Here is a 57,671-nt window from a genome sequence, read left to right as displayed (position 1 = left end):
TATAGCCGACGATATCATCACCTGGAACAGGGTTACAACATTTGGCAATCCGGATCAAGAGCCCAGAAGCACCTTGGATGACTACTCCACCCTCATGCTTAACCTTAAGCGTGTCCTTGTTCTCCACCTTGACTTCGCCACCCTTGACCAATTCTTCAGCTTCTGCCTTAGCTTTGGCCCGCTCTTCTTCACGACGTTCTTTCTCTGTCAAACGGTTAAAGACAGTAATAGCTCCGATTTCTCCAAAACCAATCGCAGCAAATAGCGCTTCTTCTGTCTTGTAGCTGGTTTTTTGAAGGACTTCATCCATGTGGCGTTTGTCCATAAATTTATTGGCCACATAGCCATTTTCTTGGAGCTGACTAATCAGCAATTCACGACCTTTATTGATGGACAATTCTTTGTCTTGGTTTTTAAAGAACTGACGAATTTTGTTACGAGCCTTGCTGGTCTTAACCATGTTGAGCCAGTCACGGCTTGGTCCAAATGAATTTGGATTGGTGATGATTTCAACCTGGTCACCCGTTTTTAACTTGGTCGTCAATGGAACCATACGGCCATTAACCTTGGCACCGGTCGCTTTTTCCCCAATCTTTGTATGAATTTCATAGGCAAAGTCAATCGGACCTGAATCTTTTGGAAGTGAACGAACCGCCCCATCTGGAGTAAAGACATAAATCTCCTCAGCCAGATAGTTTTCCTTGACAGTATCCACAAATTCCTTGGCATCATCTGCTTGATCTTGGAGCTCCATCATCTCCTTGATCCAGTTCATTCCAATAGCAGATTCCTTGCTATTAACCTGACCCTTGATTCCTTTTTTATAAGCCCAGTGAGCCGCAACCCCGTACTCAGCAACCTCGTGCATCTCCTTAGTACGAATCTGGAACTCAATCGGCCCTTTTGGTCCATAAACAGTCGTATGGATAGACTGGTAACCATTGGCCTTACGATTGGCAATATAGTCCTTGAAACGTCCCGGCATTGGCTTCCAAAGCTCATGAACGTAACCTAACATCGCATAGACATCACTCTGAGTGTCTAGGATACAGCGAATGGCAATCAGGTCGTAGATCTCTTCAAAACGTTTTTTCTTATCCTGCATCTTACGATAGATAGAGTAGATATGCTTTGGACGACCGTAGATTTTTCCTGTAAGATGGCGCTCAGATGAGTATTCCTCGAGTTTCGTCACAACTTCATCGACCAAGGCTTCGCGTTCTTGACGTTTTTCCTTCATCATGTGACTAATCTTGTAAAATTCAGTTGGATTGAGGTAACGGAAAGAGAGATCTTCCAGTTCCCACTTCACACTTGAAATCCCCAGACGGTGAGCTAGTGGTGCATAGATTTCCATGGTTTCTCTGGAAATACGTTCCTGCTTGTCCTTACGAAGGTGCTTTAGAGTTCGCATATTGTGCAGACGGTCAGAAAGTTTGACCAAGATAACACGGATATCCTCTGACATAGCCATGAGCATCTTGCGATGATTTTCAGCCAGCTGCTCCTCGATAGACTTATACTCAACCTTGCCAAGCTTGGTAACACCATCTACAATCACTCGAACATCGTGACCAAATTCGCGTTCTAAGTCATCTAAAGTAGCATCTGTGTCTTCTACCACGTCATGCAAAAAACCACAGGCAACAGTGACAGCATCTAGCTTGAGTTTAGCTAAGATTCCTGCTACCTGAATAGGGTGGATAATGTAAGGCTCACCTGATTTACGATATTGGCCACTATGGCATTCTACAGCGTAAACCAAGGCCTTGTGTACAAAAGCCACATCTTCTTTCGATAAATATTTTTGCGTTAAAGCGACGACTTCATCGCCTGAATAAATTACTTCTTTTGGCATGCATACTCTCCAATTCTTCCTACCATTTTAACACTTTTTTGAGGATATGAAAACTAGAAAAGCCTCTTCTGTAAGAGTTTGCTAAACTTGATAAAAAAACACTACTAGAAAAACTCTAGTAGTGCTCATTGATTAAAATCTATCTTAGTAAACTGTTCTTTCAGTTTCTACGTCGAAGAAGTGTGCTTTGTTCAAGTCAAATCCAAGTTCAACTGTTGCACCTGCTTGCAAGTAGTCACGAGCGTCAACTTTTGCAACGAACTCATCTTTACCAACTTGGCAGTATAGGTGAGATTCTGAACCGAGCAATTCTGATACAGAGATTGTTGCTTTCACAACTGATTCTGGGAATGTTTCAAGGAAAGCAGGTTCTGCATTTACGTCTTCTGGACGGATACCGAAGATCAATTCTTTTCCTTCGTAGCCTTTTTCACGAAGAACTTTCAAAGCACCTTCTGGAACTTTCAAAGTAAATCCGTCAGCAACAATGCGGTCACCGTTCAATTTAACATTGATGAAGTTCATAGCTGGGCTTCCGATAAATCCTGCTACGAATTTGTTCACTGGGTTTTTGTAAACTTCTTGAGGAGTACCGATTTGTTCAACACGTCCGATAGTACCTGTACCAGCAGGGTTTTTAGTTGCTGACATGATAACGATACGGTCTGCAAGTGTCATCGCTTCTGTTTGGTCGTGAGTTACGTAGATAGTTGTAGCTCCAATACGACGGTGGATTTTAGCGATTTCAGCACGCATTGATACACGAAGTTTAGCATCCAAGTTTGACAAAGGTTCGTCCATCAAGAATACTTTGGCATCACGGACGATTGCACGACCCATGGCAACACGTTGACGTTGACCACCTGAAAGGTCAGCTGGTTTACGATCCAAGAATTCTTTCAAACCAAGAATTTCAGCTGCTTCTTGTACACGTTTGTCAATGTCTTCTTTGCTGTATTTACGCAATTTCAAACCAAAAGCCATGTTATCGTATACAGTCATGTGTGGGTAAAGAGCGTAGTTTTGGAATACCATGGCGATGTCACGGTCTTTTGGAGCTACGTCATTGACAACCACGCCATCGATAGATGCAGTACCTTCTGTGATGTCTTCAAGACCTGCAATCATACGAAGAGTAGTTGATTTACCACATCCTGAAGGTCCTACGAAAACGATGAACTCTTTGTCTTTAATGTTCAAGTTGAAATCTTCAACTGAATAGTGTTCGCTATTTGGATATTTTTTGTAAATATTTTTAAGATTTAATTCTACCATTTCGGTGAACTCCTTTTGTCATTTGATAGTTTTATTATAGATGAAAACGCTTTACATTTCTATGGCAAGGTGACCAAAAAAATAAAAAAGTTCTGTGCAACTTGCACAAAACTTTAAATAATATCTGGTAAAATCAACTGATAGCACAAGGTCAAGTCAGTCAATTCTTTCAACTGAAGCCCTGTCAATTCTTCCCATTTATCAATCTTGTATTGGAGAGAATTGCGGTGCAAATAGAGTTGCTGAGCTGTCTTCGTAAGGACAGCACTATTTTCCCACAGTGAAAGGATGATTTCCTGAATCTGATCCTGGTCCACAATCATCTGATGCAGATATTCCTTGACAACTCGGAGATCCACGATTCTTTCACCCATACTCCACAGATAGAGTTGAGAAAAAGTATGGAATCCTTGATGTCCTTGTCGCCACCAGTTTTTGAACAAATCCCGTTCTGCTTTGATGAGATCTGACAGAGCCTGATTTCCTGTTTGAGACCAGACCTGACCTAACATGATGGATAAACGTACTCCAAAGTCATATTCTACAGCTTCCAAGGTATCTGTCAGGATTGAGCGAACGGATGTGTACTTATCCTGTTGGAGAACAAAAATGTAATCCTGCGCTCCAACCTGAAGAACTGTTTGACAATTTGGAAAGAGGGTTCCCATCATCTCTAACCAAGACGTTAAATTCTCCTGTTGAAAATAAGATAGGTGACAATAGACAAGCTGCAATTTTTTAAAGTTTTGCGGTGCCTGTCCTTTGCCTTCAATGAGATAACTATACCAGGGATTGAGGGAAATGGTTTGCTCCTGTTTGGTTAAGAGAGCCACCAGTTGTTTTTCACGCTCGCTAAGACTAGCTTCCTCAAGCAAAAGCCACTGATAATTTGACAGAGGTAGACTTAGATAACCCTCTTTATCAACTGGCTGATCTAAGATTTTACCATCAGGAAACCAATCCAGTAGTTCTTTTGCAATCATTTCTAGCCCTCCACTTTTTGGATGCACCAAGAAATCAAGGTTTCGAGGCGCTCCACATTTTCAGTCATATGAAGATAGCCCATGACCGCTTCAAAACCCGTGGACATACGGTAGGTTACCACATCCGCATTCTTAGCCTTAGTATGGCTGTTTGTGTTGCGCCCCCGTTTATAGATTTCTTCTTCTTTTTCCGTTAGGATTTCTTCTTCCAGCATGAGGGAAATCAAATATGCCTGAGCCTTGGCCGACACATACTTGGTTGCCTCTTGGTGAAGTTTATTGGGCTTGGTCATGCCTTTGAGAATGAGATGGCGACGAATATACATGGAATACACCGCATCCCCTTCAAAGGCTAGCGCAATCCCGTTAATGAGATTGACATCAATCACGTGTCCACCTCACTCCATCCTTGGTGTCAAGTAGCTTAATCCCTTGTGCAGCTAGTTGGTCACGGATTTGGTCAGCTGTCGCAAAGTCTTTATTAGCACGCGCTTCTTGGCGTTTTTGGATCAAGGCTTCAATCTCTTCATCCAAAACTTCTTCGACAAAGACTACTCCAAAGACTTCTAACATGGCCGCAAGAGCTTCCTTAACGGTTGCATCATAGTTGCCTGAGTTGATCCATTTGGCCATTTCAAAGACAACTGTGATACCATTGGCAGAGTTGAAATCCTCATCCATGGCCGCTACAAACTTATCTTTAAATGCCTGTAACTCCTGAGCATCTACTGTTCCAGTAAATGGTTGTTCATAGGTGTTCTTCAAATACTTGAGATTTGTCTCCGCATCACGCACTGCTTTTTCCGTAAAATTGATAGGCTTACGGTAGTGCTGAGTCGCAAAGAAGAATCTCAATACTTGACCGTCGATAGTTTTGAGAGCATCGTGTACCGTAATGAAGTTTCCCAAAGACTTAGACATCTTGACATTGTCAATATTGACAAAACCATTGTGCATCCAGTAGTTGGCAAAGGTCTTGCCTGTTTTAGCTTCAGACTGGGCAATTTCGTTGGTATGGTGAGGAAACTCAAGGTCAGCTCCACCACCGTGAATATCGATGGTATCACCCAAAATCTCCGTTGACATGACCGAACATTCGATATGCCAGCCTGGACGTCCAGGTCCCCAAGGACTGTTCCAAGAAATCTCACCTGGTTTAGCAGCTTTCCAAAGAGCAAAGTCTACAGGGTTTTCCTTGCGAGCCGTTTCTTCATCGGTACGGCCTGAAGCACCTAGTTCCAAGTCTTCTAGTGTTTTATTAGCTAACTTAGCATAGTTATGAGATTTTCCCACACGGAAATAGACATCTCCTTGACTCTCATAAGCATAGCCCTTTTCAATCAAATCAACAACAAAACGAATAATATCATCCATAAACTCGACTACACGAGGATGACGAGTTGCAGGCTTCACGCCTAAAGCCGTCACGTCCTCACGAAAGGCAGCAATGTACTTGTCCGCTACTTCTTGAGGTGTGATGCCTTCTTCCTTGGCTCGGTTGATAATCTTGTCATCTACATCGGTAAAGTTGGAAATGTAGGCAACCTCATAACCACGGTACTCAAAGTAGCGACGAATGGTATCGAAGGCTACTGTCGAGCGGGCATTCCCCACGTGGATATAATTATATACCGTTGGCCCACAGACATACATGAGAACCTCTCCCTTTGTAATCGGGACAAATTCTCGTAAATCACGAGACATGGTGTCATAGATTTTAATCATAAAATAATAGTCAGGAAAGCTAAAATTCATAAACAGATATTTTCATAACTAACTGTTCAACGAAATTTTAGTCCGATTGCCTGTCACAAATCGGATTTCCTTGCTCCTTTCTAAACATAAAAGAAGAATGAAGTAAAAAGATGAAGGGAGTCACTACGGAAGTTTTATTTCTATGTTTTCCGTTAGGCTCCCTTCCTTTCTTGTTTCGAATTTATCGTAAAGACTAGTCTAAACTAACTCTTGAGCAATGACTAGGGCAATCTCAAAGAAAGTCATAGCATCCGCTTTTCTATCCTCGCGTCTAGCATCCCATTCATGATTGTGATGGTCGACATAGTCAGCTGTGTAGAAAAATTGATAGACATTGGCTTGGCGATATTGGGCCCAGGCCATGATAGCTGAAGCTTCCATATCTACAACTCTAGCTCCTGCTGCTAGTCTTCGTTTGACTTTAGCAGCTGTCTCACGATAGAAGGCATCTGTGGTCCAAGACTTTGTTCGAATATGCTCAATACCAGCTTTATCCAAGGCTTTTTCCATAGTTAAGAGTAGAGATCGCTCATAAGCTATTTCATCACTTGCTGGAGCATAGTGATAACTAGTACCTTCATCACGTAAAGCCGAGCTTGGTAGGATAATCTTATCTGCTTGAATAGTCTGGTCCAGAACTCCGCAAGATCCCAAAACAATAAAGTTCTTAAATCCTCTTGCTTTGAGTTCTTCTAAGAGTCCAACAACCATTGGAGCACCAATCGTAGCCATAGCAACTGCTACCTTACTCCCATCTTTTTCATAGATATACCATGGCAGTTTGCCATTTAGATTGGTAAGATAGCCACCTTCGTAGATACCATCTATCTGCTTTACTCGTTCAAGGATTTCTCCATTAAAAGACAAGATAATGGTATCACAGATTTCTCCACCACTAAGAAGGCTTCGATCAGTTGGCTCGATAACAGCAGGTACATTTTCAAATTCTTCTAATAGCATTTATTACTCTTTCGCATTCAGATAAACCACCTGGGTCTGTTTAACAAAGCCAATCTTTTCATACAAACGTTTGGCACCTACATTGCTATCTTCCACGGCAATCTGAAACTCCTTATCATTTTGCTCAATCAGTTGGTTGACGAGGGATTTGGCCAAATAGCTTCCATAGCCTTTTCCACGATTGACTTCAGCAATCGCAAGTCCATAAAGGTAATTGCATTTTCCAGACACATCGACCGTACAAACGCCAATCACTTGACCTTCTTTGAGTAATATGTAAAGCAGACTATCAGGATCCTTCAAGGCCTCCGAAATATATCTGTGGCTCACTTCCGGTGCTTCCACTTCATCTGAAAAGGTTTGGTGGTGGAGCTGGGCAATGGCTTCAAGATAAGAAGGTTCTTCCAAGAGCACATCGACATCCGAACGGGAATCTAATGCATAAGCAGTTCGATCACGTCCTAACCAGGTTTCTGTCTCTTCATCCTCAATTAGTCCCCAGTTGCTGACAAAATCAGGATGACGGTCTAGAAAAATACGTTCTGTCTGAAAAGTAACTGAACGAATAGAAAAAGCAGCCGTTTCTTTCTCAAAACTCGTAAACAAAGCACGCGCAATTCCTTGACGGCGATGATTGGGGTGGACCAGTATCGCTACTTCCACATCTTGGTCATCTGCGTAGACGGTTAATAGGCCAACAAGTTCACCTTTTTCGTAATAAAGAAAAAAGGCGGGCATGTTGGGGTCAAAATTGAGCATATTGGAGAGATAAGGCTCCCGAAAAGTTCCGTCATAGGCTTGGCAACAGTTAATTAGTTTTTTCGCCTCAGATAGCCCCTCTTGGCTTAACTTGTTTCTTGCTTGAATCATATAGGTATCCTCTATAAACCTGACGATCTATGACTGGCATCTCTCGCCTGCTCAAGTTTATTGACGTAGTATTCCCGTTTTACTTCAACTTCGTGAATGGTTGGTTCATCCTTTTGTCCATGCACTCGGACAATCTTGGCTGGAATTCCGACAACCGTCACATCACTAGGAACATCTGCTACGACAACCGCTGCAGCACCGACTTTGGCATTTTCACCGATTTCTACAGGTCCAATGACTTGAGCATGAGCAGAGATGAGAGCTCCTTTACGAACGGTCGGATGGCGTTTGCCAACATCCTTCCCTGTCCCGCCAAGAGTTACCCCGTGGTAGAGAAGAACCCCTTTTTCAACGATAGCCGTCTCCCCAATTACAAGACCTGAACCATGGTCGATAAAGACACCTGATTCAATCTGAGCTCCAGGGTGAATCTCTATCTGCGTCCAAAAACGCCAAAACTGGCTGTGCATACGAGCTAAAAGCTTAAAGCCATGTTTCCAGAGAAAATGAGAGAGACGGTGAGCAGCCAAGGCTTTGACACCAGGATAGGTCAATAAAACCTCTAAAGTGGTGCGAGCCGCTGGATCATTTTCTTTTACGATATCAATGGTTTCACGCCACCATCCCATACATTTCTCCTTTTCTTATTCTGAGTCTTTTGGTGTTTCTGTAGTTTCTTTCTTAGGTTTGTGGTCCTTGTGGTGGTGACGAGGACGATCTCCATGACGAGGACCTTTGTCCCCTTTTTCTTCTGAACGTTCAGGTTTTGGCGGACGTGGCAAGAGTGCCTTCATAGAAGCATCTACACGACCTTTTTCATCGATCTTAATAACCTTCACATCTACAAAATCACCAATTTGAACTAAATCTTCTACATTGTTAGTACGAGTCCAAGCCATTTCAGAGATGTGTACGAGGGCATCTGTCTTATCAAAGAGGTTGACAAAGGCACCAAATTTCTCGATACGAACAACTTTGGCATGGTAGACTTCGTCCACTTTAGCTTCACGAACCAATCCAGCAATGATCTCTTTGGCACGGTTAATGGCAGCTTGGTCGCTAGAGTAGATAGACACGTTACCTTCTTCGTCGATATCAATCTTAACGCCTGTTTCAGCGATAATCTTATCGATGGTTTCTCCACCTTTACCGATGACAATCTTAATCTTGTCCACATCGATCTTGATGGTATCAATTTTCGGAGCAGTTGGAGCCAATTCTGGACGAACTTCTGGAATGGTTGCTTCGATGACGTCAAGGATTTCAAAACGAGCTTTCTTGGCTTGAGCAAGAGCTTCTGTCAAGATTTCTGCAGTAATCCCTTGGATCTTGATATCCATTTGAAGGGCTGTAATCCCATCACGAGTACCTGCAACCTTGAAGTCCATGTCTCCAAAGTGGTCTTCCAAACCTTGGATATCTGTCAATACTGTATAGTTGTTTCCATCTGAGATAAGACCCATAGCAATACCAGCTACTGGCGCCTTGATTGGCACACCACCAGCCATAAGAGCAAGTGTTCCCGCACAAATAGAGGCTTGAGAAGAAGAACCGTTTGATTCCAATACTTCTGCTACTAGACGAATCGCATATGGGAATTCTTCCAAGCTTGGCAATACTTGAGCAAGGGCACGCTCACCGAGAGCACCGTGACCAATTTCACGACGACCAGGTGCACCGTAACGACCAGTTTCCCCTACAGAGTATTGTGGGAAGTTATAGTGGTGCATAAAGCGTTTCTTGTACTCTGGATCCAAACCATCGATGATTTGAGTTTCACCCATTGGCGCCAAAGTCAAGATAGAAAGAGCTTGCGTTTGTCCACGAGTGAAGAGACCAGAACCGTGTACGCGAGGAAGGAAATCAACAACCGCATCCAAAGGACGGATTTCATCGACCTTACGACCATCAGGACGCACCTTGTCTTCTGTGATCAAACGGCGCACTTCTGCGTGTTCCATTTGTTCCAAGATTTCAGCTACATCACGCATGATACGGTCAAATTCTTCGTGGTCTGCATATTTTTCTTCATACACAGCAGTCACTTGGTCCTTAACTGCTTGAGTTGCAGCTTCACGCGCCAATTTTTCTTCAACTTGAACAGCTTTTTGAAGGTCACTGTTATAGGCTGCGATGATTTCAGCTTGCAATGCAGCATCTACATGAAGCAATTCTACTTCTGCTTTTTCTTTTCCAACAGCAGCAACGATTTCTTCTTGGAAAGCAATCAATTCTTTAACTGCTTCGTGCCCTTTAAGAAGAGCTTCCAACATGATCTCTTCTGACAATTCTTTGGCACCAGACTCTACCATGTTGATAGCGTGCTTGGTACCAGCTACTGTCAATTCAAGAAGAGAGCGTTCTGCTTGTTCTTGCGTTGGGTTGATGACGATTTCCCCATCGACATAACCTACTTGTACTCCAGCGATTGGACCATCAAATGGAATATCTGAGATAGACAAGGCCAAAGATGAACCAAACATAGCCGCCATTGGTGCAGATGCATTTTCATCGTAAGAAAGAACAGTATTGATGACTTGCACTTCATTACGGAAACCTTCCGCAAACATAGGACGGATTGGACGGTCAATCAAACGCGCTGTCAAAGTCGCATCTGTTGAAGGACGTCCTTCACGTTTCATAAAGCCACCAGGAAATTTCCCAGCTGCATACATTTTTTCTTCGTAGTTTACTTGAAGCGGGAAGAAATCCCCAGTTGCCATTTTCTTAGACATAACGGCAGCAGTCAAGACAGTTGACTCACCGTAACGCACGACAACAGAGCCATTTGCTTGCTTAGCAACCTGACCAGTCTCTACGATCAACTCACGACCAGCAAAAGTCGTTTGAAACACATGTTTTGTCATTTTAATCCCCTTTGGATTGATAAAATTATACGCCTTGCCTACAAAGATCAAGATATTTTGGACGGTTCGGCTTGCCGAACATTTCTGTAGAAAAATAGGAAGGTGACTCCGCACTCGATGAGTGCTAGGAAGCTTATCTTTTTTCCTAAGAAATGAGGCCAAAATTCAATTACTCAAGATACTAAGCCGTTAAGCAACTCAAAGGAAAATAGGAAATCGAACGACGGAGCGAATGCTCCTAGGTAGATTTATCTTTTTCCATAGAGTTGTAGGCGAGTTCAATTACACAAGATACCAAGGACGTCAAAAGCAAAGTAAAAATAGGAAACTGACGAAGTCTTCGATGAAGACAAGACAGTTTATCTTTTTTACACAGCTTTTCGGCCGGGTTCAATTACTCAAGATACAAATCATTAGAAAGGTTTGATACTAAAGCATCTAAACCTTTCACTCTAATCGCTATCAGGCGATTAGCTAAATGCTTTACTAACTCTCTCGTCAAATAATATCGATTTGACTCGCTCGTGTTGCTCTTTCCTACCGTTAGTCATCAGAAAGATTTGATGCTAAGCCTTGCAGTTTAAATGCATTGTATTATTTTAATACCCTCATCTTTGTATCAAGTACGTACAGAGTCTATTTTATCATATTTTTCTTAAAAAGTGCGGTCTTTTCTATTAAAAAGGAACCATTCCTCCATGAAAAGAAGAATGGTTTGCTTTTTATTATCCTAAAGATTGGTGATTAAACAAAGCATGAGTTGCTTGATGAATGTACTGAGCAGTATCTGCATTGTTCATGGTGTAGAGATGCACTCCTGCTACGTCTTGCGTTACCAAGTCCACGATTTGATCCACGGCATAGGCAAGTCCTGCTGCTCTGAGTGACTCAGGGTCATTCTCATACTTGTCTAAGATAGCTTTAAACTTACGTGGGAGATGGATATTCTCACAAGTCTTCAAGAGACGAAGCGCTTGGTTACGATTCAGGATTGGCATAATACCTGCATGAATCGGTACATCAATACCAGCCAAGGTACACTTGTCTTGAAAATCATAGAAACGCTCATTGTCAAAGAAGAGTTGCGTTACTAGACTAGAGCATCCTGCATCCACTTTTTTCTTAAGATTTTGGATATCTGAGATTTGGTTTTGCGAATCAGGATGCCCCTCAGGATAACAAGCGCCAATAATTTCAAAGTGTGGCGCCTGCTCCTTGATGAATTCAATCAGATCTGTCGCATAACGGAAGTCCTTTTGTGGTTCAACATCTGGAATGAGATCGCCACGAAGAGCCAAGATTTTCTGTACCCCAACCTTATCCAAATCTGCAATGGTCTCAGCCACCTTATCCTTAGTCAGATAGATAGCTGGCAAGTGAGCAATGGTCGGAATCTCCAAGTCATTTTGGATATAGTCTGCCAAACGAACCGTCGTCTCTTTGATATTAAATTTATTATTGCTGGCAGTCACACTGATAAAGTGTGGGGCCAAGTCCTGCATATCTTTCAGGGCTGCAATAATTTTGTCATTGCCTACTGCTGGGTTTGGAGGGAAAACTTCAAAGGAGAGGGACGGTGTTTGACGTGACATATGTATAAACCTTTTCTAGTTGATTTCTTACTGATTAACCATGTATGGAGAACTGTCTTTTCTTACAATTTCTCACGCGCAGCTTTGGCAGCTTCTACAAGGCGGATCAAGCTTTCTTTCGTTTCTGGAATACCACGTGTTTTCAAACCACAGTCAGGGTTGATCCAAACTTTTCTGCTTGGCACTTTAGCAAGGATTGCTTCGATTGTGTGGTCGATTTCGCCTTCGTTAGGCACACGAGGTGAGTGGATATCGTAAACCCCAGGTCCAACTTCTGTTTGGAAGTTTTTCGCTTTGAGTTCGTCCAAGATTTCAAGGTTTGAACGGCTTGCTTCAAATGAGATAACGTCGGCATCCAAGTTGTCGATAGCTGGGATGATATCTGTAAATTCTGAGTAACACATGTGAGTGTGGATTTGTGTGTCTGGTGCTACTGTTGAGTGTACCAAGCGGAAGGCTGGAATAGCCCAGTCAAGGTAGTCTTCGTACCAGTCGCTACGACGGAGTGGCAATTTCTCACGAAGAGCAGCCTCGTCGATTTGGATGATTTTCACGCCTGCAGCTTCAAGGTCAAGAACTTCATCCTTGATTGCAAGAGCGATTTGAAGAGTAGAATCCTTGATAGAGATGTCTTCACGTGGGAATGACCAGTTAAGGATAGTAACAGGTCCAGTCAACATACCTTTAACAGGTTTGTCAGTACGGCTTTGTGCGTAGCTAGACCATTTCACAGTGATTGGGTTGAGACGAGTGACATCACCCCAGATGATTGGTGGTTTAACCCCACGCATACCGTATGATTGTACCCAACCGTTTTTAGAGAAGAGGTAACCTGACAAGTTTTGACCGAAGTACTCAACCATGTCGTTACGCTCGAATTCACCGTGTACAAGCACGTCAAACCCAACTTCTTCTTGCCATTTAATCCATTCGTCGATGGTTTCAGCAAGGAAGGCATCGTATTCTTCTTGTGATAATTCACCCTTACGGAAGGCCAAACGTTTAGCACGAACTTCTTTTGTTTGAGGGAATGAACCGATGGTTGTTGTTGGAAGAGCTGGAAGTTTGAAGGCTTCTTCTTGGATAGCTTCACGTTCAGCAAAGGCTGGCAAACGAGTGTAGTCTGCGTCAGTCAATCCTGCAATACGAGCACGAAGTTCCGCATTTTCACCAACACGTTCAGTCGCAAAGAGTTCTTTGTTAGCTGCAAGTGCTTCTGCACCTTGACCGTTGCGGATAGCATCCAAGTCACGGATCTCATCCAATTTTTCAACTGCAAATGCAAAGTGGTTCAAGATTGCTGGTTCAAATTCTTCATTAGCAGTTGTAAATGGCACATGAAGAAGTGAGCATGAGCTAGTCAATACGATATTTTCAGCTGGGATTTGCTCAAGAACAGCCAAGCTCTTTTCGTAGTTGTTGCGCCAGATGTTCTTACCATTGACAATACCTGCATAGAGAGTCTTGTCAGCTGGGAAGCCACCTTTAACGAGTTCAAGAGTTTTCTTACCTTCAACGAAGTCAAGACCGATGGCATCTACTGGCAATTTCACAAGGTCAGCGTAAACGTCACGAACGTCTCCGAAGTAAGTTTGAAGCAAGACTTCAAGACCTTTTTTATCAGCCAAAAGCTTGTTGTAGAGGTTCAAGAAGAGCGCTTTTTCTTCAGCAGTCAAGTCTTTTACAAGAGCAGCTTCGTCCAATTGGATACGAGTTGCACCTAGTTCAGCCAATTTGGCAAAAACGTCTTGATAGGCAGCTACTAAGCTATCTACGAAATCTTCTGCTTTTACGCCTTCTTCAAAGTCTGACAATTGAAGGAAAGTGAATGGTCCTACAAGGACTGGACGAGTATTAAGACCAAGTTCTTTGGCTTCTTGGAACTCATCAAAGATCTTATGACCTGCCAATTTTACTTGAGTGTCTTTTTCAAATTTAGGAACGATATAGTGGTAGTTAGTATTGAACCATTTTTTCATCGGAAGGGCACGAACATCCCCTTTTTCTCCTTGGTAACCACGTCCCAAAGCAAAGTAGCGTTCAAGATCAGATAATTCTAAGTTTTGTACTGATGCAGGAACTACGTTGAAAAGGAAGGCAGCATCAAGGAAGTTGTCATAGTGAGAAAAGTCATTTGATGGGATTTCAGTGATGCCTTTTTCTTTGACGATGTTCCAGTGTTTTGCACGCAATTCTTTAGCCGCAGCCAAAAGTTCTTCTTCTGAGATTTCTTTTCTAAAGTATTTTTCAGTTGTAAATTTTAATTCGCGGAATTCACCCAAACGAGGGAAACCGATAATTGTAGTTGACATGTTTTGTCCTCCAAAAATTGTTGTTGAAACTATCTTAACAGAAAAGAAAGCGTCTGTATAATTGTAAAAAATTAGGCTTTGATATAGTTTGAAACTATATCGCTATTTCGAGCACAAAAAAAGATTTAGAGAAAATTCCCCAAATCCTTTGATAGATGAAGATTGACAAACTTTCAAGGTTGCTAGATTCATCGAAAAATAATAGTGAACTGACAGCTAACTATGGCTTGTTATTAGAAAAGACTATAGCTCTATCCCCTTCTCTCGGAGATTAGCCAGACACTCCTGATAGTAGGCAGAGTTATGTTCGCTATAGATAGGACTTTTCAGCTTTTCCTCTGCTAAGTCTTGATAAGGAGGGCAGGTCTTGCCACGGTAGTTCTTGTCTAGCCACTCTGGACTGACATTGTAGCCACGGTCAGCCATCTCCTCCATGATCAAACGATGATAGGCATAGAGACGATAAGGCGAGTGGGTAAAGACATAGTCAACCGTCGCATGCTTTCTGCCCCAGCCATTGCCACGCAGGGCGCAACACTCTCGATGTTGCCCCAAGAGCTGAGGACGTGGAAGTTGTGAAATCAAAGCCTCATGCCATAGTCTCATGGAAGTCTCCTTTCAACAAGGTCGAATGTTGCAAGTAGGTATTTGGATAGCGTTCAAGCAAATCTCTGGTCTCAGCAATCAAGTCTTCCTTTGAAGCTTGACCAAAGCGATAGCGATCCAGCAAGAGCATATAGTCTTTGCGCTCATCAGGACTGGCTTCCTTTTTAAAATAGCCCCAAATATGCTGAAAGGCATTGCAAACCTGACCCCTATGTTCTGGAAGCTGGCAGGCACGATCAATCATCTCTTGAACCTGACTCAGTTCCACCACTTCTTGCTTGAGATACTGACGAATATCCTTGTAAATATTACTGGAATGACTCAAAACAAGGTATTTATTTTCTGCCCAGAGTTGCTGACAAAGGGCACGTTGGTTGTTATTTTCCATATTTCTCCTTACTTTCTACTAGTTCCCAGGAAATACGGAAACAAAGTTATATTTATAAAATGAGCGAATTAATTACCCCATCACCCTTTAAAGTTTTTCAAAAACTCTTTGAGTTCAGCATCAGTTTCTGGTGTGGTTCCGTGGAGTTGATTCAGCATTTCAAGTAGAGAAGCGGTTTGGCTTTCGATAGCTTCATTTGTCTCGTTAATCTTGCTGACGATTTCCGTCAGTGGCTCTACTTCTTCTTCCTCAAAGGTATCCACGTAGCGAGGGATATTGAGGTTATAGTCATTTTCGACGATTTCTTCATAGCTTGCTAGGTGGGCAAACTTATCAATCTCCTCACGTGACTTGTAGGCTTCCAGAATCTTCTCGATATGGGCATCCGTCATGATATTCTGGTTTTTCCCTTTATCAAACTCCTTAGAAGCATCGATAAAGTAAACATCACGATTGGTACGGTTCTTTTTGAGAATGATGACCGTAGTGGGAATGCTAGTATTAAAGAAGATATTGGCTGGTAGACCGATAACCGTGTCAATGGCACCTTCTTCTAACAAGTCCTTACGAATGGTCCCCTCTGCATTGCCACGGAAAAGAACACCGTGGGGAAGGACGATAGCCATAACTCCATTATCTTGCTTGAGATGGTAGTAACCATGCAAGAGAAAGGCAAAGTCAGCCTTGGACTTGGGCGCCAATTTCCCAAAAGGAGAGAAACGAGGGTCATTCAAGAAGCCAGAGCTTGCTGACCACTTGGCAGAGTAGGGAGGGTTCATGAGAACACCGTCAAAGTTGGTCGGCTCTTGAGTCGGCCAGTCTTCATCCAGTGTATCCGCATTGTGTAGAAATTGATTCTCAACTGGAACACCGTGTAGGATCATGTTCATCCGAGCTAGGTTATAAGTCGAGGTATTGAGCTCCTGACCAAAGTAGACAACCGTCTGCGATTTGTGAGAGTATTTCTTGGCATTGAGCAATAGAGAGCCAGACCCCATAGTCGCATCATAGATGGTAAAGCCTTCCTGATCTTCACGACCTAAAAAGGCAATCTGAGTCATGAGCTTGGCAACAGGTTGAGGCGTATAGAACTCACCAGCTTTCTTACCCGAGTCAGTCGCAAACTGACCAATCAAATACTCATAGGCATCCCCCAGCATATCGCCCGCATGACCAGCCACATCTAGCACAGCCAACTCTTTCATCACTGCTGCTACCGTTTGGTTTTGCTTTTGCGGAGTTGCCCCTAGCTTTTTAGAGTAGAGGTCGATATCTTCAAAGAGATTTTCATAGAGGTCGTCACTCTGCTCGATATCACGAAAACCTTGAGCCAAGTCTTCCAGCTGGAAAGTTCCCTCATTGACACGTGCTACCAGAGCCGTAAAGGTCAAGTCTGGCTTAATGATATAGTTGAGCTCATCATTCATGACAGAGATCAGATCCTCATGGGTATCTGCATCCTCGTAGTAGTTGCGATAGACCTCAAGAGCATCCTCAAGACTATCTGTCCCCTCTTCCATAGTCTCAGCCACGAAAAAGAGCATCTTATCTGACAGATACTTATAAAAGACCATGCCCAAAAGATAGGACTTGTAGTCATTGGCATCCATCTTAGAGCGGAGAACATCCGCTGAGTTCCACAGGGCTTGGTAGAGCGACTGGGAAGTTTGTGTTGTTTCCATAATGTTTCTTTCTAAGTTTTGCAATTATTTTTTTAAACAAGCAATCATTTATAACAAATCACTTCATTTTCAATCGTTCGAATCAAATCTAAAGGAATAGAAGAGACTGGAAGTTGATAAACAATATTTTTTCGAGGGTTATAAAATCCAAGATTTTCGATAGAAAGGAAGTCAGGGTCAAAAGAATGTAAGCCCATGATATAGTATACAAGGACTTGTAGCGTATGGTCTTTATTAGGAGCTGTTTTAGTCACCTTAAAATCCCATAATGTATCCTTGGTCAGAAAATCTCCATCACCCTTGTCAATCGTATCTGTATAACCTCCAAGAAAATGAAAGCCATCTTTTACCAAAGGACCATAAAGATCGAAGAAACAAAGACTTCGCTCCACCATGATACAAATATTCTCTATCGTTTCTGCATCTACTGAAATTTCCTCAAAAGGCTTATAATACTGCTTCCCTGCACGAAAAACGACATCAAAGGACGCTAAACGACAAGCACTTTCTATCGATAAATCGTCCAATCCTGTCACCAAATCGAGCAGTGCTTCTGCTAGGTCTCCCATGCCCACCATCTGAGCTCCCAAGAGAGATATTCTGAAAGCATCACTGGCTTCTGCCCCTTTCATAAAACGGGTCAAGTAGTCCACACAAATCCCCACTAAACTAGGAGATACAGACTCTACAGGATTCAAAACTCTGTGATCTTCGAACTGCTCTACTGAAAATAACTTGATGGGCAGATAACCACCTCGAGGTTGGTTAATTTCTTTTATACGTTGTGTTACAGATACCATGGCAACTCCTTCTTGTATACAAATATACGAGCATCGATAAATCTTAATCGGTATTCTTTTAATTTAGCAAACAATTACCTTAGTTTTGGATTTCTTTTTCTCTTTCTTAAGCTTGCTTCAAGTTTATTAGCATTTTTCTTGTTTTCTAACAATTCATTATAAGCCGTCTTTTTAATAATCGTCTTGATTAGTTTATCAAGTTCTGTATTCTCTGAATAGTCAGCTGGAACAAAATAATCAATACGTTTATCCTGAGTCATTTTATGAACTTTCCTTCTGTCATTGGTTTTTGGATTGAATACACCGATAGAGTAGCCACCTCTTGTTTTGACTAGCTTCATACACGGAATATCTGTATCACTATCCCCTAAATAAACCATATTTCTAAAAGGAACTCGTAAATCACTTTCAGCAACAAAATCGTTCACTGCATCGTCATTGACATCTAAAATACCTTTGGTAATTCTAAAAAGAAATTGAGTCTTATTGGTGTAGTTAACAACTTGAGCAGGCCAGACTGCGACACCCTTTTCATCACAATAAAAAGAAGTTGCATAAATTTTCTTAAAAGCACCATTTTTAGCTATTGAAGTCCCCTCTATCATTTCTTTCAAACCAGATGAAATGATGTAATGCTCTACAATAACTCCGTTTTCTTCACCATATTTTCGAATACGCTCAAACCAGTCTTCGACTCCTGGGAATAGTTCTACCTCTGAACCAAACTTAGCTAACTCTGTCTTTGTAAATAGGACTGTCCCTTCAGACTCTGTTTTCATCGTAAACATATAGGCAAGATTCTTGTCCATATTATTAGCCTTGGCAAAACCATTGGATTTCTTCCAAAATTCACTGATTTCATACCCAAGCTTCTGTATAAATCCTTGGGCTTGCATATCATCAGGAGACAGCGTTTTATCAAAATCATAGCAGATAGCTACTACAGGTTTTTCTTCTTTCTTTAGCGTTTCTGATTTTACTTTTGACATTTTACTGCACTCCTTTTATATAAACATATCCTGCAAAAGTTTCTTCTTAAGTGTTTCTAGCTGAGAAATTTTTTCTTGGTGAGAGTTAATGAGATTATCAAGGTTTGAGAAATAGGATCCGATGGCTTGTTGTTCTTTGAGAGTTGGAATTTGAATAATTGCTTCTTTGATATCATTCGAACTAATTGATTCAAACGTTGAACCTGTACTAAATCTATTCCAGAAACCCGTCATTTTCATTTTTTCTAAAGTATAAAAAATAAAGTCATTACCTTTTATTGCTGCAACTCCACGCCCAATAACTACATTGTAATCCGTTTTACCAATATCACCAACAGGAGCTCTCACAGTTAGAATTATATCGCCAATTTCCGCCGTTTTAGTAACTTCCGTGGTCCATAATCTAGGAACGACCTGCTTATCTTTAATATCTGCATTCCCTTGGACTAGAATATAATCATTCGGATTATCTGTATAGTTTTCTGACTTGGGAGATTGTCCCATTGTAATATTTGTAACTTCAGAAAGTATTTTATTTTCCCACTCACCTTCAAATTCATCCAAACGAATCTCAGGTACTGTCTGTCCAGCTTTAGGAAACATCTTGGAGAGCATGGTTGCCTTGAGAGATTGGTAGTTAGCAAGATTGTCCTTGTAGCTAGCCAGAAGGTCGTCGAGGGTGCGGAAGAGGGAGCCGATAGCGGATTGTTCGGCTTGGCCAGGTAAACAAATTTCAGCTGATTTTATATCACTGGAATTAATACTCTCAAAAGTTGAACCTGTAGAAAATTTTGACCAATAGTTAGTTTGTTTCATTCTTGACAACAAATAAAACAGGAAATCATTTCCTCTTATTGCGGCTACACCACGACCTAGAACTACAGGATAATCCGTCGTACCAATATCTCCAACAGGTGCTCGAACACTTAAAATCAAGTCACCCTTTTCGGCTAACTTTGTAATCTGGGTTGTCCAGACTCTTGGCACAACTCTACCATTCTGCATATCTGCATTACCCTGCACTAAGATATAATCCTCTGGATTATCAGTATAGTTTTTACTATCTGGTGATTGTCCCATTGTTACTTTTGACACAAGGTCTAATTTTTTAGAAAACCACTCATTATCAAATTTATTAAATCTGATATATGGTATGAATAACACTGCCATTCTATCAACTCTCTATTTATTATTAACAGGATTAGAAATCAACTCATATACTTTATCTATCCAAGGTAAACTTTCACATGTTCTCTCATAATCAACAATGACTAATTTTATATTTTGATCGTTAGTGATTTTTAATTTTTGTACTAACTCGTCGATTCTTTCGCTTTCAGACTTATCATTTACTACATCAACAATTATTAGTGTTTTATTATCTCTATCTACCAAGGACCTTATTACCCCATTAATATGCTCATCATCTGGATTGAAACCAAATCCTATAGAACAAATAGCATCTGATGATTTCAATTTATTATAGTATTCTACATATTTAATCGACATATCAATGGATGTCATTGGCTTTGTTCCGCTCTGAGTAAAAATAAGAGGGACAGCAAAATGTTTATAAGATTTAAAATCTTCATATGATATTATGGTATTCATATAAGGATCATAATAGTCATTGATACTTCCATTTAAATATATTAATTTATCGTTAAATTCCTTTAACTTTTCACCAATTAAAGAATTTACATAGTTTGAAGTAGCAATTGTGCTCACAGTAAATCTATTTTGTGAAGCTAAATCATCATAATATCCTGTTTTATCTTTATCGTATGGACATTCATTAGCAATATACTCTCGCACTGAATGTAAGAAAACTGAAATCTTGCAAAATTTTGCCCATTCTGTTGACGGAAAATATAAATAATGCCAGTAACTATCAATAACAGATTTGTAATCAAGTACATCAGCGTATATCTTTTCAATTAGTTCAAATCCAAATTCTACAATCCAATGCATATCCTTAATTTTGACCTTTGAAAGTAGTTCTAACCCCTTAACACCGGCCGAATGATAATTTATTGACAGACTGCTACCTAAATCATCAAATATATCCAAATTCATTTCATCTTTTGAAAAAATATTCTCTTGAATATTCCTTGATAATTTTTCACTTAATGCACCAATATGCAATTGAAAAATAGACTTTATTATTTCACCTAAAGATTCTTTATCAGAATCACTAAATCCAGTGTATTCATTATAGTAAACAAGAAGTAATGCAAAATAACGACTGTTAAACAAAGAATTCCCCTCCGAAAACCATTCATTATAAGAAAGAAGATGTCTAATATTTATATCACTAAAATTCTTGTTTAAATCATCTGAAACTTTTTGTCTATAGGTAACATGAGTATTATTTATAATAGATTCAGCAACTCTGTCTAATCCATTAATTCTAGCAACAATATATGATCTATTATTAGTAATAGTATCACTTATAATATGATTAAATACACTTTCACCAAATGAACCAATATTTTTCGTCTCAAAATCCTCTGGAAGCCAAGAAGTTGCATAATTAGAACCCAGGTCTATTCTAGATCTATTTTTCTTAAACTCTTCTTTAGCTAAAGAAGTATCTCTTCTAAAAATATCCAACGCAAATTTTCCACCATTTGGCATATCATATGACAGTTCTGCCCCTGCTCCAAATAAAAAACCAACTTTCATTAATTCTCCTTTTGTTCTTTTTGTTATAATATTATTTTCTTGATTCAGTATTTATAAAATCAAATTTCACATCTTTCCAGTCTTCTTGCCAACAACTATAAAAATTTACATCATCAGACTTCGGTGTTGGATTCGCATCGTTCATTCTTGCAATCATAGGTAATGTAAATGCATCCCCTACTAACAATGCTTCTCTCTGCTCCAGATTTGCAATTTCATCGCCAAAACTAATCGAAGCTTCAGGTAATAAACTTTTTACAAAACCTTGATCTTCTGGATTGCTCAGTCGCATCACTATAAAATTATTGCATTGAGAAAACACTGTGCTAGATAGTTCAGATGGTCTTTGACTAACAATCATTGCTGATAGGCCATACTTTCGTCCTTCTTTTGCTATCCGCTCAACTGACAGCCTAGAATTGCTATATCTAGCTGAATTATTTCTTGGAATATATTTGTGGGCTTCTTCAAACACAACCATATAGGGAGTATCATTTTCATTTTTAATTTTAGTTTTGAGAAATGCAAAATCAAATAAAATTCTAGAAACAACAGAAACGATAATTGATACAATCTCGAAGGGAACTGTACTTAAGTCAATTACAGTTACATTGTTTTTTTTAGAGTATCCTATCATTCTTTTTATTTCTTCTATATACATATTAAAACTATTTGAGCCTTCTTCAAACTCTGATTCCTGTAAAATAAAAGAAAGACGTTTATCCTTTAACTTAGTATCAATTCTAGAAATAAAACGTTCGAACTCACCTGTAAAGCCTCCAGCTTTAGCCACTTTTTGATTGAACACTTTGTGTTTTGAATTTCCTGTTGAAGTTTCAAAATTCAAGGCTTCCCAAAAGTGATTTATTTCCGACGATACAAGTTTTTCGTCTTTACCTTTTACATTTAATACAGCTAAATACTCCTCACCATCCTCAACATAATGTGTTTCTTTGTTTTTATTGTAAAGATAATTTCTTACTTCGTTAATACTAAAATACACAGGTGAATTATAATCGATATTATCTAATTCAGAGTTATACTTAATCTTATTTTGAGTAACTGCAAATTTAAACTGAGAAATTTGATTATATGCGTTTAAATCTGACGATTCAATAAACAAATCCTCTAATTCATCAGATGTCATCAACCAATAAGGAATTTTCAGACTATTATCCTGAAGAGCTAAATGATTTGAGTTAGGAAAAGCTTTTTTATACTCACCATGAATATCAAAAATCAAAACATGAGTATTATTCTTTTTTTCAATTTCGACGTTCAATGTTTGAATAACAGTTGCAACAGCACAAGATTTTCCTGATCCAGTAGAACCAACAATGGCCAGATGTTTCGAAAATAACTTATCTCCATCACACTTTATACCAATATTAGAATATAAATTATGTTTTGCAAATTCTAGTATATTATCTTTGGAATCCTGCATTTTCTCCATAGAATATATTTTCTCTAATTCTTCCATGGAAGCAACACTAACTCCATTAGGTGGAATACTAATATCATTTATACCTTTTTTGAATGTACCATCTTGTAATCTTCCAATAGGTTGTGTATTTATTATAAAATTGCCTTCATATACGTTATCGGATAATTTAGAGACATCATCATCAAACTTTTCAATCATTTTAAAACTTTTGACAATACACAGAATATTATTATTATTACCGTCTTCAATTTTTAAAACAGAACCAATTTTTATTGATTCTTCACTATTCTCTTCTTTCCATTTTTTAAAATCAACAATCTCAATTTGAACTAAATTAGGTTCAAAACTTTTAACCCTTAATTGATTATCCTTGTTATTATAATCCTCTGACATATTCAATCTCCTGAAAAAATTTGTAAAATAACTGTATTGTTTACATTATTAGGAATTAAAAATTCCCTATTTGGAATAGATAAACTGTTACGGATAACTAAATTATCCAAATAAAATACAACCTGATTACTTAAAATCGTTCTTATTTCATTCTGATTTTCTATAAATGTATCTTTTGAAATCAACCGAAAATTAAAATTTGAAATAGCGTTAATCTTCTTGCGACTTGCACTTAGTTCTACTGTATTACTTTGCTTGAATTTTTTTATAAAAAACTTGATGTCCTCAAAACCGTCATTATAAAACATCTCAAGATTTCTTTTTTCAATTTCAGATATTAATTTTAGTTTTAGACCATCTATGTTTTCAACAACAAAGAGGGGCGTTCTATTATCAGCATTTTTGCCTTGATATACAAAATTTTGTGCTAAACCTATTATCAAATCAACAGTATTATGATCATTAGGCATAACAAATATATGGTCTGAATTATTTTTTTTAATTCCTAATAACTTTAATTCACGTCTGAAATAATTCAAAAATTCTTTTTCTTCTTTAATTCTAGCTAACGTCACTAAATCAATTATTTTGTTTGTTTGTTTAAGAATATCTATAAACTTACGACCGGTTGTTTTCCTATCACACTCTTTATCATTGCGGGCTAAATCATTAATCTTTTTATATGCGAGAGGATAGATTGATAATCTAACAGTTTGTTCATCTAAATTCATCAGCTCTGAAATTTTATGAATTACTTTTTCTTCTAAAATATCAAATTTATCAGTGACACAGATTGAAAAAAGTTGAATAAAGAGTTTCAATTTTTCATCGTCTTTATATGCATCTTCCAAGTCCTCTTCTTTATACCCTTCTCCTGTCTTAAGAGTTAATATTTCTTTTAAGTTATTGATATCTAACGTATATTGTCTGTCATTCCCATGAATAAATAATTTATATTTAAAATTATTCCCACCACATTTTAAATAATGGTTCAGCATTAATATTACAGGCTTTGAGATTAAAGAGTTAGTAATATTCTTTCCTGCATGATATTTATATTGATTTAAATATCTATCATCAGCATTAATAATATCTAAATCTTCTATTCCCTCAATAATACACTCACTTTCCATATTGCTTTCTAAAATATGCAAAATCGTAATTAGAAATTGATAACTATAACCTGTTATAGAGCTTTCTGCACTTCTATCTGACATCTTTGTCTCTCCTTACTCAATTGTCCTCTATCTCCCAACTCTCAACGGCTCAATCACTTCTTCGATCAGTTGGGTATAGGCTTCTTTGATTTGTTTTTTATAGAGGAGTGGGTTGAGGGCATCTGTCACCTCAACTTTATAGTCCTTGTAGCGCTGGCTCTTGGTCAGTTGACTTTCTCCTAGTTGTTTTTTCGCTCCCTTGCGATAGTGATGAACATAGTAGCGGAGTTCATCTTCACCCACATACCAGATCTTACTAAAGTCTTGGATATGCTGCTGGATGACTGCTTCAATCATCTGGTCAAGAATATTGGCGATGGATTGACCTCTATAGCGGTCGGGATTTGCCTGTACTTCTTGCCAAAGCTCTGAGATGATCTGTGCCAGATTTGGATTGGTCTTCTCCAGACTTTGGATATAGTTATCCACTGCTTCTCTATCCTGTGCGCTGAGACTCTTTTCCTGACTTTTCTCTTGATCGAGCAGGCTTTGGATCAAGGTCAGGATATAGGCGTAGTTAATCTCATCTACTTGGATAGACTCTAGTTCATAATGGATATCAAGTGGTTCGCCATCGTCGTTATCATCTTCAATTCGACTTTTCAACTCTGCTAGGATATTTTGATAAAAACCAAGATAAACTTCCAAGTCTTCTGTACTGAGTCCCGTTTGGGCGTAGATTTCGTCCTCATCATACTCTTTATACACTCGGATAGAAGCTAGGTACTTATCAAATCCTTGATAGGCCTTGGCGATTTTTCTCAACTGAGGCGTAGAGATTTGTTCCAGTTGGAATCCTTCGACGGGATCATCTGTGATGAGATTTTGGAAGTCGCTACAACTTCTCAAAAAGTTTCTCTTTTCCTCTTCCCAGCTAGGTGCTAGTACATCATTTTCTCCACCATTTGAGTAGAGTTTGAGGGCATTATCGACTGCTTCCTTAAAGGCTAGAGGCTTTTGGAAGGTGATGATATGGCCATAGTTCTTACTAGAATCAAAGATACGATTGGTTCGACTAAAAGCCTGAATCAAGTCCTGCGGTTGCATGGGCTTTCTGTCGATAAAGAGAGTCGATAGACAAGGCGCATCAAATCCTGTTAAGAGACGATTGACCACGATAACTAAGTCCAACTGTTCATTGCGATAGAGATACTTATCTTGTTTTCTTGCTAAGCGGTTATTGACATCGGTATTGAAGCCACGAAGATCCGCCATGATAAAGTGAGTATCAAACTCTTGGTTATAGTCCTCTAAGACCTGCTTCATGTGGTCTTGGTTGGCTCTTGAGTCTTCTTCATTCTCCGTAACGGAGTAGGTGATAGTCGCCTTTGGAAAGTCAGGAAGGACCATCTTGACTCTCTCAGATACCTTGACTCGTGTCTGTCCAGCCTTGACTCTTTTGAGAAGGTCATAGTAGGCTTGGGCTTGAGGGATAGACTTGACAGTCAGGATAGCATTGTAGGTATTGCCCACTCCTTTTTGGAAGCCTAGTTGTTGGCGTGATTTATTGATAATAGCACCCAAGACTTCCAGCATGTGTTCCTCATTCTCATAGACGGTATCAGGTATTTCATTTTCAGCCTGGTCTGTGATGAGGGTATTGCGATAATCTACCTTAAAGCCTAGGACAGCTCCGTCATGGATGGCTTCCTTGACTGTATACTCATGGAGACGGTCTCCATACTGTTGCTGGGTGGTTTGGGCTAGATCGCCGACCTGCTGGCGTTTATTTTCCTTAAAGATTGGCGTGCCTGTAAATCCATACCAGAGGGACTGAGGGAAAAAGGCTTTAATGTCCTTTTGTGTTTGTGGTGTCACGGCACGGTGGCATTCATCCACGACAAAGGCCACTCGGAGTCCCTTGATTTTGTCTGCATCTCGTTGGTAAAGACCTTGGTCAAACTTGCGCATCATGGTAGTGATTTTCTGGATAGTTGTCACCACGACTCGCTTATCATTACTTCCTAAGCGCTTGACCAAATCATGGGTATTGTCCGTCTCATCGATATCGATGACATCATTGGTCGCATAAGAGAGAAAAGATGAAGTGGTCTGTTGGTCCAAGTCCCTGCGGTCAACGACAAAAATCGTCTTTTGGATAGATGGGATTTGAAGGAGGTTTCTCGCTACCTTATAAGAGGTCAAGGTCTTCCCTGAACCTGTCGTATGCCAAACATAACCTGATGCTTGCTGGCGAGAGGCTTCCTGCACTGCTTCGATAGCATGGATCTGGTAGGGGCGCAAGAGGATGAGAGATTTCTTGCTATCATCAATGACAGAATACTGCATGACCATCTGATGGGCACGAGGAATCGAAAGGACTTCATGAGCAAAACTGGTCAGATTTGTCACAGGATGATTGTCTTTATCCACCCACTTGGTTAGAAATTGCTTGTTAAGTTTATTTTCACGAGCTGCAGCGATATAGCGAGTATCTACTTTGTTAGTCACAACAAACATCTGCAAGCTAGAGTAGATACCACGGAATTTCCCTTCACAGTCATATTTTTTAATCTGATGAAAGGCATCGATAAAGGCTGCTTGGGAACTCTTGAGCTCGATTTGAATCATGGGTAAGCCGTTGATGAGAAGAGTAACATCCAGTCTACGGTCTTGGTCCAGAGGATTTACTTTTTCTCGTTGGACTTGATTGACAACTTCGTAGCTAGATTTTCCTGCTGCGATATTGTCACGCCAAATGACCGACAAACGGATGGTACCTAGACTTGCATCTTCTCTTTGAACTTCGACTTTGGCAATGCCGTTTTCACCGACCAACCACTTGGCAGCATCATAGTAGCTGACAAAGTTGAGTTGGTTCTGAATCTGGCGTTTTTCCTGCTCAGTCAAGGGATGGTCTGCTAGCAGAGCAACGTTGTTTTGGGCTATTTTCTCAAAGAAATTGTCCCATAGTTGTTCTTCTGTTTTTAAGTCTTCTCTATAAGTCCATTGGCTTTCACCAGTTACCAGCTGGTTTATCAGTTGTTTTTCTATTTCCAGTTCTGGTTTTACCTGCATCTATATTTCTCCTTCAGAGGTTGACATTCTAGTTATTATTATATCATATTCCAAGTGAAATAAACTTCTTCTCCCTCCCTACTTCAAAGCACTTTTGACCTTCTTCTTGGTGAGGAGGCGGTCATTTTTATTGGCTAGGGATTTGAGTCGGGCTTCGAGTAAGACTTTTCTACCCGCTTCGTTACGGGTGTAGACCAGCTGATAATCACCTAGCTGAGGTGCGACGGAGTCCAGAAAGAGCTGAGCTTCTTCCTTGCGCTTTTCAAAGAGGCTAGGAACTACAAAATACTTGTATTGACCTGCTGGTGCTTTTTGAGCTACTAACAGGTAACGTTGATTGTCCACGGGAGCAAAGAATTCACCCAAGGTCTGAGAAAAGAGTTCCTTATCTCTCATACTGCCCCCCTTAAGATAGGCAAAAATGCTATAACTTTCCTTATCTTCCTCTACCTGCACGCGCGACTGGTCATCGGACAAATGCCCCATCTTTAGCATGGCATTACGAATACCTTCACCCGCCTGCCGTAGGCGTACATAAGGACTCTTGTAAAAGAAATAGCGAATCACGGTGTAGGCTAGAAAGAGGATACTCAGTCCAAACAACCAGCGAATACTAGTTCCACGGACCCTAAAGATATAAAAGAGGAGATTGAGGGCCGTTAGCATAAAGGAATAACGGAGCCATTTTTCAGCATCAACAAGAGTGAGCAGAGGGATCTGCTTGCGATCTGTTGCTACCTCATTGACAATCTCTAGCTTATCCGCAACTACCAACGCCTCCTGCCATTTTTTGCGAAGGGTGGTACGGTCCTTGGACAATTCCTTGATTTTCTGATTATAGGCTTGAATCTTATTTTTCTTAAAGGGTGGTTTAGGGAAGTTCAAGCGATCCAGACCTGTCTCGATGGTATCCTCCTTATAGGATAAACCTAGAAAATGCTCCATACGACGAATTAGACTCAGTAAATCTTGATAGGGATTATCCTTCTCTACTTCCTCTTCATTTTCCTTTTCCCGCAAGAAAAAATTTTTTGTATAGGGTTTGATAGCGACCAGGTGCCAGATATTGCTGGTCTTATCTGGATGCCCTGGCCAGATACGGATAGCACGGCCCCGCATTTGATTGCTGAGCATAAAGCTTCCGACAAAACTTCCTAAGATGAGAGAGTTGACGCAAGGCGCATCCCATCCTTCTCCCAAGAGAGACTTAGTGCCGACCAAGACCTGGATGGCACCCCTCTGAAAGAGTTCAGTTACAGCCCCTACCATACCTTTACAGGTTGAGGGGAAACCTACCTGAAGATAGGCATCTGGATCTAGTTGACCAATAGCTGAGAAGGTCAAAGCGACTGTTGGCAAGAGTGCTTGGAGTTCCTCCCTAACACTAGTTGGCACGATAACCACACTTCCCGAAAGCACTGCTAGGGGAACAGAAATCCCCTGTTTCTGAGCACTGTGGCGGATAGTTTCAAAGTATGGGAGTACACCTAATTGCGTGATTGGTGCTTGGTTATCTCCCAGATAACTAGCAAAATCCTTGCGGATATAGTCCGCCAAGACTAACTGTCTCAAGTCCTGACCTAGACTAGCATACTCGGTTTCAAAGATAGATGCGATGCCAGCCAGTTTTCCTAGAGATTGATTGAGGATTTGGTCATTGGCCTTGGATTTGACCAAGAAGACCTGACGTTTTTCAATCAATCCTCTTGATTTCAATTCAGCTTCTATCTTTTTATTTGTCTCCTGTGGATCCTCATACCAGTCGGGTGTCTGATAGAGAAGGCCTTGCAAGAGGACTTCGAGCCAGTAGTAATTGAGGGCAGGCAAGCCTTCAGCACCTAATAAATCTCGTAGATGCTTGGGAATTTCCAGCTTTTGAGCCTGAAGATAAATGAGGAGGGCTGAAAGATACTTGGGATCTTCGAGGAGCATATCCGCAGAGATTTCCCCTTTGAGAACCTTGGAACTCTTAATCAACTCTTGAAAATCAGGATCAACCACTAGTTGGCTGACATACTGCCACTTGGTATCCTCAAATTCTTCCAGTTTCTTGTCTTCTTCCTTGGTCGGAAAACAGATATAGACAAAGTCCTGGTGAGGGCAGAGGGTGTCTTCCTTGACTAGTTCTGGCACCGTGATTTCTTGGTCGATCTCACCACACATCTGGAGATAGCGATCCCAGAGTTCTGGCTCACTGTCATAAGGCGGTGTTGCAGTGAGAGAGATAACTTGCAGTTGTTGGTAATTTTTACGGAAGTCTTCTAGGCTTTTCCACCATTCATTTCTCAAATGATGGCATTCGTCCAGACAGAGGGTTTCAACGCCCTTTTCCTTGAGGCTGGCAATTAGGTCAAATCCGACAAAGTCCTCAACCTCTCCATTATCTTCTTGCGATTGTACTTGTTGCATGGCACTGTGAAAGGCTTGGTAGGTGGCGATGGTGATTTGCTTCATGTCCTTGAGATTTTGAGACACGAGACTTGTGATCTGGTCCTCATCCTCTAAAAAGGCCTGGCGAATCCTATCTACCCATTGTTCCCGAATGGTAACCGTCGGTACCAAAACGAGGGCAGGCTTATCAAAGCGAGCAATCAACTCAATCCCAATGGTTGTTTTACCAGAACCTGGTGCTGCCACCAAGTGGACATGGCCATCTGCCTGGTATTCTTGGAAGTTATCCAAGACCTGTTTTTGGTAGTTGCGCCAAGTGCCATTAAACTTCAATCCTAACATGATTTTCCTCATTCTAAGCTGTCATTTTCTTATTCCCATTTTACCATACTTGAGACTAAGTCACACGAAGTTTCCCATGTAGTCTTTCTCCTTAAAATATGGTATAGTAGAATCATACTACACAAGAGGAGTTTACATGTCACACGATAAAGAAATGAAAGCTGTTTCTCCCCTTCTACAGCAAGCAATTAATATTTCTTCCATCATCGGTGGAGTTGGTACTTTGATTTTCTGTATCTGGGCCTATCAGGCTGGAGTCTTGCATTCTAAGGAAACCCTATCTGCCTTTATCCAACAGGCTGGTATCTGGGGGCCACCACTCTTTATCTTTTTACAGATTTTGCAGACGGTTGTTCCTATCATTCCTGGTGCTCTGACATCCGTTGCCGGTGTCTTTATCTACGGGCATATCGTGGGGACGATTTACAACTATATTGGTATTGTTATTGGTTGCGCCATTATCTTTTACTTGGTGCGTCTCTACGGAGCCCCCTTTGTTCAGTCTGTCGTCAGTAAGCGCACCTATGATAAGTACATTGGCTGGTTGGATAAGGGCAATCGTTTTGACCGTTTCTTTATTTTTATGATGATTTGGCCAGTTAGTCCAGCAGACTTTCTCTGTATGCTGGCAGCTCTGACCAAAATGAGCTTCAAGCGTTACATGACTATTATCGTCTTGACCAAGCCTTTTACCCTCGTGGTTTATACTTATGGCTTGACCTATATCATTGACTTCTTTTGGCAAAGACTTTAATACTCTTCGAAAATCTCTTCAAACACGTCAGCTTCGCCTTGCCGTACTCAAGTACAGCCTGTAGCTCGCTTCCTAGTTTGCTCTTTGATTTTCATTGAGTATAAAATTACAAAAAAGAATGAGGCCGGGACAAAATCCCGACCTCTTTTTGTATGAGTAATGAGCCTTTGATAGGGGAACTGATTGTAGCATTTCTGAGCCTTCTATACTCCATAAAACTCTGTTAATAATTATTTTTACTCTACATAACTTTCAACACTTCACTGTATGCTTAAGGACTCGCAAACTCATCATCTTTTCGCTTTTTAAACTCTCTTTTTCAATAGATAGGAAACCAGACAAGAAGTAACAATCATCCATACTCCTAGAATGATAAAGGTCATTCGACCATTCGTTGTTACTAAGCCAATTCCTGAAAGAACAAAGGGTGTTAATGACGCACCAAAACTACATCCCAAAACTGCAAAGGAAGTTGCTTTATTGAGAAGCTTGGCAGGTATTTTCTCAGAAACCAACTGAAAGACGGTTGTGAGAGCGATGCTATAGGCAAAACCTCCCAAGACTGAGCCTGCCACAACTAGACAAAGAGAAGGGGCTAGAGCAATCATAATCTGACCCACACCAAAGGTAATCCCTGCTACCAATAAGAGTTTTTCTCTAAAGGCTGAGATTAGGAAGGAAAAGCTAAGTCCCGCTAAAATCCCGATCAACTGCATGGCACTTAAGACTAGACTAGAAAGCTGAGCATCTCCAAATCCTGCCTCAATCATAAGGCTTGGAATACGGAAGGTTATGGCTGTATTGGTACATACAATAACCGATGCAGCAATAGCCAAATAAAAGATGAGCCACTTCATAGTTGGAGTTAGGCGCTCAAGCTCTTCATGTTTATGCTTAGAAACTTTCCCTTCTTCTTTATCGTAGGGAACAAAAAGGAGGAATAAAGCTAGAACAACTAATCCAGCAGCATAAGCTAAAAAACTGGCAGTCCAGCCAAAGGACAAAAGTTGCCCAACCGCCAAGGTTAAGATAGAGGCACCTACTACCTCGGCAGAACCACGAAAGCCAAGCATCTGGATACGAGTTTTACCATGGTATCGTTCACTGATGATTGAGATAGCCTTGGCGTTCAGCATCCCAACACCCAGTCCAAAAAGAAGACGAGTGACAAAGACAAAGTAGTAATCTTGATACCAGAAAGGTGCAGTTCCACTGATTGAAAGGATCAAAAGTCCCAAGGTTAATTGGAGACGCTCAGGAAAAATGCGTTCCAAAACTCCGTTCAATAAGAGCATGGCCATAATTCCAAAGGAAGGGAGACTAACCAAAAGCTCGACTTGACCTGTCGAATAACCCTGGTAATAGTCAAACATAGCAGGGAGGGCACTCGAGATTGAAAACGATGTGATCAATACTAACGACAGAGAGAGCACGCTCGCCTTTTCTAAAAATTGTTTCATCTTATCCTCATATTTCATTCATTTTAGCTAGAAAGAGCTCGTGATTGCTTGTATCGCTTGATGAAAGTGTCTATTCACTACTTCTATCATCGGATTGCCAGCTTCTTTCGTCAGCTCTTATGTCAAAAAGGTCCTTTCTTATCATACACTGTTTCCCAAAAATTGGCAAGCAACTTGTAGGCAAGTTCAAAACAAAAAAGCAGGACAATCTGACTCTCCGAGTACTCGATTGCATCCCACTTTTATGTGTTTTATCAATAATAATTGTCTTAGATTTTCAAGAATCGACGCATTGAGATTCCTGATCCAAGTGAACCAATACAGATTCCGATAACAAACAAGAGACCAACCATCAAAGGAATAAAGGTATCTGGTGTAATCAGAGATAGGTTTTGTCCAACCAATGATGGGTTAACAGATTGGTAGACACGGTTATAGATAAGATAAACCATGATAGATGGAAGGGTTGCTCCCAATAGTCCAATGAAGGCACCTTCCAGCAAGAATGGGCCACGGATGTAGCCGTTCTTGGCACCAACCAAACGCATGATTTGGATTTCACGACTACGTGAAATGATGGTAATACGGATGGTATTTGAAATCAAGAAGACTGCGATGAAAATCAAGAGTCCTGCAATGACCAATCCCCATACACGGATGAAGGACGCCAACTTGAAGAGACGCTCCGTATTGGCACCACCGTCTTGAACCTCAGAAACTCCTTCGATTTTCTTAGCTTCTTCAGCGACTGGTTTCACATCACTTGGTGAATTGGTATCGACAATGTAGGCATCATGAAGGGGATTGGCATCACCTTCAAAAACCTTCCACTCGTCACCCATGGTTTCAGTCAGCTTTTCATATTGCTCTTCTTTACTTGAGAAGGTTACATTTTTAACTGATGGCAAAGCCTTAAGGGCATCATAGACCTTGTGGTAATCATTGTTAGTGACTGTCTGGCCTTCTTTAACAATGGTTTCGCTATTGTCTTCAACATCTTTACGAACATAAACCATGACGCGGACGTTGTTTTCAATATCCGTCGCCAATTTTGCAGTATTAAAGATAACTGAGGCAAAAATAGCAACCAAGGTCAAGGTAATCATGACCGAACTGACAGCAGCAATGGTCATCCATCCATTACGCTTTAAACTCTTTAAAGCTTCTAATAGATGGCGGAAAAATCTACTAATCATCGTATCCGTACTCTCCTTTCGCTTCGTCACGAACCACGCGACCATTCTCGATGGCAATGACGCGGTGGCGCAAGGTATTTACGATTTGACTGTTATGGGTTGCCATCAAAACTGTGGTTCCTTGAAGATTAATACGTTCCAAGAGGTTCATAATTTCCCATGAGTTATCTGGGTCCAAGTTACCTGTTGGCTCGTCCGCAATCAAGACCTTAGGATTGTTTACGATAGCACGCGCAATGGCGATACGTTGTTGCTCACCACCTGACAATTCATTAGGGAATGAACGAACCTTGTGTTTCAAACCAACAAGATCCAAGACTTCCATAACACGTTTTTTGATATTACGACGGCTTTCACCGACAACCTCCATTGCGTAAGCAATGTTCTCATAAACAGTTTTCTTTGGCAAAAGTTTGTAATCCTGAAAGACAACTCCAACACTACGACGAAGGAGCGGAATATCTTTCTTTTTAATCTTCACAAGATTAAAACCTGCAACCTGCAAGCTTCCTTTTTCTACTTTAACCTCACGATACAAGGCACGGATAAAGGTTGACTTACCTGCACCTGAAGGACCTACAATATAGGCAAACTCTCCTGGTTCAATACTCACAGAGACGCCACGTAGGGCTGTTGTCCCGTTGTCATACTTTTTGACAACATCTCTCATTTCAATGATCGACATGTGACTTCCTTTCTATTAACTAATACGCCATTTCAGATAGGCATCGATGAAGCCGTCTAAGTCTCCATCCATAACCTTATCTACTTGCGCAACTTCAAAGCTGGTACGGTGGTCTTTGACCATGGTATAAGGGGTAAATACATAGGAGCGGATTTGGCTACCCCATGTGATTTCTTTCTTATCCCCCTTAAGGGCATCTACCTCAGCAGCTTTCTTTTCCTGCTCCATCTGATAGAGTTTCGCCTGAAGCATCTTCATAGCACGGTCACGGTTTCCGTACTGAGTACGGTCGACGGTTGATGCTACGACGATCCCTGTCGGAATGTGAGTCAAGCGGACACCTGTTGAAACCTTGTTGACGTTTTGTCCACCTGCTCCACCCGATCGGAAAGTATCCATCTTGATATCATCTTCTCGGATGTCAACTTCAATAGTATCATCCAACTCTGGCATAACTTCTACAGAAGTAAAGGAGGTGTGACGACGCTTAGCTGAGTCAAATGGTGAGATACGTACCAAACGGTGAACTCCCATTTCTGACTTGAGAAGTCCATAAGCATTTGGCCCTTCAAAAGACAAGGTCACCGACTTAATTCCTGCTTCATCACCAGCTTGATAGTCCAAGACTTCAACCTTGAAGCCTTTAGCATTTCCGTAACGAGTGTACATACGAAGGAGCATATCTCCCCAGTCTTGGGCTTCTGTTCCTCCAGATCCTGGGTGAATCTCTAAAATAGCATTATTATGATCATAAGGCTCTGACAAGAGCAGAGTCATCTCATAGCTAGTCATCATCTGATCTAGCTCAGCTAGCTTCTCAACCAACTCATCCTTGACAGACTCATCCTCTGCTAAAAAGTCTAGTAAGATTTCAACCTCATCCTGCAACTCTTCCATGGTATGGAAGGTATCGTAGGTATTTTTAAGTTCATTTAATTCTTGCGACGTTTTTTGGGCCGCAATATTATCGTTCCAAAAATCAGGTTCTGTCATTTTGTTTTCCAAAATGGCAATTTCTTCTTCTAACCCTTCGAGGTCAAAGAGACCCCCTAAAAGAAGCTAATTTTTCACGATTGGCGTCAATTTTCTGACGGATTTCTGAAATGTCCATATATACTCCTTTTTTGTATCGTTTTATTATACCATAATTTTTCTTATTTATCTAATCGGTGTTTTTTAAAATTTCTTATCAAAATATTTCGATTTGAAGACTAAGAGAATGTTTTCAACAATTTAGGGGTAAAGAATCAAAAAACATCCCAAAGCTGATCAATATTCTCATCCTAAAAACATTGATAAATTCTTTGAGATGTATATAAATACTATTTCATGAGAAAGCTAGGTAGTTACTGAAATACTAGCACATAGGGAACTTTCTCAAAGACTTAGTATGAGGTAGAAAGCACTTATTCTTTATCTGCCTTCAAAGTCGAAGTTTCTTGGGCATCTGCTGATTTTTCTTCCTTATCTACCGGCTTATCAGAATCCTTCTTAGGATCTTCTTGATTTCCCTGAACTTCTTCCTCTTTTACAGGATTTAAGCTCCAAATACCATCTTGATTGACCTTGTAGCCATCAGGTGTTGTTCCATTTCTTAGAAGTGAACCATCTGCTTGGAAATAGTACCAGTTGCCATTCAACTGTTTCCAACCAGTCTCCATTGCGCCGCTAGTATTGAGATAATAACGAGAGCCATCAATCTCTTGAAGACCTGTTAGCATGATGCCTTCCTTGTCTAGATAGTACCATGTGTCCTTATCTTTGAACCAGCCTGTCTTCATAGCTCCGCTAGTTGCAAAGTAGTAGTAATGATTATCAAGCCATTTCCAACCGATTTGCATGGCTCCACTTGCATTTAGATAATAGCGAGTTCCTTCGATTTCTTGAAGGCCAGTTTGCATGATACCTTCTTTATCTAGATAATACCAAAGATCGTTTTCTTTGAGCCAGCCTGTCTTCATTGCTCCACTACTTGTGAAGTAACTATAATGATTATCAAACCATTTCCAACCTGTTTGCATAGCCCCACTTGCATTTAGATAATAGCGAGCACCTTCAATTTCTTGTAGGCCAGTTTGCATGATACCTTCTTTATCTAGATAGTACCAAAGACCCTTATCTTTGAGCCAACCTGTCTTCATTGCTCCACTACTTGTGAAGTAGCTATAATGATTGTCAAACCATTTCCAGCCAGTTTGCATAGCCCCACTTGCATTTAGATAATAGCGAGTACCTTCGATCTCTTGGAGCCCAGTTAGCATAACACCTTCTTTATCCAAGTAATACCAAGTATCTTTATCCTTGATCCAACCTGTTTTCATCGCTCCGGAACTTGCAAAATAGTTCCAATGCCCTTCAATCAAGGCCCAACCTGTTTGCATAACTCCCTTATTATCAAAGTAGTAGGTTACTCCATTGATTTCTTTTTTACCAACTATTTGTTTTCCTTCTTCATCAAAGTAGTACCAGTTCGATTCAATTTTTTGCCATCCAGAGCCTGTCTCATCTGACTGTAATGCCCCACTACTTGCAAAGAACATTTTCTTACCATTAAAGACTTGTGAGCCAGTAAGCATTTTACCATCTTTATCAAATAGGTACTTTTTGCCACCTATTTCAGCTAGTTCATTGTAAAGTCTTGCACCTGTAGAGCTGATATAGTACCAAGAACCATCTTGCTTAAACCAGCCCTCATACTGCATCTTACCATTGCTATTGAGGTAATACCAGTTGCCTTCCAATTTTTCCCTGCTATCATTCAAATGAATCCATTTGTTTGCCTGCATTTGACCTTTACCGTTAAAGAAATAATAGATATTATCTATCGTTCGCCACCCAATGGCCATTTCATTATCAGTCAAACGATATTTCCAGTAACCATCTTCTTGATACCATCCTTCAGATACTGTAGGAATATCTGGGAAAGAATCAGAAACATTTGTAAAACCAGAATCAGCAATATTAAATACCGTTGCATCCTTAGTTAGACTAGATGCATGGACCACTTGAACATTCTTCTGTTTTAGATAATCTCTTGTTGATGCCAGATTTGCATCATAAGAAGATGTATGCACAACCATACTAGGTGAAAGTGACTCTAAAAAAGGAATGGTATTTGAAATTTGAGCATCATAATGATGATTCCATTTCATCATGTCTACTTTGCCAATTTCTGGACCTAATCTATTCTCAGCACCTTCAGCATTATCTAAGTCACCACCAAGATATATCTTCTTCCCTGCAACGGATACTACTGCAACCAAGGAATTCGAATTATCATCGTAAACTCTCTTTAATTTGCCATCTGGACCATACTCATTCTTATAATTATAGAGTTGGATATCCATATCACCCAATTTGAAACGACTATCTTCTTCCTTAATATCTTGAACAATAGTTACTCCTTTTTCACGAGCAGCATTGAGTGCATTATCATAATTAAAAAGGTTATCCCACAAACGCCATTTACTGGTAATTCTCTCATCAGTATATTTTTTTAAATAAAGTTTTCCGACTGGATAACGTTTTAGAATTTCATCCGCGCCACCTATATGGTCACTATGTACATGAGTTCCTAAGATAAAATCAAAATTCTGAATACCCAGTTGATTTAAATGGCGAAATAGCCTATCTTCTAAAACGAGCTCATTTTGTCTTGAAATACCTACTCTACTTGGATAATGTGGATCCGTTCCATCTGGAAAATCATAATCTTCTCCCATATCGATTAGGGCATAATGTCCATTACTCTCCAATAGAATGGCATCACTTCCTGAAGCTCCCTTGGTATTGATAAAGTGAATACGATTTCCAGAACCTGCCGAGTAAGATTGACTTCCTTAACTTTTTCAAATCTATCACTTCTTTCCTTAAAACTTCTCTAGTGTCCATTCACAAATAGACTTTGTGATTTGTTTATAAGTGTACTTAGCTTATTTCCTTAACACAACTCGGGCTAATTTTGCATCACCTTGTTTATAGATTGGATTTTCTTTCCAGTTATAGTTGGTATTCGGAGTTTCAAAATCAGCTCCATACAAATGACTGATATAGTCTCTTGTATTCTCTGGAATTTTCACATCTACGCCCTTAAAGTTTGCGACTTGTAATTGACTGAATGGTAATTCGTAATGATAGACCTCATGACGAGTTGGTACTCCCAAAGCATTAATCATAAAGAAAATCGTATCGGAGGAGATTGTTTTCCCTTTTTTATCATAAACAATAAGATCGATATTCAAACCTTTAAAGCTATAAGAAAGTTCTACCAATTGCTCATTATAGTAAAATTCTTTGGTTCTTGAAAAACCTCTATCCAAGAGATATTGTTCATCCGCTACAAAGCGTTGATAATCTGGGATAATGATGCCAAAATCCATATCCAAGTCATGGCTAATAAAATCATTTTCTCGATAGTAGCCTAATAGGGTCCCGAAATCCAACCAGATATCATAATCTTTTAAAGGAGAACTATAAATAGTTTGAAGAATTTCTTCAAAGTTGTCTTTTAACAACTCACTTCTTTTGGAGTCCAATTCAACGTTCGCTTTGTCATTGAGACTCTTAATGATTGGTAAGTTTTTGATGAGGTCTTTCTTGTCCCCTAAAAGACTTGCCAAGCTTCTTTTTAACCATTGTAACACGTCTTACACCTCTTTTATATAAGCGATAAAATTATCATGTTTCACTCGTTTTTCAACTGGTGGAATTTCCATAAAATCATCACCGTAGATAGCTGATAAGATTTGATGGGAAGCCTCAGGGATTTTGTATGTTCTATCTTCGAATGGACTATCCATTACTTTATCAAGCAGCGTCTTCTCAAATTTTGTAGAAGTTCTCTTATTTTCCATCAAATAATCAATAGAATCATTATCATTAGCCTGCATTGAGAGAAGGTTCATTTTTTTATTCCAAGTTTTAACTCTTGTTAAACGGAAAACAAGAACCAATAGATATCTGATAATATTCTTCAATCCAGCATTTTTACTATGAATACCATAGAGAGTATATACAGAAAGTCTGCGATAGGTATCTAGTTTAACCATCTCTTTATTGACATCAGCGTAATAATCAAATGGGAATACATCCACACAAATTCCTAAATCGATATCATTTTCAATATAGTTATTCTCATAAACTGTACGTGCATCATATACTCGATAAAATGGATAAGGATAACGAGCATCATTTTCCCAAGATGCTACTTTGTAGATAGGGTCATTGTCCCTTAGAACTGCTTGATATAGCTTGTCATACTCATCACGTTTCAATGAGATATCAATATCATCATCCCAAGGGATGTAGCCCTTATGGCGAACGGCTCCTAGTAGGGTTCCGTAAGCCAAAGAATAATTAATATTCTCTTTTTCACAGAGATTATGGATATAATCCATAACTCCTAATTCTATTTCTTTAATCTCTTCTTCATTTAGCTGTCTATATCCATCTCTCTTTTTAGAAATAACTGAGAAATAATAGCCTGAGATTATAAACAGAATACATCCTAACAATGAAATACCATAGAGAGTTGAACTCAAAAACAAATTAGAAATTAAGATAACAACCGTCATAAGTAGACCAGAAACAAGCTCATCATCTGTTATCTTATCCTTTTTATCTTTTAGGAATTTTTTGATGCTTGCCCAGATGAATGAAATCATAAAGGCAGCGAAAGGTAGGAAACCAAGTATCCCATTATAGAAAAGTAGTTCTAAATATCCATTATGAGTCAAGTAATGCTCTTTAATGATATATGCACTTGCATCATAAGTTTTCCCTAACTCATACCAGTTACCTGCTGAGTAACCAAATAGAGGTCTCTTTGGAATAAACGAGGCTGTCGATTGCCAAATTGCAAAGCGGTTATTGGAAATATTTTCTTCGCTGGTATCAGTTCGCTCTAAAGTCAAATTATTGCTTTCACCTTTTTCTTTATTGAGCTGAATTTCTGCAGAGTGAGCTTTCAAATACAGATCACTACTGTACTTGACACCATTATAAGATAAAAATACTAGTCCAACTGTTAACAATACAGCGACAAAAGATTTTAGCTTGTTACGGAATTCAAATTTCACCAAAGAATATAGAAAAGCGGCCACAACCAAACAGATGTAGGTCGTTCTTGAACCAGATAAAACGATATAGGCGAAATTAAGAAGAATGGATGAAATAGCTAAGGTTTTAACTAGTTTACTGAAGAAAGTTAGTCTCATCCCTAAGTAAATAATAATAATTAAGGAGATAATCGATAAATAGTTAGGACTTGCTAAAATACCAAATAAACGGGATTCAACAAATCCTTGACGAATTAACAAGCCTTTATAGTCGAAAACTCTGTAACCAATCAACATTAAGAATTGAACAAGAGAAATGAAAACTCCCACAGTATTAGCTACAGTAATCACTGAGAAGAATAAGTTAAACAAAAGTCGAGATTTTTCTTTACTAAAGCTTTGAAAAATTGGATAAATAGCAAAGAAATAGATAAAGAATACTACTAAGTTCTTGATATTCGTTGAAAAGCCATACTTAATCACCAGTAAACTTGTGATTATATTCATGGCAAAAAAGAGGATTAGATACTCAATTTTTCTCACAAATAAATAAGCTTTTTTTACAAAGAAATTATACAAACCTAGTAAAACTCCCATCAGAGTCATACCTAAGGTAACAAATTTATTTGCAGAGATGAATTGAAGGGGGACAATGAGTCCCGCCATACAATAAAAAGATATGACTGATAAAAATACCAGATTAATTTTAAAATAGTTTTTCTCAATAATAGAAATCATTTTCTCTCCTAACGGTTATGTTGACCAAGTAAAATCTGTGTGTAGAGCTTTCTGCTGAATAGTAGAGCTAGGAAACTTATTTTTCTAGCATTGGTAAATCTAGCATCTCTTAAAATATTCACTCTATTCTGTTTTAGATAGTGTATCAATTTATCTTCCAGTTGTTTATCTTTAAAATCAGAATCAATCAACAATCTATCCAATACATAGAAATAAGCCCAATTTAAACGCATCGTTGCAACATCAGCGATTGCGGGATAGTGCTCTCTTATTATATTCGTATTTTGCTCATAAGCCTCAATCACATTTAAAAATTTTAATGAGAATTTTTGTGTAGTAATACTGTTTTCACGATGGACATAATAATACTTTTTCTCATTGGTTGCAACAACCTTCTGGCACTGATCCAATAAACGAATCATAATAAAAGCATCTTCAGCAATTTTTCCAACTTCAAATCTAAGATGATTAAAGAGTTCTTTTTTATATAATTTATTAACAGCAGTCACAGACAAAATCTTTGCTTCCATGACCATTTTTATGGCTTCTTCTGAAGAAAGTTCCCAAGTTTTAATCTCTGAGACTTGTTTTTCAGGTATTTGATGATAAACATCATAATGTCCACACATAGAGAGATCTGCATTTGCCTCTCTTAAATGACGGTAGAGAGTCTCGTACATATCTTCGTCAATATAATCATCGCTATCAATAAAGCCAATTAAATCTGAACTTGCTTCATCAATTCCTCTATTTCGAGCATCAGACAAACCACCATTTTCCTTATGAATAACCCGAATTCGTCGATCTATCAGCGCAAGTTGATCACATAGTTCACCACTCTTATCAGTCGAACCGTCATTGACAAGCAGCAATTCAAAATTGGTATAAGTCTGCTTTAAAATCGATTCTACACAGCGTTCCAAATAAGCTTCTACATTATAGACAGGAACAATGATACTAATTTTTTCTTCCATCATGCTCCATATTCTCCCTTATATTCTCTATAACTCTTATCCATATCTGCTATAAGGGCATCATGGTGAGGGACTTGCTTATCAGCTGGAGGCGGTGTCATATAGTCACCAAAAGCTGTGCTAAGATAAGCATCATAACCAACCGGAATAGGCATTTCTGTTCCTTCGAAAGGTAGGAAGATGTTGTCTTCAAAGGCCTGAATTGGATACTTTTTCTTCATGTATCCTGGCCCTGAACATAATTCTGTAATGCCATCACTTTCGGCTGGTCCATACTTGGTCATTTCTTTTTCAGCCTTTTTCCAGATACGATAGCGAAGCGATTTAGGAGTCAACCCTAGTAAAATGGTACTACCCCACTTCATGAGAGCTCCATGCTTTTCTGGGATGGTTTGTGCACAAAATAGGGAATAAATGAGAGCCCAGCGGACTTGTTTTTTTCGCTCAGTTGGATTTTTGGGATAATAGTCCAAGGGAAGAACATCCAAAGCCAAGCCGTGGGGAAGATCCAAATCTTGTTGATAAGGCTTGATACAAGTCGTTTCCTTATCACGGATTGTGATGAAAAGGTTGCGATCTACATAGTCTTTGTGACTCTTTGACAAGAAATAACGCTCATCCGCCAATTGAGGCCAAAGCTCTGCTAATTTTTCATAGTCCTTACGAGGCATAAAGAAATCTAAATCATCATCCCAAGGAATGAAACCCTTGTTTCGTAAGGCTCCAATGGCTCCACCACCACATAGATAACAGAGCAAGTCATGTTTTTTACAAAATGCAACAAAATACTCAGCCATTTCTAGGCTACGAGTTTGAATTGCCTTTAAATCACTCATCTATTTTTCATCCTCTTCTATAGAATACATCATTTTATTATACCACAAAAATGGCTTATAAATCCAACCAACTATGTGAAAAATCAAAGCCCAAGGCATCCGTTTTTTCAGATGTATCAAGCTTTGATTTCCATTTTTTCAATCTTATCTCAAGCCCATTTGGGCGAGTTTGGTCTGGTAGGCAGCTTGATCCACTCGAAGGGATTGGCCTCCATAGACGTCATAGTCATCCACCCAATCACCAAGTTCTGGGACTGTCAGTTTTTCAATCCCATTTTGAGCTCCTTCAAGAACAGATAGGCCATTGGTCAATAAGAAGGTATAAGGTAGGTTTGTTGAGGTCATCGCAAAAACTTTCCCTAGAGCTTCTGAACCAGTGAACAATTTTGTCGGGTCCTTGATTTGTTGTAGAACTGCGGTCATAACCTGTTGTTGACGACGAGTTCGTCCGTAATCACCTTCATCATCGTCACGGAAACGAGCATAGTTAAGAAGAGTTGAACCATTCATTTGTTGTTTACCAACTCGAATGGTTTGAGTCGGTGACTCAGTTGCCGTTGCGTGCAAGTCATCACCCACTGTCGCTTCTGTGACTGGAACTCCATTTAAGGTTGAAAATTGGGCATCGATGGTTACACCATCAGGAAAAAGGGTATCTATTGCAGTTGCAAAGGCTTGGAAATCAACGAGCGCATAATATTTGATATCCAGATCAAAATTATCCTTGAGGACCTTGCGAACCATTTCGGCTCCTTGTTTTCCTTCTTGTTCTCCTAATTCGTAGGCCAAATTTAATTTGTGATCAGCTTGTTTCTGACCATCGATAACCTGACTATAACCATCAATGTAAACTAAATTGTCACGCATAAAGCTAACGAGCTTGATTTTTTTATCCTTACCACTTACGTTTAGAACCATGACTGAGTCTGTCCGCGTTTCAGAACTATCTTGTCCAATCCGTCCATCTGTTCCCAAAATCAGAATATTTACTCCATCACGAGTGTTTTGACCGTTAAAAACTTCAACTTGAGCCGCTTTAGCATCCTTAGGATTATTAGAGTTAGCAGATTGGAAGCCTTTTAAGAACATGACGATCATTCCTACTGCTACACAAAGCAATATCATCCCTAACCAAGCAAATAAGCGTTTAAAACGAAAACCTCTTTTTTTCTTTTGCTTCTTAGCTTTTGGAATCTTCGTTTCCAGTTGATCTCCACTACTACGGCGACTAGAACGACTACGATTAGCATAGGTTGGCAGGTCGATACCATAGTCTGAAAGAAGTTGTTCTTTGGCTTCTGGATTGAAAACATCTGCTGAATCTTTTTGACCTTCTATCTTGGCTTGTAAAAAGGCAAATTCTCTTTTTTCCTTATCATTCAAATAATGAATATTTTTCAAAAGATAGTCATAGCGCAGTTTTTCATGATGTGTTAGAGGATTCTCTCTAGTCATAGGTTCTCCTTCCCTTTATCTTGTATGGTATAGATAGGGTAAGCTCCCAGTACTTTATACTGGATCCCAATTGTTTCTAATTCTTCTTGAGCAAAACGGACCAATTCTTTATCTCTATAGTCAACATCGATGATAAAGAAGTATTCTCCAAGTGCAGTTTTAAGGGGGCGGCTCTCAATCTTGGTCAAATCGATTCCTCGCCAAGCAAAGGTCGAGAGTGCCTTGTAAAGAGCACCTGGTAAATTGTCTGGCAAGGTAACTGCTAGGCTCATTTTTTCAGTTGCATCCTGTAAAGGAATCTGTGGCAACTCTGCCCCCAACACCCAAAAACGAGTGAAATTGGCTTCCATTTCTTGGATATCTTCCGCAATCAATTCTAGACCATATTCTTCAGCAGAGCTTCTTGGTGCTATTGCTGCAAAGGGTTGATTAGGGTGCTCTGCAACAAATCGTGCTGCGTAGGCTGTACTGGCAGTGACTTCTAGTTGAGCATCTGGATAATGCTCATCGATATATTTCTTTCCTTGAGCCAAGGCCTGCGGATGAGAAAAGATTTTCTCAATTTTAACTTGCCCTGACACCGCCATCAACTGTTGATGAATTGGCTGTACAATCTCCGCCACAGCTTGAATTAGAGCCTGGTGGAAGAGATAATCCAAGGTCTCATGAACACTACCTTCTATAGAATTTTCAACTGGCACTACTGAATAGTCTACTAAGCCCTGTTCGTAAGCCTTGATAACGTCTGTAATATTTGAAAAAGGCTCTAGTTCCTCATGAGGAAAAGCCGTTTGCACAACATGGTGCGAAAAAGATCCTTTGGGACCTAGATAGGCAATTTTCATCTCAGTTCCTCTATAATTTCATCTGGGTTTAAACTTGATACATCTACAATCTGACTAGCCACTTCCTCATACCAGGCCTGTCTTTCTTTAAAAATCGCAGCTAAACCTTCCTTGCTATTCTTTAAAAATAGCGGGCGTTGATTGTCCTTATCGGCTGAAATTCGCTGGTAAAGAGTCTCGAAATCTGCTTTAAGGTAAATGTTGTCTGGATTTTGCTTGAGCAAGGCACGATTACGTGGAGAAATGACTATTCCTCCTCCTGTGGAAATAACTTTATCTGTCTTCAGCAAATCGGCTAGGACCTCTTCTTCTAGCTGACGGAAGGCTGCTTCTCCTTTTTCTTCAAAGAAACGAGCAATCGGCATCCCCAGTCGGTCTTCCAGCAAGGCATCCATGTCTACAAAGTCAGGATCCAGCTTTCTAGCAATAGTCGTTTTTCCTGAACCCATAAAACCTAGTAAAACCTTAGCCATGAATCAATATCTCCAAATCATCAAAGAAGCTTGGGTAGCTAGTATTAATAGCTTCGGCACGATCTAATTCAACTTCTCCATCCGCAACTAAAAGAGCTGCAATGGCTGTCATCATGCCGATACGGTGGTCACCAAAGGTATTTACTCTGGCTCCATGGAGGGCAGATTTCCCTTTAATAATCATTCCGTCTGCTGTAGGAGTAATAGTTGCTCCCATGCTATTTAAAGCATCTGCGACAACTTGAATGCGATCCGTTTCTTTAACCTTAAGCTCTTCTGCATCTTTGATGACTGTTTGACCTTGAGCTTGGGTAGCAAGGAGCGCGATAATCGGCAATTCATCAATTAAACGTGGAATCAAGGCTCCACCAATTTCTATCCCGTTTAGTTCTGAAGTCTCGACAGTCAAGGTTGCAGATTTGGCAATTGGGTCAACATCAGTAAGTTCTAATTTCCCACCCATAGCTCGGATAACATCGATAATACCTGTACGTGTTTCATTAATACCGACATTCTTAAGTACCACTCGAGAATTTGGCACAATCAAACCTGCTACCAACCAAAATGCTGCACTAGAAATATCTCCTGGCACGACAACCTTTTGTCCAATTAGTTTCTGTGGCCCCTGGATAGTGATTTTCTTACCATCGACACTCAAATCACCTCCGAATTGTTGGAGCATATCTTCTGTATGGTTACGAGTGCACTCCTTCTCGACAATGACTGACTGACCTTGAGCCTGCAATGCTGCAAAAATCAAGGCAGACTTGACTTGAGCAGAGGCAATCGGCAATTCATAATGAATAGGTTTTAAATTTTTCGTTCCTTTTAAGTGTAACGGTGGCAAGTCTCGCTCTGTTTGACCTAAAATAGTAACACCCATTTCTTTCAAAGGGAGAGTCACACGATCCATGGGGCGTTTAGAAAGACTATCATCTCCAAACATCTCTACTTCAAAGTCTGCACCAGCAAGTACGCCTGAAATTAAACGAATAGAGGTCCCAGAATTCCCCATATCCAGGGCTTTCTGAGGTGCTTTCAATCCATCCATCCCAACACCTTGTATGGTAACGACACCGTCCTTGTCCTCAATCTCTACGCCGAGGTTCCGAAATACTTGCATGGTTGAAAGAACATCTTCACCACGCAAGATATCATAAACCTTCGTTTCACCCTCAGCCAAGCTTCCAAAAATAATCGAGCGATGACTGATGGACTTGTCACCTGGTACGCGAATGCTACCATTCAAATGGTTAACGTTTGTTTTTAACTTCATACTAGACCTCATACTGACAATACTTTTTCTTATTTTATCATAAAAAGTCAGAAATTTCTTAAAAATTCCTGACTTTATGATAGTTAATAATATTTTTTCAATACACTTTTACCTTTTTGATTTATTTCAACCTGAAGCTTTTTAATAACAATTCTTTTTCACTTTCAATTTACCAGCTATCTGAAGAGCCACCACCATCAAATCCTCCGCCATCCCAATCATCGGAAGACCAAGATGAACTAGAACTACCAGTATCATAACTAGATGTGGAAGAATCTAATCTACCATAAGAACTTGACTGTACCCTTTGTGAAGCATAGTAGCTTTTTTTAAGCTCGGAAGTCCAAGAAGCATTCTTCACAAAATCTTTATCGTTTGGATAGAGTTTTCCCTTCCCATTATAAGAGTATTGAGAGCGGTTCAGCCTATCTAGTTGCTTTCTTTCAACTTCTGCGTAGTATGCTTCTATCAGTAATGTAGTCCAAGTATCATTAGGTAGAAAACCTTTTGAGTTTGGATACAGTTTGTTATATCCTGCGTAGTTAAACTGAGACCTAATTAAACGCTTATTTTTTTTATAGTCCGATTTACGTTCTTCAGTCCACGTATCGTTAGGTACAAAGTTAGGAAAATCTGGATACAGCTTCCCCTTTCCCTCATACTCATACTTAGAAAAGCGACATCTTTTTAAGTAATCGAAGCAAGTTGCTAAAAGTGCATAAACCAAGATAAATAACGGAATGTAGTTAAAGCATATCCTAAGGATTGCAATAATTATTGCTGTGTATTTTAAGCTTTTTGGAAGCTGAGTATTCTTATTCTCTTTCTTGTTTATGATTTCAGATTTCCCAGATTCAGCTTTAGAAATACCTACTAGAATTCTGTTAAGAGCATCAGTATATTTCCCTTCTTTCATGTAAGGCTTCGAATCATTTAGTAAAGAACTAGCCTTCGAGTCAGGTAGCCAAATTGCTGCTTCGTTGGATGTTTCAATACGAAACTTCCTATCCTTTATAGCAATAGCGATTAAAATTCCACTGTTGGAATCTTGTTTCCCAATTTTCCATTTGCGTGCAACCTCATTGGCTACCTCTTCGATACTGGAACCGTCCAGGGTATCTACAATGTAAATACCTACTTGGGTTTCACTTCCAGTATTCATACTCTCTAACGTTTCTGCAACACTAGTGGTTAAATAACCATTAGGATCGTATATACCATTTAAAGACCGATCTGGAACAGCTATATTAGCCGCCACTAGTGGCATAAAAAAGAATAAAGGGATAATTAAGAGTAAAATTAACTTTTTCATAGGAGATCCCCCAAAAGACTAATCAGTTAAATTGATTTTAGGGACAAACTTTGCATCTTTCTCTGCTCCAATTAACTCAGCTCTATAGTTAGAAACTTTCAAATTTGTTTTTCATTTTGTTCATTAGTATAGACAATCATTCCCACAGTCATTATTAAACAGACCAGGCTAATAATTCTAGCTTACACAGTAGTTACCGATAATAAAAATACGATTGAAAAAATGCCAATAAATCAGATACAAAATAATTTTTTTTATTTTAGCAATTCTGAAATTGGTTCAAATACGATTTTTTCAATATCAGATAGATAAATAGAAAGTTGTTGCTGTTTGGCAAAGAAAGCTGATAAAAGAGCGTTGCCTTGAATCTGCTTACCAAAGCTTTCCATTTTTTCTTGGAAAGAAGCGTCGGGCATTTGACCAGTTTGTGCCATGACTTGGATTTCATGTTGAAAAGCAATATAATCTGCAAAGATTTTACTAGCTTCTGCATCGGCTTGGATAGCATCTCTAGCTTCCTTAACCGCCTTGTATTCAGGCAATTCGCGTAGTCCACGACTAAGTTCGTTTGCACTATCATAAATATTTGACATAATTGTCCTCCTTATTTAATAATGACTGTGTAGTCAGTATTTTCTGTAATGACTTGCTCAGCACGTTTTAAATCCTGAGCATTCTTAAAGGAAATTTGCAGAATCCCGTGAACATCCTCACGGTTTTCCTCATTGATATGGATATTGACCAAAGAAGTTCCTCTTAGCAATTCCAAGATGCGTAAAATCACATCTTCCTCATCGGGAACATCTACGTATAGGTCAAATGAGCTATCTACTCCTCCACGTTTATGGATTTCCATAGCTTGGCGTTGCTCACGCGCTTGGTTGAAAAAATTCCAGATTTGGTTTTCATCACCCTTACTGATTGCTTGCTCAATCTCGTCCAAACGACCTTTGAAGTCCTCGATGCGTTCAATAATAGTCTCTCTATTGGATAGGAGGATAGACGTCCACATGCCTGGCTCACTTTCGGCGATTCGAGTCATATCACGAAAACCACCGGCCGCAAACCGTCGTGCCATCTCATGCTCTTCAGCATAGTTGGCAGTTTGTTCCATTAAACCTGATGCTAAAATATGAGGAAAATGACTAATCTGAGATGTCACTCGGTCATGCTCTTCAGCATCGATTTCAATGAAACGAGCATGAAGACCCGACAGCAAGTCTTTCATTTCTTCAAGCGTATCTGGAGTCGTTAGGCTCGAAGGCGTAAAGATATAGTAGGCATTTTCAAAAAGATTAACATCGGCAGAAGCCGCCCCTGTCTTATGACTCCCTGCCATGGGATGAGCTCCAACAAAGCGAACGGACTTATCAGCAAAATACTTCTCAGCTGTAGCCACGATAGCTGACTTGGTCGATCCAGCATCGGAAATAATAACACCTTCTTTCAAGTCCAAGTTGGCCAATTCCTTAATAAAGGCAATGGTTTGCTTGATTGGTAAGCTGAGGATAATAACATCTGCAAGTGGAGCAAAACTAGCAAAATCATCCGTCGCACGATCAATCATTCCTCGCTCCAAAGCAATATCTCTAGACGCTTGACTACGATTGTATCCTAAAATTTCATAATCAGGATGATCCCGCTTGATTCCGAGTGCCATGGAAGCACCAATCAAACCTAGTCCTGCGATATAGATGGTTTTTGCCATAAGAGCTCCTTAATAATTCTTTGTATACTCCCGATGTTTAGCAACAGCTTCTTTTAATTCTTCCAGATTATCAGAAGAAAATTTCTCTAAGATTTCTTGAGCCAAGACTGTTGCTACGACTGCTTCCATAACAACACCTGCTGCTGGAAGAGCGGTTGGATCACTTCTCTCCACCGTTGCCTTATAAGGCTCATGGGTTTCAATATCGACACTCATTAATGGCTTATAGAGAGTCGGAATTGGTTTCATGACCCCACGGACAAGAATCGGTTGGCCATTGGTCATACCACCTTCGAAACCTCCGAGATTATTAGTACGACGAGTATAGCCATCTTCTGATGACCAGAGGATTTCATCCATGACTTGGCTGCCCTTGAGATAACCTACTTTAAAACCAAGTCCAAACTCCACACCCTTGAAGGCATTGATTGATACAACCGCTTGAGCTAATCGTGCATCTAGTTTACGATCCCATTGGACGTAAGAACCAAGACCAACTGGAACACCACCGACAACTGTTTCAACAACTCCACCAATGGTATCTCCATCACGTTTAATCTGATCAATATAATCCTTGATCTCCTGCTCGCGTTCTTGGTTGACGATAGAAACTTCTGACTGAGTAGCCAGTTTCTTAATCTCCGCGACTGTCAAGTTTTCTGGAACATCAATTTCCTTGCCACCAAAAACAACAACATGATTAGCAATTTCGATATCAAGCTCAGCTAAAAGACGCTTGGCAACAGCCCCAACTGCAACCCGCATAGTCGTTTCACGAGCAGATGAACGTTCCAGAGAATTTCGCAAATCATCAAAGCGGTATTTGATACCTCCTACCAAGTCAGCGTGACCTGGGCGAGGATGTGTGATTTTTCGTTTACTTTTAAGTTTATCCTCAATATCCTCAGCAGACATGATATCTAGCCATTTTTGATGGTCTTTGTTAATGACATCCATGGTAATGGGAGCCCCTGTCGTCTTCCCGTGGCGAACACCAGAAGTAAAGACAACTTGGTCACTTTCAATCTTCATACGACCACCACGTCCGTATCCACCCTGACGACGTTTGAGATCCTCATTAATATCTTCTGCAGTTAAAGGAAGACCTGCTGGGATTCCTTCAATTATTGCTGTCAGACGAGGACCATGTGATTCTCCTGCTGTTAAATATCTCATACATTCTCCTTATTTTACTAAGTAATCTTTCATTTCTTCGAGAGAAACTGGGTGAATCCTTGCTGAACCAAGCTCTGGTACCAAGACTAATTTCAAAGTATTGCCACGCGCTTTTTTATCGTGAGTCAAAGCCTGATAGAGCTTATCAAGGTCCCAGTTTTCATAACCCACAGGAAGGCCAAATTTCTGACACATTTCTCGGATAGACTGAGTGATTCCAGCTGGCATAAGGCCTTTTTGTTCTGCTACCTTAGAAACCTGAACCATTCCCATAGCTACTGCCTCACCGTGCATGACTTTTCCGTAACCAGCAGTTGCTTCAATAGCATGGCCGATTGTATGACCAAAGTTGAGATACAGACGAATGCCATTGTCCAATTCATCCTCAACTACCATCTTTCGCTTCACCTGGCAAGAATGCTCAATCAAACTTTCTGAATGCTCCAAAATACTCTCTACAGAACCATCCATTTCAGATAATAAGTCCCAGAGTTCTGGATCTTCAATTAAGCCATACTTGATGACTTCACCCATTCCTTCAATCAACTCTCTCTTACCTAAGGTCTCAAGAACAGTTGGGTCAATCAAAACACCATCTGGCTGTGCAAAAGTTCCCACCATATTCTTGGCAAAAGGAGTATTCACTCCTGTCTTACCTCCGATTGAAGAGTCAACTTGAGCTGTCAAGCTAGTCGGAATTTGAACAAAGTGAATACTTCGCATATAGGTTGAGGCTACAAAGCCAGCCAAATCACCAACTACACCACCACCTAAAGCTACGATTCCATCACTGCGAGTCAAGTCTTGCTTAACTAGAAATTCATAAGCTTTTTGAACCGTGGTTAGATTTTTTCGCTCTTCACCCTCTAGAAAGTCAAAAACTGCCACTTGAAAACCAGCATCCTCTAAGCTCAATTTTACTTTTTCTGCATAGAGAGAAGCCACATGGTTATCTGTAATGATAACGACTTTTTGCGGTTGCCAAAGTTCCCTCAACCATTTTCCTGCTTGAGACAGGCATCCTTTTTCAATCTGAATATCATAAGGATGGTGGGGAAGGTCTATTTTGATTTTCATAGCAGTTCTCCTTTTTTCATTTTTGATACTTTTGTTTTAGTAATTCCCAGATTTGATCGGTTGGCATTTTCTTGCCGGTCCATAACTGAAAAGCTTCAGCTGCTTGGTAAAGCAACATGCCCAGGCCATTAACAGCATGATTGCCCTGGTTTCTTGCCCAATTAAAAAATGGTGTCTCAAAGGGTTGATAAATCACATCAGCTACCAAAAGCTTCTCTGGTAAAACGACACTTGCTGGGATTGGCAGAGATACTCCATCCATGCCAACACTAGTCGCATTTACCAGTAAATCCGAATCAATTATCCTTGCTTGCAGTTCAGAAACATCTTCTAAAGCAAATAAATCTACTTTAAACCCTGTTTCATTTTGTAGTTTTTCTAAGTAAGGTCTTGTTTTTTCTATTGAAGCCGAACGTACAAAGACAGAAACTTGACTGACTCCATCCAAGATTGCCTGCGCCAAAATTGCCTTGGCTGCACCGCCAGCTCCTAACAATACCATTCTTTTCCCAGATATTTTAAAAGAAGGCAAGCTCTTAAAGAATCCCTTGCCATCTGTGTTATATCCGATTAAAGTTCCCTCTCGATTCACCACTGTATTGACAGCACCAATCAACCGAGCTTCTTCACTCAACTGATCCAAATAAGAAATCACCTGCTCCTTGTAAGGCATGGAAAGATTGATCCCAAACATCTGATAGCGACGAACATTTGCAACTGTTTCTGCCAAGTCAGTCGCTTCTACTTCCCAAGCTACATAGACACCATTGGTATGAGTTGCTTCAAAAGCTTGATTGTGAATGAAGGGAGAAATGGAATGTTTGATAGGATTGGCGACTACAGCTGCTAAACGTGTGTAGCCATCAATCTTCATTTAGTATCTCCCGAATTTTTTTCATGCTAGAAAGTGAAATCTGTCCTGGAGCACTGGCTTCATCCAGACTTGCAAAAGACCAGCTAGAACCCGTCACATCTGAAGTGATACGAGAAACCTTACCCACTTTCCCCATAGAAATCGTCACATATTCTTGTTCTGGGTTCAATGTTTTAAAGCCACGTGTAAAGTTCATAAGATCCAATACATCTTGTTCTGTTTGAGCCATAACCGATACTTTAACCACTTTCGGAGTTAGACTGGTTAGCTCGGATAAGATTTCCATCATATTCTCTGGAGTTTCTTGAAAGTTATGATAACTCAAGACTAGATTTGGAAAATCAAGCATCTCTTCAAAAACATCCTTGTGAGAAAAATACTCAAAATCAATATATTCTGGTTGATAGAGTTGAGCTACATCTTTGATAATTTGTACATACTCTGCCGAATCCAAATCTATCTCTCCTCCCTCAGCACGAGTTCGTAGGGTAAAGAGGAGTTCGCGACCTGCAAATTTTTCAAAAATAGCTGGGGCTACCTGTAAAATAGCTTCCTTTGGTAGGAAATCGGCACGCCACTCAATGATATCAGCATCAACATACCGCATGGCATCGATTCCTTGCGCCTCTTCCAAACTCTTTGGCATTACTGAAACGACTAATTTCATTTAGTTACCTTCATGCTAATCACCTTGAGGTAATTACTACTTTCATCTTTTTCATTGTAGACAAAGTCTGCTGGAAGTCCATACTTTTGAAGAACCTGATATTTTCTTCCTGCGAATCCTTTGTCGATTTGTTCTATAAATTTTTGACGGGAAACATTGGCAGCATTGGTGCTAGCAATGATCATACCTCCCGGATTTAAAATCTCTAAACTCTGGGAAATCAACTTGTGATAGTCCTTAGCTACAGAGAAGGTTTGCTTTTTATTACGGGCAAAGCTAGGTGGATCCAGAACGATCACATCATAAGACAAGCCCTTGCGTTTAGCGTATTTAAAGTATTCAAAGACATCCATGACGATGAAACGATGACTGTCAAGACTGAGTCCATTGGCATGAAAATGAGCTTCTGACAGTTCTCTTGAACGTTTGGCTAGGTCTACAGAGGTTGTTTCACTAGCTCCTCCCATGGCTGCAGCAACTGAGAAAGCTGCTGTGTAGGAAAACATATTTAGCAAGGACTTGCCCATGGCTAAACCATCAACCAAGCTACCACGCACTTCATGTTGGTCCAAGAAGATGCCTGTCATAAGACCGTCGTTCATAAAGACTTGATAGAGGACACCATTCTCAAGAACTGTAAAATTTTCTGGTGCTTCTTGACCATAGATATGGGCAGACTCATAGTCTAGACCTTTAAAACGAATCTTTTCATAGGCACCTAAGACTTCAGGGAAAACCTGAGCAAAAGCTGCTAAGATCTGTTGGCGAAGTCCATAGATATAGGAGTTATACCATGAAAAAACAACATAATCTCCATAGAGATCCAAAGTCATTCCACCAAAACCATCGCCTTCTTGATTAAACAAACGAAAGGCAGTTGTCAACTCATCTTGATAGTAAGCAGAACGTTTTTGTTTGGCTTTTTCAAACAAACTTTCAAAGAATTTTTGGTTAAAAGAAAGCTTCTGGTTCGTTACAAACCAACCAATCCCCTTATTTTGACGAGATAAATAGGCCTTGCCCAAAAACTGCTTGTTTTGACTCAATAACTCAACTTCTTGATCAGTTTCAGATAGTTCTGGAAAATCAATTTCCTCCAAAAGTACTAGACCTTGGTTTAGTTTTTTTTCAACACGTCTACTGACGAATACTTTATTCATAAACACTATTATAACAAATTTTATGACAATTCACAAAATAGAAACTATTGATTTATCCATCATCTTGCCCTATCTGAGAGAATTTTTCCTCCCATTAGTCCTACTATTTTTATTTTATATATTTCAACACTTCTAGTTGAAAAATAGACATAAAATTTAAAGAGTTTAATTTAAGCGCAAACGTTTGCGCAGAAACTGACTTTATGCTACAATAATTCTCATCACTGTAAGTAAGAGGATCAACTATGAAAAATCAAACCCTAATGCAATATTTTGAGTGGTATCTCCCCCACGATGGAAATCACTGGACACGCCTAGCTGACGACGCTGAACATCTAGCCAACTTAGGCATTAGTCACATTTGGATGCCCCCTGCTTTTAAAGCAACAAATGAAAAGGATGTTGGTTATGGCGTCTATGACTTGTTTGACCTTGGAGAATTTAATCAGAAGGGTACTGTACGTACCAAGTATGGCTTTAAAGAAGACTATCTTCATGCCATCCAAACTTTAAAATCTCATGGGATTCAACCAATGGCTGATATCGTCTTAAATCATAAGGCAGCCGCTGACCATTTAGAATCTTTCCAAGTAATAGAAGTGGATCCAGAAGATCGAACTGTGGAACTAGGAGAACCTTTTACCATCAATGGCTGGACTGGTTTTACCTTTGACGGACGACAAAACACCTACAATGACTTCCACTGGCACTGGTACCACTTTACTGGAACTGACTATGATGCTAAACGCCATAAATCTGGGATCTATCTGATACAGGGAGACAACAAAGGTTGGGCTCATGAGGAATTAGTCGACAATGAGAATGGCAATTACGACTATCTCATGTATGCCGATCTAGATTTCAAACATCCTGAAGTGATACAAAATATTTACGACTGGGCAGATTGGTTTATGGAAACGACTGGTGTAGCTGGTTTCCGTTTGGATGCAGTTAAACACATAGACTCTTTCTTTATGCGCAACTTCATTCGCGATATTAAAGAAAAATATGGCCAAGATTTCTATGTCTTTGGAGAATTCTGGAATCCAGACAAGGAAGCAAATCTGGACTACCTTGAAAAGATTGAAGAGCGCTTTGATCTTGTCGATGTTCGCCTTCACCAAAATCTCTTTGAAGCAAGCAAGGCTGGAGAAGACTATGATTTAACAACCATCTTTGATGATAGTCTGGTTCAATTCAATCCAGACCGAGCTGTAACCTTTGTCGATAATCATGATACTCAACGTGGCCAGGCTCTTGAATCCACTGTTGAAGAATGGTTTAAACCAGCAGCCTACGCCCTCATTCTTTTGCGAGAGCAGGGGCTCCCATGTGTCTTTTATGGAGACTACTACGGTATTTCTGGTCAATATGCTCAGCAAGATTTCAAAGATGTTCTTGACCGTTTGCTAGCTATTCGAAAAGAGTTGGCTTATGGAGAGCAAACGGACTACTTTGATGACCCTAATTGTATCGGTTGGGTCCGTTCAGGAGCTGAAAATCAATCACCACTTGCCATCGTGATTTCTAATGCCCAAGAAAACTGCAAGACCATGTTCGTCGGTCAAGAATGGGCTGACCAAACCTTTGTTGATTTGCTTGGTAACCATCCTGACCAAGTAACGATTAATGCTGAAGGTTATGGAGATTTCCCAGTTACAGAACGCTCGCTTAGTGTATGGGGACTGGCTAACTAAGTTCTTATAGAAAAATGCCCACAAGCCAGATTTTCTTTCCAGCCTGTAGGCATTTTTTCTATTATCAATATTTAAAATTAATCTTTCCAAAGATCCATAGCATTTTGAAAATCTGCAGAAACTTGAACATTTTGAGGATTAGTCGCTTCTCTCTCCTGACGCTTCGCCTCTACCTGGACTACACTCTTAATTCCTTCATGACGCCAGTTTCGTAGGATAGCTTGGATATACTTCCAATTTGGTTTTCCATTTAAAACGGCCTCACGTAGGGCCTCTTTGATCAGGTCCGCACTGGTTCCGTCTTCTTTCAAACTCTTTTCTAAATCTTCGATCTCAAAAGGACTCAAGAGACGCCCTAGTTCTTGTTGGAAGGTTTCCACCAAGTCTTTCAAATCATTTTTAGCGGGTAGCGCTTGGTTTGGTTCTTGCTTTTCAAAAAGTTGGTCTAAGCGCTTTAAAGCCAAAGTCGCATCAAAAATAACTTCTATTTCTCCACTGAGTTCAATCGTACGATATTGGAGTAAGCCTTTTTCTGTCAATCTGGAAATCGCTTGATTGACTTCATAGACTTGCTTGCCTATTTTCTCAGCGATTTGACTTGGGGACAATTCCCCTAAAACTGTTGTATTTTGTAGGTAAAAGAATTGCCAAACTAAGAAATCATCGCTTGATGAGAAAAGTTGATTGTAGTTTAAGAGCAGAGCACTTGGTAACACCAAGTTCCCTGATTTGAAAGCGTCTAAATATGTCATAATTCCTCTTATAAATATCCAAAATGAGACACATCTTCTTCTGCACTCTTCCACTCAAAAGGCGTTTCTTGGT

46 protein-coding genes and 1 pseudogene (2 of these 47 running past the window's edge) are annotated in these 57,671 nt (G+C 39.8%); 2 read left to right on the top strand and 45 right to left on the bottom strand.

Features of this window, described 5'->3' with window-relative positions:
* The 22 genes and pseudogenes from AXE83_RS03630 to AXE83_RS03525 all read right to left on the bottom strand — a co-directional run.
* On the bottom strand, positions 1-1,858 hold the 5' portion of the coding sequence (locus tag AXE83_RS03630) for a RelA/SpoT family protein (protein WP_060955479.1). The gene continues 359 nt to the left of window position 1, outside the view; 1,858 of the gene's 2,217 nt are visible here — the first part of the coding sequence; it begins with the start codon at positions 1,856-1,858; its stop codon lies beyond the left edge, outside the window.
* A gap of 144 nt (positions 1,859-2,002) precedes the next feature.
* On the bottom strand, positions 2,003-3,133 hold the full coding sequence (locus tag AXE83_RS03625; protein WP_049504000.1) for an ABC transporter ATP-binding protein: 1,131 nt from the start codon (positions 3,131-3,133) through the stop codon (positions 2,003-2,005).
* Between the two features lie 113 nt (positions 3,134-3,246).
* Positions 3,247-4,116 (bottom strand): helix-turn-helix domain-containing protein, encoded by an 870-nt coding sequence (locus tag AXE83_RS03620; protein ID WP_060955478.1) that lies wholly within the window; start codon positions 4,114-4,116, stop codon positions 3,247-3,249.
* A gap of 2 nt (positions 4,117-4,118) precedes the next feature.
* On the bottom strand, positions 4,119-4,505 hold the full coding sequence (locus tag AXE83_RS03615) for a Mini-ribonuclease 3 (protein ID WP_060955477.1): 387 nt from the start codon (positions 4,503-4,505) through the stop codon (positions 4,119-4,121).
* Entirely contained in the window at positions 4,498-5,841 is a 1,344-nt protein-coding gene (gene cysS, locus AXE83_RS03610; RefSeq protein WP_060956361.1) for a cysteine--tRNA ligase, read from the bottom strand. The genes AXE83_RS03615 and cysS overlap by 8 nt, the downstream gene beginning before the upstream one ends.
* Positions 5,842-6,069: 228 nt before the next feature.
* Positions 6,070-6,831, bottom strand: coding sequence for a nucleoside phosphorylase (locus AXE83_RS03605; RefSeq protein WP_060955476.1), 762 nt, complete (start codon positions 6,829-6,831; stop codon positions 6,070-6,072).
* 3 nt (positions 6,832-6,834) lie between these two features.
* A complete protein-coding gene (locus tag AXE83_RS03600) occupies positions 6,835-7,701 on the bottom strand; it encodes a GNAT family N-acetyltransferase (RefSeq protein WP_060955475.1) in 867 nt (288 codons plus the stop codon).
* An 11-nt stretch (positions 7,702-7,712) separates the two neighbouring features.
* On the bottom strand, positions 7,713-8,330 hold the full coding sequence (gene cysE, locus AXE83_RS03595) for a serine O-acetyltransferase (protein ID WP_060955474.1): 618 nt from the start codon (positions 8,328-8,330) through the stop codon (positions 7,713-7,715).
* Between the two features lie 15 nt (positions 8,331-8,345).
* Entirely contained in the window at positions 8,346-10,568 is a 2,223-nt protein-coding gene (gene pnp / locus AXE83_RS03590) for a polyribonucleotide nucleotidyltransferase (RefSeq protein ID WP_060955473.1), read from the bottom strand.
* Positions 10,569-11,293: 725 nt separating this feature from the next.
* Positions 11,294-12,160, bottom strand: a complete 867-nt coding sequence (metF, locus tag AXE83_RS03585) for a methylenetetrahydrofolate reductase [NAD(P)H] (RefSeq protein WP_060955472.1) — start codon at positions 12,158-12,160, stop codon at positions 11,294-11,296.
* A gap of 62 nt (positions 12,161-12,222) precedes the next feature.
* Complete coding sequence (gene metE / locus AXE83_RS03580; protein WP_060955471.1) at positions 12,223-14,472, bottom strand: 5-methyltetrahydropteroyltriglutamate--homocysteine S-methyltransferase; 2,250 nt, start codon at positions 14,470-14,472, stop codon at positions 12,223-12,225.
* Positions 14,473-14,715: 243 nt separating this feature from the next.
* Entirely contained in the window at positions 14,716-15,078 is a 363-nt protein-coding gene (locus tag AXE83_RS03575) for a TIGR02328 family protein (protein WP_060955470.1), read from the bottom strand.
* Entirely contained in the window at positions 15,062-15,466 is a 405-nt protein-coding gene (locus AXE83_RS03570; RefSeq protein ID WP_060955469.1) for a YbgA family protein, read from the bottom strand. The genes AXE83_RS03575 and AXE83_RS03570 overlap by 17 nt, the downstream gene beginning before the upstream one ends.
* An 80-nt stretch (positions 15,467-15,546) precedes the next feature.
* Positions 15,547-17,148, bottom strand: a complete 1,602-nt coding sequence (locus tag AXE83_RS03565; RefSeq protein ID WP_060955468.1) for a type I restriction-modification system subunit M — start codon at positions 17,146-17,148, stop codon at positions 15,547-15,549.
* 44 nt (positions 17,149-17,192) lie between these two features.
* A complete protein-coding gene (locus tag AXE83_RS03560) occupies positions 17,193-17,948 on the bottom strand; it encodes a hypothetical protein (protein WP_060955467.1) in 756 nt (251 codons plus the stop codon).
* Between the two features lie 113 nt (positions 17,949-18,061).
* Positions 18,062-18,937, bottom strand: a pseudogene (locus tag AXE83_RS03555) (HAD family hydrolase); the annotation flags it as partial.
* 15 nt (positions 18,938-18,952) lie between these two features.
* Positions 18,953-20,107, bottom strand: coding sequence for a restriction endonuclease subunit S (locus tag AXE83_RS10480; protein ID WP_083500980.1), 1,155 nt, complete (start codon positions 20,105-20,107; stop codon positions 18,953-18,955).
* Between the two features lie 12 nt (positions 20,108-20,119).
* Positions 20,120-21,622 (bottom strand): hypothetical protein, encoded by a 1,503-nt coding sequence (locus AXE83_RS03545; RefSeq protein WP_190279320.1) that lies wholly within the window; start codon positions 21,620-21,622, stop codon positions 20,120-20,122.
* A gap of 31 nt (positions 21,623-21,653) precedes the next feature.
* Positions 21,654-23,459 carry an ATP-binding protein gene (locus tag AXE83_RS03540; protein ID WP_060955465.1) on the bottom strand — a complete coding sequence of 602 codons (1,806 nt, stop codon included), beginning with the start codon at positions 23,457-23,459 and terminating at the stop codon, positions 21,654-21,656.
* A 2-nt stretch (positions 23,460-23,461) separates the two neighbouring features.
* Entirely contained in the window at positions 23,462-24,676 is a 1,215-nt protein-coding gene (locus AXE83_RS03535) for a hypothetical protein (protein ID WP_060955464.1), read from the bottom strand.
* A 27-nt stretch (positions 24,677-24,703) separates the two neighbouring features.
* Complete coding sequence (locus AXE83_RS03530) at positions 24,704-27,694, bottom strand: type I restriction endonuclease subunit R (protein ID WP_060955463.1); 2,991 nt, start codon at positions 27,692-27,694, stop codon at positions 24,704-24,706.
* Positions 27,695-27,772: 78 nt separating this feature from the next.
* Complete coding sequence (locus AXE83_RS03525; protein ID WP_060955462.1) at positions 27,773-30,427, bottom strand: DEAD/DEAH box helicase family protein; 2,655 nt, start codon at positions 30,425-30,427, stop codon at positions 27,773-27,775.
* 136 nt (positions 30,428-30,563) lie between these two features.
* Between AXE83_RS03525 and AXE83_RS03520 the strand changes: the two genes are divergently transcribed.
* Complete coding sequence (locus AXE83_RS03520; RefSeq protein WP_060955461.1) at positions 30,564-31,181, top strand: TVP38/TMEM64 family protein; 618 nt, start codon at positions 30,564-30,566, stop codon at positions 31,179-31,181.
* A 305-nt stretch (positions 31,182-31,486) separates the two neighbouring features.
* Here the strand turns inward: AXE83_RS03520 and AXE83_RS03515 are convergent, their stop codons facing one another.
* From AXE83_RS03515 to AXE83_RS03415, 21 genes are all read right to left on the bottom strand, one after another.
* Entirely contained in the window at positions 31,487-32,641 is a 1,155-nt protein-coding gene (locus AXE83_RS03515; protein WP_060955460.1) for an MFS transporter, read from the bottom strand.
* Positions 32,642-32,910: 269 nt separating this feature from the next.
* On the bottom strand, positions 32,911-33,837 hold the full coding sequence (gene ftsX, locus AXE83_RS03510; protein ID WP_060955459.1) for a permease-like cell division protein FtsX: 927 nt from the start codon (positions 33,835-33,837) through the stop codon (positions 32,911-32,913).
* A complete protein-coding gene (gene ftsE, locus AXE83_RS03505) occupies positions 33,830-34,522 on the bottom strand; it encodes a cell division ATP-binding protein FtsE (protein WP_060955458.1) in 693 nt (230 codons plus the stop codon). The genes ftsX and ftsE overlap by 8 nt, the downstream gene beginning before the upstream one ends.
* 15 nt (positions 34,523-34,537) lie before the next feature.
* Positions 34,538-35,633 (bottom strand): peptide chain release factor 2 gene (prfB, locus tag AXE83_RS03500; RefSeq protein WP_150114517.1). Its coding sequence is split into 2 segments (ribosomal slippage): positions 34,538-35,560 and positions 35,562-35,633, totalling 1,095 coding nucleotides; the frame shifts between segments, so codons are not numbered across the junction.
* Positions 35,634-35,928: 295 nt separating this feature from the next.
* Complete coding sequence (locus AXE83_RS03495; RefSeq protein ID WP_237370553.1) at positions 35,929-38,244, bottom strand: MBL fold metallo-hydrolase; 2,316 nt, start codon at positions 38,242-38,244, stop codon at positions 35,929-35,931.
* 210 nt (positions 38,245-38,454) lie between these two features.
* Positions 38,455-39,165, bottom strand: a complete 711-nt coding sequence (locus AXE83_RS03490; RefSeq protein WP_060955456.1) for a LicD family protein — start codon at positions 39,163-39,165, stop codon at positions 38,455-38,457.
* Between the two features lie 3 nt (positions 39,166-39,168).
* Positions 39,169-41,316, bottom strand: a complete 2,148-nt coding sequence (locus AXE83_RS03485; protein WP_060955455.1) for a LicD family protein — start codon at positions 41,314-41,316, stop codon at positions 39,169-39,171.
* 8 nt (positions 41,317-41,324) lie between these two features.
* A complete protein-coding gene (locus AXE83_RS03480; RefSeq protein WP_190279319.1) occupies positions 41,325-42,293 on the bottom strand; it encodes a glycosyltransferase family 2 protein in 969 nt (322 codons plus the stop codon).
* Positions 42,290-43,126 carry a LicD family protein gene (locus AXE83_RS03475; protein WP_060955453.1) on the bottom strand — a complete coding sequence of 279 codons (837 nt, stop codon included), beginning with the start codon at positions 43,124-43,126 and terminating at the stop codon, positions 42,290-42,292. Before AXE83_RS03475 ends, AXE83_RS03480 begins: the two co-directional genes overlap by 4 nt.
* Positions 43,127-43,270: 144 nt before the next feature.
* Positions 43,271-44,581, bottom strand: a complete 1,311-nt coding sequence (locus AXE83_RS03470; RefSeq protein ID WP_060955452.1) for an LCP family protein — start codon at positions 44,579-44,581, stop codon at positions 43,271-43,273.
* A complete protein-coding gene (pheA, locus tag AXE83_RS03465; RefSeq protein WP_060955451.1) occupies positions 44,578-45,426 on the bottom strand; it encodes a prephenate dehydratase in 849 nt (282 codons plus the stop codon). Before pheA ends, AXE83_RS03470 begins: the two co-directional genes overlap by 4 nt.
* Entirely contained in the window at positions 45,423-45,899 is a 477-nt protein-coding gene (locus tag AXE83_RS03460; protein ID WP_060955450.1) for a shikimate kinase, read from the bottom strand. The genes pheA and AXE83_RS03460 overlap by 4 nt, the downstream gene beginning before the upstream one ends.
* The gene (aroA, locus tag AXE83_RS03455; protein WP_060955449.1) at positions 45,892-47,175 is read right to left on the bottom strand and encodes a 3-phosphoshikimate 1-carboxyvinyltransferase; all 1,284 of its coding nucleotides are present in this window, start codon (positions 47,173-47,175) and stop codon (positions 45,892-45,894) included. The genes AXE83_RS03460 and aroA overlap by 8 nt, the downstream gene beginning before the upstream one ends.
* A gap of 169 nt (positions 47,176-47,344) precedes the next feature.
* The gene (locus AXE83_RS03450) at positions 47,345-48,487 is read right to left on the bottom strand and encodes a TPM domain-containing protein (RefSeq protein ID WP_060955448.1); all 1,143 of its coding nucleotides are present in this window, start codon (positions 48,485-48,487) and stop codon (positions 47,345-47,347) included.
* Positions 48,488-48,741: 254 nt separating this feature from the next.
* Positions 48,742-49,080: a YlbF/YmcA family competence regulator gene (locus AXE83_RS03445; RefSeq protein WP_060955447.1), complete on the bottom strand. Its 339-nt coding sequence runs from the start codon at positions 49,078-49,080 to the stop codon at positions 48,742-48,744.
* An 11-nt stretch (positions 49,081-49,091) separates the two neighbouring features.
* Positions 49,092-50,195, bottom strand: coding sequence for a prephenate dehydrogenase (locus tag AXE83_RS03440; RefSeq protein WP_060955446.1), 1,104 nt, complete (start codon positions 50,193-50,195; stop codon positions 49,092-49,094).
* Positions 50,196-50,204: 9 nt separating this feature from the next.
* Positions 50,205-51,371 (bottom strand): chorismate synthase, encoded by a 1,167-nt coding sequence (aroC, locus tag AXE83_RS03435; protein WP_060955445.1) that lies wholly within the window; start codon positions 51,369-51,371, stop codon positions 50,205-50,207.
* 9 nt (positions 51,372-51,380) lie between these two features.
* Positions 51,381-52,448 carry a 3-dehydroquinate synthase gene (aroB, locus tag AXE83_RS03430; protein WP_060955444.1) on the bottom strand — a complete coding sequence of 356 codons (1,068 nt, stop codon included), beginning with the start codon at positions 52,446-52,448 and terminating at the stop codon, positions 51,381-51,383.
* A gap of 16 nt (positions 52,449-52,464) precedes the next feature.
* Positions 52,465-53,322 (bottom strand): shikimate dehydrogenase, encoded by an 858-nt coding sequence (locus tag AXE83_RS03425; RefSeq protein ID WP_060955443.1) that lies wholly within the window; start codon positions 53,320-53,322, stop codon positions 52,465-52,467.
* Positions 53,312-53,989, bottom strand: a complete 678-nt coding sequence (gene aroD, locus AXE83_RS03420) for a type I 3-dehydroquinate dehydratase (protein ID WP_060955442.1) — start codon at positions 53,987-53,989, stop codon at positions 53,312-53,314. The genes AXE83_RS03425 and aroD overlap by 11 nt, the downstream gene beginning before the upstream one ends.
* A complete protein-coding gene (locus AXE83_RS03415; protein WP_060955441.1) occupies positions 53,986-55,149 on the bottom strand; it encodes a class I SAM-dependent rRNA methyltransferase in 1,164 nt (387 codons plus the stop codon). The genes aroD and AXE83_RS03415 overlap by 4 nt, the downstream gene beginning before the upstream one ends.
* A 245-nt stretch (positions 55,150-55,394) precedes the next feature.
* Between AXE83_RS03415 and AXE83_RS03410 the strand changes: the two genes are divergently transcribed.
* Positions 55,395-56,846 carry an alpha-amylase gene (locus AXE83_RS03410; RefSeq protein ID WP_060955440.1) on the top strand — a complete coding sequence of 484 codons (1,452 nt, stop codon included), beginning with the start codon at positions 55,395-55,397 and terminating at the stop codon, positions 56,844-56,846.
* A 77-nt stretch (positions 56,847-56,923) separates the two neighbouring features.
* On the opposite strand, the gene AXE83_RS03405 is transcribed toward AXE83_RS03410, so the two are convergent.
* Together AXE83_RS03405 and metA are read right to left on the bottom strand one after the other, a co-directional pair.
* Positions 56,924-57,598, bottom strand: a complete 675-nt coding sequence (locus AXE83_RS03405; protein ID WP_060955439.1) for a DnaD domain-containing protein — start codon at positions 57,596-57,598, stop codon at positions 56,924-56,926.
* Between the two features lie 8 nt (positions 57,599-57,606).
* A protein-coding gene (metA, locus tag AXE83_RS03400; RefSeq protein ID WP_001122704.1) for a homoserine O-acetyltransferase MetA crosses the window boundary here: on the bottom strand, positions 57,607-57,671 show its 3' end. The gene runs 880 nt beyond the window's last position; the window shows 65 of its 945 coding nt (coding positions 881-945); its start codon lies off the right edge, out of view — the gene reads right to left on this strand; it ends in the stop codon at positions 57,607-57,609.

The organism is Streptococcus sp. oral taxon 431, from assembly GCF_001553685.1.
In the GTDB taxonomy this organism is placed as follows: Bacteria; Bacillota; Bacilli; order Lactobacillales; family Streptococcaceae; genus Streptococcus.
Note: the sequence above shows the minus strand (reverse complement) of the source record. Positions and strands in the feature narration are given on the sequence as shown.

Coding starts and splice junctions, on each gene's coding strand:
- AXE83_RS03625 (WP_049504000.1), bottom strand. CDS start 3,133: ATGGTAGAATTAAATCTTAAAAATATTTACAAAAAATATCCAAATAGC.
- AXE83_RS03620 (WP_060955478.1), bottom strand. CDS start 4,116: ATGATTGCAAAAGAACTACTGGATTGGTTTCCTGATGGTAAAATCTTA.
- cysS (WP_060956361.1), bottom strand. CDS start 5,841: ATGATTAAAATCTATGACACCATGTCTCGTGATTTACGAGAATTTGTC.
- AXE83_RS03605 (WP_060955476.1), bottom strand. CDS start 6,831: ATGCTATTAGAAGAATTTGAAAATGTACCTGCTGTTATCGAGCCAACT.
- AXE83_RS03600 (WP_060955475.1), bottom strand. CDS start 7,701: ATGATTCAAGCAAGAAACAAGTTAAGCCAAGAGGGGCTATCTGAGGCG.
- cysE (WP_060955474.1), bottom strand. CDS start 8,330: ATGGGATGGTGGCGTGAAACCATTGATATCGTAAAAGAAAATGATCCA.
- pnp (WP_060955473.1), bottom strand. CDS start 10,568: ATGACAAAACATGTGTTTCAAACGACTTTTGCTGGTCGTGAGTTGATC.
- metF (WP_060955472.1), bottom strand. CDS start 12,160: ATGTCACGTCAAACACCGTCCCTCTCCTTTGAAGTTTTCCCTCCAAAC.
- metE (WP_060955471.1), bottom strand. CDS start 14,472: ATGTCAACTACAATTATCGGTTTCCCTCGTTTGGGTGAATTCCGCGAA.
- AXE83_RS03575 (WP_060955470.1), bottom strand. CDS start 15,078: ATGAGACTATGGCATGAGGCTTTGATTTCACAACTTCCACGTCCTCAG.
- AXE83_RS03570 (WP_060955469.1), bottom strand. CDS start 15,466: ATGGAAAATAACAACCAACGTGCCCTTTGTCAGCAACTCTGGGCAGAA.
- AXE83_RS03565 (WP_060955468.1), bottom strand. CDS start 17,148: ATGGAAACAACACAAACTTCCCAGTCGCTCTACCAAGCCCTGTGGAAC.
- AXE83_RS03560 (WP_060955467.1), bottom strand. CDS start 17,948: ATGGTATCTGTAACACAACGTATAAAAGAAATTAACCAACCTCGAGGT.
- AXE83_RS10480 (WP_083500980.1), bottom strand. CDS start 20,107: ATGGCAGTGTTATTCATACCATATATCAGATTTAATAAATTTGATAAT.
- AXE83_RS03545 (WP_190279320.1), bottom strand. CDS start 21,622: ATGAAAGTTGGTTTTTTATTTGGAGCAGGGGCAGAACTGTCATATGAT.
- AXE83_RS03540 (WP_060955465.1), bottom strand. CDS start 23,459: ATGTCAGAGGATTATAATAACAAGGATAATCAATTAAGGGTTAAAAGT.
- AXE83_RS03535 (WP_060955464.1), bottom strand. CDS start 24,676: ATGTCAGATAGAAGTGCAGAAAGCTCTATAACAGGTTATAGTTATCAA.
- AXE83_RS03530 (WP_060955463.1), bottom strand. CDS start 27,694: ATGCAGGTAAAACCAGAACTGGAAATAGAAAAACAACTGATAAACCAG.
- AXE83_RS03525 (WP_060955462.1), bottom strand. CDS start 30,427: ATGTTAGGATTGAAGTTTAATGGCACTTGGCGCAACTACCAAAAACAG.
- AXE83_RS03520 (WP_060955461.1), top strand. CDS start 30,564: ATGTCACACGATAAAGAAATGAAAGCTGTTTCTCCCCTTCTACAGCAA.
- AXE83_RS03515 (WP_060955460.1), bottom strand. CDS start 32,641: ATGAAACAATTTTTAGAAAAGGCGAGCGTGCTCTCTCTGTCGTTAGTA.
- ftsX (WP_060955459.1), bottom strand. CDS start 33,837: ATGATTAGTAGATTTTTCCGCCATCTATTAGAAGCTTTAAAGAGTTTA.
- ftsE (WP_060955458.1), bottom strand. CDS start 34,522: ATGTCGATCATTGAAATGAGAGATGTTGTCAAAAAGTATGACAACGGG.
- AXE83_RS03495 (WP_237370553.1), bottom strand. CDS start 38,244: ATGGGAGAAGATTATGATTTTCCAGATGGAACGGATCCACATTATCCA.
- AXE83_RS03485 (WP_060955455.1), bottom strand. CDS start 41,316: ATGATTTCTATTATTGAGAAAAACTATTTTAAAATTAATCTGGTATTT.
- AXE83_RS03480 (WP_190279319.1), bottom strand. CDS start 42,293: ATGATGGAAGAAAAAATTAGTATCATTGTTCCTGTCTATAATGTAGAA.
- AXE83_RS03475 (WP_060955453.1), bottom strand. CDS start 43,126: ATGAGTGATTTAAAGGCAATTCAAACTCGTAGCCTAGAAATGGCTGAG.
- AXE83_RS03470 (WP_060955452.1), bottom strand. CDS start 44,581: ATGACTAGAGAGAATCCTCTAACACATCATGAAAAACTGCGCTATGAC.
- pheA (WP_060955451.1), bottom strand. CDS start 45,426: ATGAAAATTGCCTATCTAGGTCCCAAAGGATCTTTTTCGCACCATGTT.
- AXE83_RS03460 (WP_060955450.1), bottom strand. CDS start 45,899: ATGGCTAAGGTTTTACTAGGTTTTATGGGTTCAGGAAAAACGACTATT.
- aroA (WP_060955449.1), bottom strand. CDS start 47,175: ATGAAGTTAAAAACAAACGTTAACCATTTGAATGGTAGCATTCGCGTA.
- AXE83_RS03450 (WP_060955448.1), bottom strand. CDS start 48,487: ATGAAAAAGTTAATTTTACTCTTAATTATCCCTTTATTCTTTTTTATG.
- AXE83_RS03445 (WP_060955447.1), bottom strand. CDS start 49,080: ATGTCAAATATTTATGATAGTGCAAACGAACTTAGTCGTGGACTACGC.
- AXE83_RS03440 (WP_060955446.1), bottom strand. CDS start 50,195: ATGGCAAAAACCATCTATATCGCAGGACTAGGTTTGATTGGTGCTTCC.
- aroC (WP_060955445.1), bottom strand. CDS start 51,371: ATGAGATATTTAACAGCAGGAGAATCACATGGTCCTCGTCTGACAGCA.
- aroB (WP_060955444.1), bottom strand. CDS start 52,448: ATGAAAATCAAAATAGACCTTCCCCACCATCCTTATGATATTCAGATT.
- AXE83_RS03425 (WP_060955443.1), bottom strand. CDS start 53,322: ATGAAGATTGATGGCTACACACGTTTAGCAGCTGTAGTCGCCAATCCT.
- aroD (WP_060955442.1), bottom strand. CDS start 53,989: ATGAAATTAGTCGTTTCAGTAATGCCAAAGAGTTTGGAAGAGGCGCAA.
- AXE83_RS03415 (WP_060955441.1), bottom strand. CDS start 55,149: ATGAATAAAGTATTCGTCAGTAGACGTGTTGAAAAAAAACTAAACCAA.
- AXE83_RS03410 (WP_060955440.1), top strand. CDS start 55,395: ATGAAAAATCAAACCCTAATGCAATATTTTGAGTGGTATCTCCCCCAC.
- AXE83_RS03405 (WP_060955439.1), bottom strand. CDS start 57,598: ATGACATATTTAGACGCTTTCAAATCAGGGAACTTGGTGTTACCAAGT.